This window comes from Pseudoduganella ginsengisoli, from assembly GCF_009720865.1.
GTDB lineage: Bacteria > Pseudomonadota > Gammaproteobacteria > Burkholderiales > Burkholderiaceae_D > Rugamonas > Rugamonas ginsengisoli.
The window spans coordinates 1-52,159 of the sequence record NZ_WNLA01000032.1; the positions used below are offsets into that span (position 1 = coordinate 1).

Consider the following 52,159-nt stretch of genomic DNA (forward strand, 5'->3'; position numbering starts at 1 on the left):
CGGCAATGTGGCGCCGGCCGGCACCTGGTCGGCCAACTGTACGGCCTGGCCGTGGTCGACGTGGCCGGCGCACGAGCTGGTGAACGTGGCCGGCGCCACCGGCAAGCACATCGAGTGGCAACGTGGCGCCGGCCGGCACCTGGTCGGCCAACTGCACGGCCTGGCCGTGGTCGACGTGGCCGGCGCACGAGCTGGTGAACGTGGCCGGCGCCGCCGGCAAGCGCATCGAGCGGCAACGTGGCTGGCGCCGGCCGGCACCTGGTTGGCCAACGGCACGGCCTGGCCGTGGTCGACATGGCCGGCGCACGACCTGGTGAACGTGGCCGGCGCCACCGGCAAGCGCATCGAGCGGTGGCACCGAGGCAAATCATCGATGAGGTATCAAGGTTTTACCCACGCTTCCCAGGAATGCGGCAGGTTACGTTACCCCCCTCCCCTAAATTGTTGTCAATTCTTTCAGATTCAATGACTTACCAGTCCGCACTATCAAGGTTTTACCCACACCCAAACTAGTATGGAGTGCGAAAAACTCGCAATAAAGCCTGCGAAATTTGCTCAATCGGCTAGGAATATTGAAGCAAGGAAAGTTTAGCTAGTGTAAGAGCAATATTTAGGTGCTTGTGAGCCTATTCCTTCAAGGTTTTACCCACGTTTGCTCCAAAACGAGGCATTATCCACGGGTAAAAGTTTAGCTAAAATACATCAAGGCTTTACCCACAATTAGGGCATTATGCCCTATAATGATATGCAGGCCGGGCGTTGTGCCAAGGTCACTTTTACCGGAGATTCCGATGAGTAACGAAAATCGTCCTATTACCGCTGCCGTCATTCCCGAAGAATCACGCCTTGAGGCTTTGCCCCAGGCGTTTGGGCTTGCTGGGTTGTGGGTCGAATCCATGACCTATGGATTCATGCGTAATATTGACCCGACTTATACGGGGGGATATTGGGATTTTTTCAATCTCTCGAATAACGGCTTCTATATGGCCATCCAAAATGGCAAACCGCAACGCATTAGTACTCCCAATGGTTACGAGGCCCAAGTTTCCGCCGACGCCGCAGGCATCATTGCGAGTCTCTACGCGCTTGGCAACCTGGCAAATCGCACCGAGAAAGATTTGTTTATTGAAAAATATCATCAGCTCATGGACTACGCTAGAACACACCCCGAGCGCGGAGAGATTCTTGCAGCAGTTGACTAAAGGATGAACAGGAAAGCCCTGATTGCAGGGCTTTTTCTTATATCCTGTCGACTTTTACTCCAGGGAAGAATCATGACGGATATCGCAGTTCGCGAAGTATGCTTGCGTTCCTTCGACAAAGGATGGGAGCCACCTACGGGGGATGAGGTTCGATATGTCCTCAAGAGAGCCGGGCTAACTGGCGCTGCCGCAGCCAGGTTGACAGGGATCAAAGATAGTCGAACGGTGCGCCGTTGGACAGGTGGAGAAACCCCTATTCTTTTCTCGCCGTGGGCGATTCTGTGTGATGTTGCTGGTCTTGGTCAGATATGGAAAGAATAATTTAGCCGCTAAAATTGTTTAGCTAAAATTGTTGACTTATAGGGCGAAATGCCCTAAATTAATAGTGCGCTATAAAAAAAGTGCCCCGGACGAATCCGAGGCACCCGCTCTAATGCTGACACATTAAAGCCAGGCGCGGGCCTGTACCGCGATTGAACATCGAATTAGGAAGGAGGTCAAGCATGGGATTGGTTTTTAAATTTCCTGAAAAACCAGGCGCGGCAGCACGGTTAGAAATAATCAAGCCAGTGATTGCCCCGCAGGTGAATACACCTACCCCCTTATCTGGAGTCTCAGATATGGGAATTCCAGAATCGTTGATTAAACACTTTATTAACGCACTGTGGGTTATCACGTTGCTTTTTTGGCCTGTCCTTCGATGGATTATGGCCCTTGATGTTGTTTTTCAAGCCGTCCGCATGGCTGGCGTAACGTTTGTGGCGCATTTCTTAATCTTCGCCGCTGTAACGTATTTCGCCACAAACTATAAACCTGAAAATTATTGATTTTAGCCGCTAAAGTTGTTGACTTGGACTTTATGTTTAGCTAAACTGTATGTGTTGCGGCTGACACCGCTTTTATAAACTTCTAGGCGCGGAGCGAACCATGAATGTTACCGATGAAGAAACGATTAACCCCGCAGCAGTTCAAGGCGGCGACTAAAAACCTTGATGTAGGCGCACAAACAATAGAAATTGCCTACGGAGTGTTGGTAGAAGGCGAGCCACAATCCAAGTTTGTACAGAAATTTTCTCTATCTAGAGGTGCAGTTTCACAGGCAGTAAATCGGGTATGGGCAGCACATGAGGTGTGTAGTGTGCCGGAGGGATACGAAGTTGTAACCGCCCTCTTACCTGCGCGTCAAGCGTTCATAGTTAAACGATGGGCCTGCGAAGCGGCCAAAAAAATAAGGCAAGAGCATGAAGATATCGACAGTAGCAGTTAATAAAGGCGGGGTAGGAAAGACCGCGACCGCTGTTCACCTGGCGTTTGCTGCGGCGGAACGCCAGGTTTCGACGGTGTTCTTAGATCTGGATGAGCAGGGTAACTCAACCTACACGCTTGGCGCCCACTTGGCCGAAGGGATTTCCGCAACGATGCTGTTTACGCCGGATGGCGCGAATGAGATCCGTGCATATTTTGCCGCGCATCCGGTCAAACCTGGTATTACGCTCATCGGTAGCGATGATGTGTTGAAAGAAGTCGACCGTTATCCTGTTGCCGACATCGCGCAAAACTTCATGGCAAGTATCAAGGCTTTGGCCGAAGCAGGATTCGATTTGTGTTTGGTCGATACTCCGAACGGCGGTGGTAGCATTCCGCAATGCGCCCTGGCTGTTTCAGATTACGTGCTCTCTCCGGTTGAGGTCGAACACTACAGTATTCAAGGCATCCGAAAGTTGGTGACAACCATCGGCAATATCAAGTTCGGCAACATCGACGGTTTACCAGCAAACCCCAATTTGCATTGGTTGGGAATGCTCCCGAACAAGGTTGATCTGCGCAATCCTCGCCATGTAACTAACTTGGCTGCACTGAAAGCGGAACATAACGATTATGTCGTTCCGCTGACGGTTGGCCTGCGCAGCACTATTGCTGATGCGGTGGCATCATGCGTGCCAGTCTGGAAGATTAAGAAAACCACCGCGCGCCTTGCCTCGTCCGAAGTGCGCGCGGTAGCTAATTACGTATTTGAGACGATGGAGATTAATTGATGAGCGGCAAATCTATTGGTGCAATGGGCGGCGACCTGAGCGCGCTTTTGAAGGGGGCGAAAAAGGGCGGTGGCGCTAATGAAAATAACGGCGCCCCGCGTTCGATTCCGATGGATCTTATTGACGAAGATCCGAAGCAACCACGTACCGCCGACAACCCAGGCTTTGCGCCAGAAAGTATTGCTGAACTCGGCGCAACCATTAAGGCACGCGGTTTAAAGACGCCGATTTCCCTTCGTGACAATCCTGACGCGCCAGGCCGTTTCATCATTAATCACGGTGCGCGCCGCTTCCGTGGCTCCAAGTGGGCGGGGCATACTGAGATCAAGGCATTCATCGACAACGAATATCAGGAAGCAGACCAGGTAATTGAAAACCTGCAACGTAACGAGCTGACTGCACGCGAGATTGCCGACTACATTGGCCGCGAAATGGCCAAGGGTCACAAAAAGGGCGAGATCGCCGTAACCATCGGAAAATCCCCCGCTTTTATTTCGCAGCACGTTACGTTGCTGGATCTTCCAGAGATAATTGCTGATGTGTTCAACTCTGGACGCTGCCGTGACGTGACTCTCATTAACGAACTGGTGACGGTTAACAAGAAAAAGCCGGCCGAAGTCGCGGAATGGCTTGCCGATGAAACCCAGGAGATTACGCGCGGTTCGGTAAAACTGTTGCGGGAATTCCTGGACGACAAGGCCAGTAAGACAAAGAACAACGGTAGCGAAGGCGGCGGCGAGGACGGCGAGGGCAGTGAAGGCGGCGAGGGCGAAGGTGCGAAACCAAAGAAAGAGAAGGAGGAAGATCCCAGCAAGATCAAGAAGGCGATTATCCAGGTCAAGCACAACGACCGCCCGGCCAGGCTTAATCTGACTAAGCGCCCTCCGGCCGAAGGCTACGCATGGATCAAGTATGATGATGATGGCCAGGAAGTTGAAGTCAATCTGGTTGATGTTCAGCTTGTTTCCTTAGTCGAAGGCTAAATTACCTTCCACACCACAAATGCCCCGCATAGCGGGGCATTATTCTTTAATATTATCTTCTTGACAATGTTCTGATGGGAATCATCTAAGTTAAAATGGATGATCCCAATTTTCAGGGCAACTATTATGAAGCAAAGGCTTCTAGTGATGAATGGCCAGCGGATCGTTCAGCAGGAAATCGATTCAAATTGGGCCAATACGAAGGTCGATAAGGCTGGTGATCTTCGACCAGGTATTTACTCTCTTCACACTGCAAAACCAGCCGATAAGACTAAAGAGACAATAGGCGCCATTCTGCATGTAGACAAAGACTATGTATATCAGGAAGAGGGACGTAGCATTGTCACTCATGATGTTAAGGCATTCGACACCGTTAATCGACCTTTACCTGGAACGATGAAGGCGATTAAGTACGACCAAGGCAAAGCAGTTGCTCAACCTGCTTCGCACCAACAAGGGCGAGGACTCAAACGTTAATTTTAGCGGCTAAAATCTATGGCTTCTTTAAATATCACTAATTCTCACGTTGGATCTAAATTTCCGGGTAGCGTGTCCGATGACTCAGGCGTTGAGGTTGAGTTAGGAGCAATCCGATCCGACACTAGCCAGATTTCCCAGGTAACGGCTAACTTGGTCGTTCAGGACGATACGATCAAGACAAAGAATGTGAGCCAAGCGGATTCAATAGAGGAACGTTATGCCGCATCCCTTGCTGAGCAAATCGAGCTAAAACGGGCACAAGCGAACCACCTAGAGCAACGGCTTACGAAACAGGCTCAACAGCAAACGGAGCGACTAGGAAAGCTCAAGCAAAACCAGCCCCGTATTTTTTCGTTTCCCGCCACAAAACGGAGATGGCAGAACGAGGTTAGGAAGGAATCGAACAGGCTACAGCAGACCAATGCCAGGCTTGTTACTGTGCGCGATATTCGTGATGGTATGGGGCCGTTGATCCCGCGTCTTCAAGAGATATCCGCCGCGAAACTGAGGGCGAAGCAGCCGGATCTTGCTCGCGCCAGGGATGAAGCGCTGCGCCAGGAGCGCGCAAAGATGCAGGAGGGACGGAGGAAGGGGATAGGAGAACAAGAGCAGAAAAAGGCTCGCCCCCGTTCTCACGATTTGTCACTTAAAAACTCTTAGCGAAACAGTACCAAGATTGCTACCAGTCCGGCCGCTGCAAGCGCGATCAAAGACGCGGCCATGTTTATAGTGGCGGTCCTTGTACTCACTTGAGAAGCCATCTCCAGTCGAGTAATCCCGGCTTCAATTTCTGCCTTTACGGCTTCACCGGCCCGCTTGGCGCCCTGGTTCATTGCTTCTTGCATCGCATTCTTATTTGCACTCAGGCCCGCAGTGAGGATGCGTTCTGCTTTATCTTTGGCGTCATGACCCCACCGCTGCGCGATCTCTTCAAGATCTTCTTTGAGCGAGGACATCGCGGCCTTCTGTGCTTCTAAGCCATCTTCCAGCAACTTGGCGTTGATCGTTTGCAGTATCAAAATGGGATCGTCTTTTCCTAGTGCGATCCCATGTTTAACTGCGATCTCTTTTATGAGAGCGTCAGTGTCGGCCATTACACCACCGTGGAAGCTAATATTTGCTTGAACAGCGCATCACGGACGATTTTCAATCGCTGCCGAACCATGATCGGCAGGCTTGCATCGGCGAGGGCTTCGGAGAATGTCATATTTTTCTTGAGCATGTCGCTTACGTCCTGACCGTAAGTTTCTGCCTTGACGTCAGGCACTTGAATAATCGCTGTTACACGGTCCTTATTGTCACGATAAGCCTTCATCTGTTCAAAGGTCTTCCCGTCATGCTCAATTGGCCCCCAATATGGGTTGAGCCAAACCGCGAGCTTAGCTTCTTCGGGGAGCTGCTGCGCGAGTTGCGAGAAACCTGAAAGCGTTTCTAACATGGCTTGCCCGCCGGTGACAGGGGTATGGATGATTAAATCATGGCCCATATCTTTGATGAGCTGGGGAACCTGGTTGCTGATGAGATAGTTTGTGAGCTGGAAGAACGAATTAGAGCCGGTATCAATTACCGCGTCTTGCTCTAGTGGTGCAATGATCTCGATCAGTTCATCAAATTTCCTGGTATTGATTTCCTTGTTTTCGATCAAGTTAATGTGTTGCACGTTGAGGCCCGTAAACGCATGGAACGTGGCGTTTTGCGGATCAGTGTCGATATTCTTGGTCGGAGTACCCCGCAACTCATTGCATTGAGCGGTCATAGTTGCCGTGAACGATTTACCGACTCCGCCTTTGCCTTGCAGCGACATATGGATTTTTGCCATGTTAGATCAGACTTTCTTTCTGTGGTTTGGTGTTGAAGTTGAAGCCGCCTAATTCCGAAGTCGGATTTATGACAGGCCCAGGGGGTTTAGCTTCCGCCGGCACTGCTGCTGACACCTGCGCCACCAATGGCGGCACCGATCCAGCGGCCGACGCTGTAGGCGCCGTGGGTAGCACCTGGCCAGGCTGTTTGCCCTGGTCGTCGGCACCGTCCTGAAGGATCAATTTATTTACGTACAGTCGAAAAGCCTGGTAGCTGAAAGTTACCCGGCGTTCCTCATGCAGCGTTTCCCAAATGGTCTTGATTGGCCACCCGTCTTTCATGGCCGCATCGACCTCGGCGCGTAACGCTAAAAAGATGGCGCGATTTTTTTTCGTCGCGCCCTTGTCTTGTTTTGTCACACGATCCGCAATGCGCTCAGATAGTGTCTTTGGCATTGTTTGTTTTACCGTTCTCAAAAATGTTGTTTTGTCGTTGTTCCTTTCACCTCCCACCATTTCCGTTGATTTTTATAACGTTTTTGGCGGTGTTTCATAGTTCTTGTCTAGAAACAAGCACATGATATATCGAAAAGTTCTCTATGGCAAAGGTTGCTGTTGTGCTATTCTTTGGCGTATAACGCGCCGAAGGCGGGCAGGATATGTGAACGTAGCTACACGGCAAGCCGTGTATCTACGTTCACCTATCCCCTTATTCGCACCTTCGGCGCTCAACGGGGTTCCCTGCTCTGCGAGGCCAGCCGGCTACCGCCAGCCCTTAAACGCGGCTTCCGCCGCACTAGAAAAACCATGACCGAAAAAGCATTAAACCCAAACACCAAGAAGAGAGGCGTAGTCAGAAGCAAGGATTTGCGCGTGCCAGTGCTGCCAGATGAAGAGGCTGAAATCAAACGCCTAGCAGCGTCAGTCGGATTGGACGTTGCGCCGTACCTACGAAACATCGGGCTTGGCTACCGAGTCTCTAGCGTGCTGGATCTGAAAAAGGTTGATGAGCTGGCGAAGATCAGCGGCGACCTTGGACGCCTCGGTGGCCTGTTGAAGCTATGGCTTACTGACGATGAGAAGCTATCTCAGTTCAACCCCGTAAAGTTGCGCAGCGCGATTGAGCAAGCGTTAAGTCAAATCCTGGCTAACCAAGAGTACTTGCGGAACACGATTGAGGCGTTAATCGACCGCGAGCGTTTTAGCCGCTAAAACGCCTGGAGCACATTTTGATCGTTAAGCATGTGGCGATGAAGACTGTTCAAAAGAGCAGTTTCGTTGAGTTGACCAAATACATTACGAGTGCCCAAGACAAGCAAGAGAGGGTAGGGCAAGTCACCGTGACGAACTGTCACCAGCGAGACCCATTAGATGCCGCCCTTGAAGTCTATGCCACGCAAGCGCAAAACAAGCGCGCGACTTCGGACAAAACCTATCACATCATCATTTCGTTTCGTGTTGGCGAGCATCCTTCGGACCAAGCGTTAAAGGAGATCGAACAGAAGGTATGCGCCAGCCTCGGCTATGCGGATCACCAACGTATTAGCGCGGTTCATCACGACACCGACAACCTGCACATTCACGTTGCGATCAATAAGATTCATCCAACGCGGCTCACGATCCATACGCCTTACTTCGATCACTTGAAATTTGGGCCGCTATGTGAACGTCTGGAGCTGGAGTACGGATTAGAACGTGATAATCACCAGGTCAGGAAAACGAGTAGTGAAGCACGCGCGGCTGACATGGAAAACATGGCCGGCATTGAGAGTTTGCTTGGGTGGATCAAGCGGGAATGTTTGCCTGAGCTTAGGCAGGCTAATAGCTGGTCAGAGTTTAACCAGGTGTTGACCAACAACGGTCTTGAGATACAAAAACGAGGAAATGGCTTCATAGTCACAGACAATAATGGGACTGCTGTTAAAGCAAGCTCGATTGCCCGCGAACTTTCTAAGGAAAAGTTAGAAACACGGTTCGGCCTATTTGAGCCGCCGCCAAAGGCTGGCATCGCGGGAATGAAACAAGCCGGGAATGGCACTGTTTTGAAGAAGCCAATAGGAAAGGTCGGGAAGGCGCCGCCTCCGGCTGGACTTCGCCACCCGGACACTATTGGAAAGATCGGTGTTCTCCACCTTGATAGCGGGAAGCGGTATGAGCCGCGTCCGGTTAAGACCAGGTACGACACTAGCACCCTCTTTGCTCGCTATATGGAACAGCAAGACGGGTTCTATGCCGATAAGAAGCATGGGATGCAGGCAGCGAGCGCCGAGCGTCTTAAAGCCCTGGAAGATGCGAAGCGTGGCGCAAAACTCAAGCGTGCTGCGATTAAGCTACTTGGTGAGTCTGCCCCCGTAAAGCGTGCCTTGTATGCGATGACGCATAAAAAGTTGCTGGCAGATATTAAGAAAATCCGAGCCGACCATCAACGCATAAAAGCCGACATTGCAAATCGTACCCGGCGGCAATCCTGGAATGACTGGTTACAGGCGCAGGCAAAGGCCGGCGATCAGGAAGCCTTAGCTGCCTTGCGTGCTCGCGATGCCAAGCGGGAACCCCGCCGTAATTCACTGACTACGCCTACCAGTGCTTCGGTGCTGGATGGAATCAAGCTTGATAACGTCACAAAAAAAGGTACGGTAATTTACCGCGATGGCTCTACGTCGATTAGGGATGATGGTGATCGCCTCAAGGTAGCCAAGGGATCTGGCGATCAAGCATTAGAAACAGCCCTAAAGTTGGCCATCGTCAAATATGGCCCCTGCATCAAAGTCAATGGCAGCGATGAATTCAAAGAACGCATTGCCCAAGTTGCCGCCGCTTCCAAACTCAACATTTCGTTTGACGACGCCAAGTTAGAAAAGCGCCGTCAATTTCTTTTAGCAACTCAGCAAAAACAGGAGAAAACAGATGTCAGCCGACATGACCAACCCACCGGACGCACTCAGCCCAGCGGACACAGTACCGGACGACGTGGACCAGGTTTTAGCGATGCTCGACAACCAATCGCCCGCAGGTTCGCCGGAGGCGGATCTAGAGGCGACGTTCGCACTACTGGACAGCCAGGCAGGGCCGGACTCGCCGGAAGCGCCGGAGACCTTGGCGGAAGCGCAAACCGCCCCGCTAAGCCCGGTATTGGAAAAATTGGATTCTTCCCGCCGCCCCCAGACCGGAAACGCTTGCGCAACGTGTCCCAACTCGGTGTGGTACGCATCGCCGGTGGAAGTGAAGTGCTATTGCCGCGTGATGTACACCCACACATGGGCAACCAAGGAGCCGAACCACATAACGGAGTGCGACGGAGTGTTTTTGGGACAGGAGGGGTAAGCGATCCTAAGACCGCAGCAATGAATAAATATGTTGCAGAAAGGGAATCAAAACGCGCCAATGGCTTCGATATAACGAAACATGCAAGCTATAATGGCGAGCGTATCCAAGAGGCAACATATGGTGGTCTTCGGAATGTTGATGGTCAGAACTTAGCTCTGGTGAAGAGTGATGACCAAATTTCTGTTGTGCCAGTGGATGAAAAAACGGCTCAGCGGTTAAGCCGGATGAAACTAGGAGAGCCGTTAAGCGTTAGCGGCGGCTCGATCAAGAAAAGAGGACGCAGCAGATGAACGACAAATATAACAATGCCGTGGGGCCGCAGATAAGGGAGGGAAAGGCGAAACGTCCGAAGCTGATTCCGGCCCTTTCGGTAGGTTCCCTGGTTGGTTCAGTATGGGCGGCAACACAATATTTCGCTCACAAATTTGAATATCAAGAGGCTTTGGGCACAAGTTTTAATCATGTGTATGCGCCCTGGTCTATTGTGAATTGGGCTTCAAAGTGGAACGCCCAATATCCGACAGAAGTTACTCAGGCAATGAGTGTCGGCGTGATGACTGGAGCCGCAAGCCTCCTGGGCTTGGCTGTGTTGAATACGGTTCTGAGCAATTCAACGAAGCCAAATCAATACCTGCACGGTTCCGCCCGTTGGGCGAACTTCAAAGACATCGTAGCCGCCGGCCTGTTGCCAAAACCGGCTACTGCCCTCGATAAGCTCATGGGACGGAAGGAGAGGGCGAGCGATGGCGTGTACGTCGGCGCCTGGGTCGACAAGGCAGGGAAGACCCGCTATCTCCGCCATAACGGCCCTGAGCACGTTCTGACCTATGCTCCGACCCGATCCGGCAAGGGGGTTGGCCTGGTCATCCCCACGCTTCTTTCATGGCGTCATAGTGCCTTAATCACCGACTTGAAAGGCGAGCTGTACGCCATGACGGCCGGATGGCGTCAGAAGTACGCAGGGAACAAGATTCTTCGTTTTGAGCCGGCATCGAATGATCCTGGTGTTGCGGCCTGGAATCCTCTTGACGAGATCCGGCTTGGCACGGAATACGAGGTTGGTGATGTCCAGAACACAGCAACCCTCATCGTGGACCCGGATGGCAAAGGGTTGAAAGACCACTGGCAGAAGACCGCCATGCCGTTAATTGCTGGCGTCATCCTGCACGCCCTCTATAAGCGCAAATTGGAGGGAACTCCGGCGGATATGGCTACGGTTGATTTCATGATGGCTGACCCGAACCGTGACATTCGGGAACTGTACATGGAAATGACACAGTATTCCCACGTCGACGGCAAGAACCATCCTCTGATCGGATCTGCCGGCCGTGATCAGCTCGACCGACCGGACGAGGAAGCCGGTTCCGTCCTCTCCACCGCGAAATCGTTCCTGTCCTTGTACCGAGATCCTATTGTGGCTCGCAACACTTCACGATCCGACTTCAAGATTAAGGATCTGATGAACCACGATTCCCCGGTCAGTCTCTACATCGTGACGATGCCGAACGACAAGGCCCGCTTGCGGCCCCTGGTTCGCATCATGATGAACATGATTGTTCGCCTGCTGGCAGACAAGATGGAGTTTGAACGGGTCCAGCGGGAGCGTACCGCATGGGAGCGCTTTTGGGGCAAGGTTGTTCCCGCGACCGTCCGAACCAAGAAGACTTACAAGCACCGCTTGTTGGGAATGGTCGATGAGTTCCCGAGCCTCGGCAAGCTCGACATTCTGCAAGAGTCCTTGGCATTTGTGGCCGGTTTTGGCCTCAAGTTCTACCTGATCTGTCAGGACATTAACCAGCTCAAGAGCAGGGAAGAAGGATACGGCCCCGATGAAACCATTTCCTCAAACTGTCACGTTCAGAATGCCTACCCACCTAACAGGGTGGAAACTGCCGAACACCTATCGAAGCTGACTGGCACGACCACTGTATTGAAGGAAGCAATTACGGTAAGCGGTAAGCGTACAGCGGCGATGCAAGGCCAAGTATCCAAAACAATGCAGGAAACCCAGCGGCCACTGCTGACACCAGATGAAGCGCAGCGTATGCCGGGGCCGCGCAAAGAGAACGAACTGATCGTAGAAGCCGGCGATATGGTCGTGTACGTTGCAGGCTATCCCGCGATCTACGGCAAGCAACCTCTGTTCTTCAAAGATCCGGTGTTTGCAGCTCGCGCGGCAGTGCCCGAGCCGGAGGTAAGCGACCGTTTGCGCACCTCGGCCGCCACGGAAGCCGTGACGATATGAAGGTCCGAAGGGTAGTCGGACTGGCAGTAGTAGGCAGCGTCCTTACCAGCGTCGCCTCGGGCTTTTTGGGCGCCAGGATTAACACCACAAAGAGTATTCCCATTGGCCTGTATTGGACGGCGAATGAGTCTGTTCGGCCTGGTAGTTATGTGATGTTCTGCCCGCCACAGACCGAGGCTTTCCACCTGGCTCGAACGCGCCGTTACGTCGACTTCGGTAGCTGCCCCGGCAACTACGGTTTCATCATGAAGCGCGTTTTTGCCGTTGGCGGGGATCGCGTGGAATTCACGGCCGAAGGCGTCACAGTAAATGGTCGTGAAGTACCAAATAGCCGGCCATTACTCCAGGACGGAGAAGGCCAGTCCCTACCTAAGATCCGAGGCACTTTTGTTCTTGCGCCGGCTGATGTCCTGCTGATGTCAGGGACAAGCACAACCTCGTTTGATGCACGTTATTTCGGCCTGGTCAAACGCATCCAGATTCAAAGCGTTATCCGGCCTGTTTTCACCTGGTAATCACCAGCTTTTAGGAGTTTTATATATGCGTCTTTTCATCGCTGAAAAACCATCATTGGCCAAGGACATTGCAGCCGTCCTCGGGGTAACAGGAAAGGGTAACGGCTACATCGAATGTGGCCCCGACAAAATTACGTGGTGTTTCGGCCACATGCTGGAATTCGCGGAGCCGGATACCTACACCCCCGACGATGCACCGCGTCACGAGAAGACCGGCAAGAAATTGTGGCGTGCGGAGGATCTTCCTATCATCCCGCAGACGTGGATTTTGGAGCCGAAGGAAGACAGCAAGGCTCAACTTGAAATCATCGGCAAGCTGTTGAAATCGGCCACCGAAGTGGTACACGCTGGCGACCCCGACCGCGAGGGCCAACTACTCGTTGATAATGTGCTTGAACATTTCAATTGTACGTTGCCGGTGCGCCGCTTTTGGGTACAGTCCAACGACGAAGTAACGTTCAAAAAAGGATTGGCCAACCTCAAACCGAATAGCGAGTTCAAAGGCTACGGCCGCGCAGCACACAACAGATCATGCGCGGATTGGCTCATTGGTATGAACATGAGCCGGGCATACACCTTGCGCGCGCAGCGCGGCGGATCTCGCGTCTTGCTGACCATCGGCCGCGTGCAAACTCCGACGCTTGCGCTTGTCGTAGCCAGGGACCGCCAAATTGAGGCATTCAAGCCGATTCCCTTCCACACGTTGCACGCGGCCGTTAAGCACGCCAACGGCGCCTTTGTGGCGAAGTGGCAAGCCAAAGAAGATCAGGCCGGGCTTGACCCCGAGGGCCGCTTGATCGACACCAAGATTGCCGATTCTCTGGTAGCGAAGCTGACTGGCACAGCCGGCACAGTCTCAGATTCGCGCGAAGAACCGAAGACCGAAGGACACCCACGCGCATATTCGCTGTCGGACATTTCCCTTGTAGCGTCAAACAAGTTCGGCTATGGCGTTAGCGAAGTCCTGGAAATCTGCCAATCACTGTACGAAAAAAAATTCACCAGCTATCCCCGTACCGATTGTGCGTATCTACCCGAGGCCCAACATGCTGATGCACCGCGCGTACTGGCCGCTATCAAGGTCGTGAATCCCGAGCTGGCCACCCTCATTGACCTGGCGGACCCTTCTATCAAATCGAAGACCTGGAATGACGCCAAGGTAACAGCGCACTATGGATTGATCCCCACGATGCACGAAGGCAGCAAGGATGCGCTCAACGAGAAGGAGAGTAATGTTTATAACCTGATCGTACGGGCTTACCTTGCACAGTTTTATCCGGTCCACAAATATACGAGCAAGACCCTTGTGGTGGACATCGCCGGTGAAACCTTTAAGGCAGAAGGGAAGACCGTCACGCAAAATGGCTGGCGGGACGTGTACATGGCTGATGATCCGGCTGATTCGGGCGACGAGGCAAACCCCGATCAAAGCATGCCGGCCGTGACTGTGGGCGATAGCGTAACGTGCGTGAAAGTCGCCAGGAAGGATACCAAGACCCGTCCGCCAGTCCGCTTCACCGAAGCGAGCTTGGGCACAGCAATGGAAAACATTGACAAATACGTAGAAGACCCGGCGCACCGCAAGATGCTCAGGGAAGGGGACGGTATCGGCACTCCCGCTACCCGCGCTTCGATCATTTCCGAACTGTTGCGTCGTGGCTTCATCGAGCCGAAGGGAAAGAGCATTGTTAGTACGCAAGTTGGTCGAAGCATGATCGACATCTTGCCCGAGCATGTGAAAAGTCCGGTGCTGACCGCGATCTACGAACGCATGTTGAAAGACATTGCGGCCGGCACCGTTGATGCTTCCGACTTCATGAATAAGCAAGAAAATTTCGTGCGTGACCAAGTGGCAAAGGCCAATGCCGGATCTGTCGTTATTGCCGGCGCCGAAACACGCCAAGTCTCGACCGTCCACAAATGTCGTGTCTGCAAACTCGGGCTTGTTCGCCACACTGGCAAGCAGCCGTGGTGGGGATGCAGCGGCTATCCCACTTGTAATGAGCGTTACCCCGACCTGAAAGGCCAACCCAATTTCGCTGCTAAGAAATAAGGAGAAAACGGATGTCCACTGAGAACCCTAAAGAACTGTTACCCGAGTTGTTTGACACTGGCCCCTCTGATGCGCTGGTTGAGAAGCTGGCAGACGCAATGACGCCCGGTTTCGTTGCCGAATGTGATCCGATCGAAGCAGAACGCGCTGGCGCCTTTGCAGAAGATGCCATGAGTGAAGCCGATGCGTTAGCAAGCAGCATCGACCTCAACCGGCCAGCGGGGTAATGAAGATGGCTAAATCGAGTAAACCGTTTCATGTGCAAGTGGCCGATCTGCTGATTGCTAAGCTGAAAGAAGGCACGGCACCATGGCAAAAGCCTTGGAAGGCCGGTGATCCGTATTTGTTCATGCCTATGAACCCGACTACCGGCAAGCGGTACAAGGGCATCAACGCTATGTATCTTATGGCCCAGGGGCGCACCGATCAGCGATGGCTGACCTATAACCAGGCGCAGGATATCGGCGCCCAGGTCCGCAAAGGCGAAAGCGGAACGCCAATCCAATATTGGAAATTTTCAGAAGAGCAGATAAAGCGTGACGAGGCAGGCAAGCCCATCAAGGACGAGAAAACGGGGGAGTTCCAAAAGGTCACTGTCATGCTGGAGCGCCCGCGAGTATTCTTCGCTACGGTGTTCAATGCGGAGCAAATCGACGGTATGCCCCCCCTTCAACGCTTTGCACGCGATCAGACTTGGACGCCAGTTGAGCGTGCCGAGAAAATCCTTAAAGCATCGGGCGCCTCTATCCAGCACAGTGAACAAGACCGGGCTTTCTATCGGCCCAGTACCGACAAAATCCACATGCCGGAAAAGCATCTTTTTCCGGCCGCCAGCAACTACTATGCAACTGCTTTGCATGAGCTTGGCCATTGGACCGGGCATGATTCCCGGCTTGGGCGTGATCTTGCAAATCCCTTTGGAAGCGAAGGATACGCCAGGGAAGAACTACGCGCGGAAATTTCCAGCATGATTCTTGGAAACGAGCTGGGGATTGGCCACGATCCCGACCAGCACGCTTCTTACGTCAAATCCTGGATCAAAGTTCTTGAAGAAGATCCGATGGAGATTTTTCGGGCTTCCGCAGATGCCGAGAAGATCCATGGATTTATTTTGGCGTTTGAACAAAAGCAGTTGCAATCTACCGTTGCAGAAAGGATCGAAATGCAGCAACCTAAGACGCTGCCCGTACCGCAACAAGGTCGCTTGGTCGACAGCTTGCAGAAAATCGGTATGTCGCAGGATGACGCAAACGTGACCAGCGCGCGCCGTGATTTGCTGGTGGCAACCGCCGATACCCTAGCGGTTGACCAGGCCGCTTTTGCCGACGCCACTATGGCCGCATTCGGGTTCACTATCCCGACAGATTGGAGCGGTGAAACGCAAGTAGTCGGCATGCTTAAAAGGGATGACGAAGTTATCCCGGCGGCACAAGTCAGCGCAGATCCCGAATTCTTCACCGTGTATGCGCGCGGCGCCGATGGCACGCATACTTGGCTGACCGACGCCCCAAACCAGGAGCTGGCCAAAGACCTGGAAAGCCGACTGCTGCTGATCGACGCCTATTCCCAACCCAATACGTTTAATCGTGACGCGAAGCTGGCGAGGTTACAGGAACAGTGGGTAAACGAAAGCCCCAACAGCACTGAGCAGGAAAAGACCCATGCACGCGAGATCCGCAGAATTGCAGATGCCGCAGCGCTGGTCGAAGCTGCGCCGGCCGCGATGCAAACTGTACCAGGCGCAGATATGCCGGCTTCGGTGCAATCGACTAAGGCGGATCGGACCTACATCAAAGTGCCTTTCCGAGAAAAAAACGAAGCAAAGGATCTCGGCGCACGCTGGGACCGAGCAGAGCAACTTTGGTACATCCCACCTGGTAAGGATCTAACGGCTTTTGCCAAGTGGGAAATCGTTCTCACGTCTTCCCAGGCGTTGGCCCAGCAGAACATCGAACCACAAGATGCGCCGGTCTTGGCCCAAAGCGATGGCGCCAAGGCCGCACAGATCGCCCTGCAGGCGGTCGAGAATCCGGCCGAAGAGATCCCAACTCAAACGGCCGCTGCTCCTGTAAAAGTCCCGGAAAATCGTCAATATCTGGCTGTCGAATACAGCCAACGTAAAGAGGCAAGCGCGGCCGGCGCCAAATGGGATGCTGGTGCTAAGTCCTGGTATGTTGGGCCGAACGCCGACATGGACAAATTGAAAAAGTGGCTCCCCGAGGCCGTCGTGGTCGAGCAGGCGCCGCCACTCAGCCCGAGGGAAGAGTTTGCCGACGCCCTGCGCGCGGCAGGCTTCATGATTTCAGGTGGCCTTACCGGCGCCGATGACGAACATCCGATTATGGATGGTAAGAAGCACCGGGTAGCGGTCGAAGGCGACAAGAAGGGCGCCACATCCGGTTTTTATGTCGGCCACCTGGACGGCCACCCGGCCGGCTACTACATGAACAACAAGACCGGCGCGCAGGACAAGTGGAAGAGTAAAGGCTACACACTTACCGACGAGCAAAAAGCCGTCATGCAAGCCGAGGCTGCGCAGAAGCTACAAGCTCGCGCCGAAGACGAACGCCTCCGGCATGAACATTCCGCAGCGCGCGTGGTCGGTCAATTGGCTAACGTGAAGCCGGCCCAGGACGATACTCCCTATATTGCTGCCAAGGGCATCAAGGCCCATCCTGGCGTGTTTGTCGACCGGGATAACAAGACTATGTACATTCCCGCATTCGACGTGCAGGGTAAGCAATGGACAATGCAATATATCCAGGAAGACGGAACGAAGCGCTTTGCCAAAGACAGCCGAAAGGATGGTTGCTTTCATCCGGTCGGCGGCATGGATGCGTTGAAAGCAGCGCCGGCACTGGTCATCGGGGAAGGGTACGCTACGGCCGCCCAGGTTGCGGAAGCCGTAGGCTTCGCAACCGTCGCAGCCTTCGATAGCGGAAACCTGGAGGCCGTAGCAAAGGCACTGCACGAAAAGTATCCCGATAAGCCGGTAATCATCGTCGGTGACGACGACCGGCATCTTCTGATGACGCACGGCACGAACCCTGGCCGCACAAAAGCAGAATCCGCAGCTCAAGCAGTAGGCGGCAAGGCTGTATTCCCGATCTTCGCATCATCCGAGGCTACATACCCGGCCAGCCTTCCGCCGATCACTCAGGACGCCTATAAAGCGCACCTGGCCGCAGAGCAGCGGCTTGCGGATGCTGCGGAGGGCAAAGCGACATTGAAATCTGGTGAAGCAGAAACGCTCAAGGATTCTATGCTGAGCGCGGCGCAGCTTTCGGCCCTGGCCCACATGAAGAAGCACACGGATTTCAACGACCTGGCCACCAAGAGCAATCTTGGTCGGGATGGTGTCGAACGCCAGATGAGAGCCGCTGTGGACTGGGCCATTGAAAAGCATGTTTCCAGGGCTGAGCAAGACCAGGTACAGCAGCAAGAGCAGAACCGCACGCAGGGCCACGAGCGCAAGCGCGCGGCTACCCTTTAAACCATGTGGCCGGCGCTTCGGTGCCGGCATTTTTTCTATCTTATGGAACTTATTTTTGCTGGAATACTTGGCCTTGTGGTCGGTGTTGTTGTGTGCGTCGTATCTGTTCGACTTCCGCAATCAATGCAGGTTGACACGGATAATTTTGCCGCCCTGGTCAGTGGTAAAGAGCCGCCGCACGCACCGTTTCCAGTCCTGCCGATTGAGAGTCTAGCTCAGCTATTCCCGCTGTCGTTGCGAACGGTCGTGGCCTGCCTGCTATGCGCTTTGTTGTCTTTGATGACGATCTTCTTTTTTGGAGTAACCCCGCGCGGCCTGGCCGTGCTGTGCTTTACGTATATTCTCACAACCCTATTTGCCGTTGACATCGAGGCTCAGCTTTTGCCTGATAGCTTGACCTATCCGCTGATGTGGCTTGGCCTACTGGTTAGTGTCAACGGAACGTTCGTTTCGGCGGATTCGGCCATCATTGGGGCCATCTTAGGCTATATGGCCCTTTGGGCACTCGCGGCAAGCTATAAGTACGTCACAAATAATGATGGTATGGGTAATGGCGACTTCAAGCTAATGGCAGCACTCGGCGCCTGGCATGGATATGAAAGCTTGTTTGCTATTCTAATAATCGCTTTCGCTGCTGCCTTTGTCGCGTGGTTGCTTCGTTTCGTCCGAATGTCGACTGAACGGCGGCAAGCGTTTGCCTTCGGCCCATATATGGCACTGGCCGGGTTGGCTAACTTCTACATAGATGCCAATAAGGCCATGAATCTAATCTAACATGAACCCAAAGTATGCGCTAAATCTTAGCCTGTTCGTGAAGGATGATGGGCCGACGATTACAAAACATCAACTTAACCGGCTGATCGACCATCTTCCAGACGATGCCGATATTTATCTCTTTACTAAGCTAGATTGCGTCACACGGGCCATGCAGATATCCGCCGAAGTTGGTACAACAGTCCTGTCGTTCTCGCTTACTGGCGATGTCATTGAAGAACCTCACGGAGTAAGTCTTATGGCTAGAGCAGCCGGTTGAATCCTGATGTGGAAGAGAAGGCGCGGCGTGTTGGAATTGCCGCTGTAGAGATCGCAATTAGATAAATCCAAGAACTGCAATCAAAACCATGACGAACAAACCAAGTCGCTTGCGAACCAAAAAAAATATCCCAAGCGGGGGAGACTGGACAGACCACGCCAAACAGTATTATGACCATTGCAAACACATGACAACGCTATCGGCTGGCTCAATGCTGCTGATGGTGACGATGTACGATAAGCTCAGCAAAGCACCTAAGTCGACTGGTCTTGTACCACTAAGCGTTACGCTCTACCTTATATCTTTAGCGGCGGCTTTATTCGCTATGCTTGGCTTTGCTTCTTATTCAAGAGGGAGAGAGGGCACGCCAAATGATCCGAGCGATATTGCCATTAACGCATTCATAGTCGCCATGGTTTTGTTCTGGCTAGGGTCTATGTCGCTGGCATGGTTTATGTGGAAGAACGTATAAGGAAAATTGCATGCCTAATAAATTCACATTTGCACGAGTGGCGATAATCACTTCGGCGGCTTCGTTTGCTATTGGTGCCGTGACTTTCGCCAACCAACACCCATTCGCATGGCCTGCATATCTCGAAGCTATTTTTGCTGTGGCTGTTGCAGCCGTTGGAGGCTATTTGATTGGGCGTAACCAACCGGATAGTACAGAGCCCGTCCACAACGTTCCGAAGTAAAAAGGAAAAAACAAATTGACGAGCACTGCACTCAATGAAACCGAAAAGTCTGCACTTCGTGCGGCCTCCGAGGCTTTCTTATTAATCCGTATGCTGGCGTCTCGCCCAATGTCCGGCGAAGCCCAACAGATTATCCGTGACATGGCCGATGCGTTCCATAACGTCCCTGTCCATTGCGCCGGCTCAGTGGAACAGCGGCAGGCGAATGCATTTCTGATCGAGGATGCCATTCGTGATGCGATCCGCGCCCAAAATAAGTACGGCTTGGTAAGCAGTCACCTGCCGACGCAAGTCTAAGGGAAACGACGTGGCGGGCGCCGCCGGCAAGCGCATCGAGCGGCAACACAGCGCCGGCCGGCGCCTGGTCGGCCAACTGCACGGCCTGGTCGCGGTCGACGTGGCCGGCGCACGAGCTGGTGAACGTGGCCGGCGCCGCCGGCAAGCACATCGAGCGGCAACACAGCGCCGGCCGGCGCCTGGTCGGCCAACTGCACGGCCTGGTCGCGGTCGATGTGGCCTGCGCACGAGCTGGTGAACGTGGCCGGCGCCGCCGGCAAGCGCATCGAGCGGCAACACGGCGCCGGCCGGCGCCAGGTCGGCCAACTGCAAAACCGCCTGGACACACTGATATACTGTACGCGCATACAGCTATCTGACGGGGGGATTATGGAACGGGACGTGGTGGTAGTTCTCTATGAGAACGAAGGGGCGCCAATACCGAGGCACAGGCTGGCATTCCCGAAGCCGGCGCACGAAGGCTTGTTCCAGATCGGGGACGAGATCGATACGGAACTCAAGCGAACAATGCCGATTGCGCGGTTACGGTCAGCTGAGGGCGCGGGTGACGATGTGTTGCCGCCGCTGCGTGATGCAAAGCTATTGTGGCAAAGGCGTGGCGTGGCCTGCTACACAGGGGTGGAGATGGAGTGCGATCTCAGCCGGCGGCGCACGGGGCAGTCATGGAAGGTATTTCTCGCTGGCTACCAGGGGCGTGGGCAAGACCCGGATTAGCCATTGGGATGGAGCTAAGCATCCGCAAGCAAGGCCTGGTAGCTTTCGATGTCAACGGCTTGAGATAAATAGTACGGTCGTTCGCATAATTTGCATTATGTCAAATTGGCAACATTACTTTATTTGCATTATTGCAATTTGCATGACTGCTCTACGGTGCTTTTCCTTCCTAGATTACTCGGGGGGCTTTCGGACTATCGTTGCAGCTACGCCTAAGTCATATTGGAGCATGGAAAAATGCACTAGGACTCCATGAAAGAACCACGCCAACCGCCGCCGCATGGGATTATCAATCCCTCCATCCGAGGCATCGCTCCAAAAATCCCAAAACTGACTTTCAGCGATACCAATTTTAAACTTGTAAAGCACCAGGCCCAACACTTGAGCAAGTAGCCAAGCTCCAGCCAGTGTCCCAACCCACGTATGCTGTCCTGTAACAGTTTCTAGGCCGTAAATGGTGGATGCAAAGGCCATTGCGATGAAATACATCAAGGGAAAATTTCTCATGGAGTTATCCTTCACTTTTGATGAATTAACGTGACTAGTCACGTTAATTCATCATAGGTATAAATGCTATCGCAATTCCTTCCAACCCCACATTAGCGCATCCTCAATGATAGTCAGGTCTACTGGTTCAGGAAGTGCACCAGGTAAAACAATCGTGGTCGTGCTCCACGGTTCAGGTGGTTTGTGCATACTCATTTCACTTGATGGCCACAAAGCAGCGTTGCGCGAGCGCAGCGCGACGCGAATCGCCAATATCGGCAATTCTTCATCGTTGTAAAGCGTTACATGCAGACCGCCATGCTCGATGCGCGCAACGCCAGAGTATGGCCCGGCCCACGGCATTGGCACTGGCCGCACGCCGCAGACTGCGTTAGATATCCAAGCCTGCGCGGCGCTAACAGCCATGTCCGGCACGTGGTCGCGGTATGATCGACGTATCCGGGCGGTATTGTTGTTGATGTGTGTAATAAACATGAGGCTCCCTATTTGTATCTACCGCGCAGCGGAACCGCGCATAGTACCAGAGAGCACAAGGAGCTGAGCATTAGGGGCCGCATCACGGCCCCTACTCCCTTATTCTTTGGATGCAAGAATACGCAGCCGGCTCTCCATCGGCGGTGTTTCTTCCGGGTCGATATACACATCGAGCAAGGTAGGCCCAGGATGATTGCACATTGCTTTGATGTCCAAGGCTTCCAGGTCAGCCACCGATTTAATTGTATGGCCGCGTCCACCCTGAGCACGTGCAACGGCCGCAAAATCCGTTACCGGCAGTTGGTAGGCAATAGAAGCTGCGCCGGCCAGGCGCTGGCCGTGTTTGACCATACCCAGGGCACGGTCATTCAACACGACATAGATCACGCATAATTGTTCCTGTACCGCAACCGAAAGTTCCTGGCCACTCATGAGCATTGAGCCGTCGCCCGTAATGCATACCACAGGCGCATTAGGGTTGCCGGCGGCGGTCCCAATAGCGGCGGCAATAGCCCAGCCCATAGGCGCATAGTGCGGCGTTACACGCAACCAGCCGTCGCGTTGCTGATGACGTGCATCGTGTAAAAGGTTTGGCTGTGGATACAAATAATGAGTGGCCCAGGCCACACTGTTTCCGGCATCCGCCAAATAGGCGGTGTCGACAGGAAAGCAGTGCCCCAATTTGTTCATTAGACGTTGGGGTTTCAGTGGCATGGCATCGCTCTGAAATGCTATGGGGTCATCGAACATGTCAAGCGGACTCCATTTTCTGCCGGAGATTCCAGCTTTATTAGGAAGTTCAGGCATCAAGCTTGCCAATGAGCGGAAGGCTGAGCCAATGTCACCGCGTATATGTTGGCAGGCCATCGGGGTTCGCCCCAAGTGCGAGTCAAACGCATCAATGTGAATCAGTCGCTTGTTCATAAGACTACTATGCCAACCGCTCGTATTCCATTCGCCCATACTTACGCCGCCCGCGATGATATAGGCAATAGCCGGATCGGCAAGCGCTGCGCTCGCGCTTCGGTGGCCACCAAAGCCGAAAACCCCATGGTACAACGGATGATGCGGATTAATCAGACCGACACCATCCGGCGTGGTAATGAAAGGAGATTGTGTGCGTTCAACATACTGCATGATGTCCGCAATCGCGTTGGCACAGCCCCCACCGATCAAAATCACGGCCCGGCCGTGCGGCTCCAGCAGCGAAGCCACCGCATCAATACCGCGCAAATCGACAACGGGCGAGAGTTCCAGAAACGAGGCAACATTGTGAGTCGGCTCGGACGTGCCGGCCTGGCTGCCTAGGACATCGCATGGGATCGATAGATGAACCGGGCGTGATTGAGCACGCGCTTCGTACAGCGCCGCCATTAGCATGTGCTCGACGTGGGCGTAGTGAGTCACCAACGCACTATAGGACGTGACGTAGCGAAACATGCCGACTATATCTACACCTGTTGGGCCGGAATCTTGAAGCGCATGGCGCCCGTGTTGTGGCAACGCCGGTTGCGCGGTTATGACCAGCATAGGAACACGATTAGTGTAGGCCGTAGCCACGGCGGTAATCATGTTCGTGGCTCCTGGTCCGGAAGTGGCAATGCAAACGCCGATTTTACCGGTTTCGCGGGCATAACCGTCTGCCATGAAAGCGGCCCCGGCTTCATGGCGAGCCAAGAAGTGTTGCATATTGCCGCCTTCTTTCTGATGACGGGCCAGGGCGTTATACAAAGGTTCAATTGCACCGCCAGGAATACCGAATACTGTATCAATATCTAATTGAGCCAAATAGGCTACTAACAGATCAGCAACGGAATAGACGGGGGAGACAGCATGGTTGCGCGAACTAGGCGCACGAGCGATGGTAGGTTGCATTTAAATTTTCCCTGCCTGCAATAAGACCGGAGGCGTCGGTTTTGGCGAAAAGCCAAGAATAGAATAAACTATAAAATATCTATTTGGCAAGTAAAATGGATATTTTTTTCGTGTAAATTACCACTTACGTGGCTGACTTTGTGTCTTTTTTTTCCAAGGCTCATTAAAGCATATGCTACTGGCTTTTTGACGTTTTTCTTGGTTCGCTATAGCTTTGATGCGATTTTCGCTATCAGGAGCTTCACAGAATTCTTTCCATTCCTGAATAGTATCTGGCTCTTTATAGGAATCGCACGCTGATAAAAGCGTGACGAAAATAAAAAATAAATTGGTTTTGAGAATCTTCATAATTCCTATTTATTTCTCCAATAAGTTATTTCAGCGTTTTATCTTATGTGATTTCACTGTGCCAAGGATAGAATCGATTGAATCCTGAGCCCAAACCGGAATCCGTGTCGAAACGAATTTTGCTTTCCCGTTCTCAAGGGACAACAGAAGCCGGCGGCGTTTTCCTGAGTTGTCAAAGATGAATGCCCTGTCTGCCATTGCAACTAAACCGGGCAGGTTTTCAATGCTTCGGGAAAATCGTCTGGAGACATCGGCCGGCGGTACGTCGTGCCCTCCCCCTGCGACTCGCTGTGCTACCCTCATCATTGAAACACCGGGATCTCGCACCGCGATAAAGGCTACTCGTATTCGGTAGCCCTGGTCTTTCGCCTTGTTGGCAAACGGTAGTTCCCGCTTGCCGGATAAGGTTGTTTCAAGAACAAAGCTTTTGCGTGACGCCAGGTAGGAGTTTTGTTGTTCCAAGGCTGCTTTTCCAGCCTGGATCGGGGAAATTTTTTGATCGCGGGCTATGTCGTCGGGGTTGACGACTGGTAGGCTTGTGCGAATGTAACGGTTGACGAGGGTACTTTTTCCAGAACCGTTAGGGCCAGCAACGATCCATAGTTGCGGCCTACTCACAGCACACGCAGCAATTCAAATTGCCCAGCGGCGGTAACAATCCCGAGGTCGCGCTTTCCATCCGGCCATTCGCGGATGATCTCGGAAGGGTACTTGTCATCGCAATAGTAAACTGGCCGTCCTTGTTCCAGATGTTCGCGGAAAGCGCCGTCATCTTGCGATAATTGGTACTCCAACGAATTCCAGAATGCCCGCTGGCCGGACAATGGTAGCGTGTCGACTGTAGCGAAATTAAATTGAATCATCTTTCTTCCTCTGGAAAAGAAATGGTTTTTTGCTCGGTGCCTGCAAGAAATTTTTTCCTCTTCCGATAATCTGATGCGCGTTGAGCTGGAGATTTTGGGTTATCTAATTTAGGCCGGCCCCTCCCTTTTTTTATTGGAGCTGGAGCCGGTTCCAATCCTAACGGCAATTCGATTGTTCGGTTATCGTTTGCGAGTTTCATTCGCGGGTATAGAAAAGTTTGCTTTAACTACTTTATCAACATATCCAGTGTAATATCCTGTTGAAAAATTGCCTGACTGATAACATGAAAGGGCGTGCCGAACCGCAATCTGTTCATTCTGATACTGCTTGTAGGCCCTATCGTAGCACTCCGAAAGTATGTCGCCACCCTTTTTTATATTAGTGCAAATATCGAATACCGTTTCAGTCGTCAGGCCCAAGCGCGCAAAGTTAGTTGAGTTGATCTGAGAAGGCCCGGCGTCGAATTTGAAACCGTTCTGATAAAGCCAGGTCGCCCAAGCAATCGCCTCTGTCTTGTCTTTCGGCTGAGTTGTCAGAGTGAAAACCTTGCCATCACTCCGCACTATCTTATAGCCAATCGCGTTTTCTCGCCCCGTGCTCTCCACCGTGATGATTTTCCCCATCGTTTGGACGGACACATGCGGCGGCGTGCATTGGTGAATCAGAGCAACAAGATCCATTAGAACACTTTCTCCCGTAACCACTTCGTTGCGACGTACTTAACGCCAGAGATAACCGGAGATCCGCCATGCAAAGAGAGTCGACAAGGGGTTCCCTCTGGCGTGATGTTTGTGAAAAACACCGCACCGCCTTTCCGTGGGGCGACTTCAAGGCCCAGCTCAGGGAAGAGCGTTCCCCCGCCGGCCTCAACATCGTTTAGATACATGACGATAGTTCCGACGCGCTGACCAGCCGTGCCAAAGAGTTGTGCTTGACCTGGTATGTCCGCATTGAACCAATCGAAATGGGGTTTGTATTCAGCCCCCACACCATAGCGCAAAAGTTGTAAGCCCTCTCCCCTTTCGACTGGCCAGTTAGCGATATGCGCAAGCCTCGCCTCGATTTTGGTAATTAGATCGAGTTCCCCCCGCTGCATCATAACGCCGTAGCTGGTACGGCCGGGATCGATTTGGCCGCCGCCGGTAGCGGCGACGGTATGCGAACGCGACATGCCGGCTTCACCATAGGCGATAAGTGCGTCGCATTCTTCGTCACTTAAAACGTTACCGAGGACGGCGACGTTTGGAGCTTCGACAGAAAGGATAACTTGAATCTTCCGGTCAGGCGTTGAGATATAGTTCTTGCTGGTATCTACAAAGGGGCGTAGTGCATTCGATTCAGACTGATCACTCTTAGTCGCGTTAATCGCGGCTATTGCGACGGCCCGGCTAAAGCGGCCGTCACGCACCAATACCTGAATCATGCTGTCAACACTACATCCCCGGCTAAGCCCGTCTTTTATCCAGGCGTGCCATTGTGGGCTGATCGCTTGCACAAGGTTGTCAGTCATCGCACCCATTTGTTATTTGCTCGCAGTCGTGAAAGTCCAGGTTTTGGAGATTGCGGCGCCGTCGACAGTGCCAACGAAACGAACGGTGTAATTGGTATTTGCCTTGAATGGCGCGCGGCCAACCACAAACGCGATATTTCCAAGCAGGAATTTATTAGGGTCGCTGTCTTTCGTGAAAAGGCGCATCGGCAGCGCTTCGGTTTGGCCCTGTTCGGTGACAGTGAACGTTGCAACGGTCAGGGTCGTATTCGACTTGGTAACAATGCTGATCGGGTAGCTAGTGCCCTTCTGGACGGCATCAAACGTGGTCAGTTCTGGATATGGATTCGGCACTTCTTGATAGGACGCCAGAGGGACATCCGTTTGCTTATCGGCCGGATATGCTCCCACGAAATTACTTGCGTTGCGCTGCGGCGCTGTCATGTAGCCCAACTCAATGACGGTCGTTTGCGCGGAATCGCTACCCATCGAAATACCAATCTCGCGTTGTTCTTGAAACATCAGACCTTGACGGTGATAAATCCCGCTGGCCAGGTCGGCCAAGACTTTTGCACCGCCGTTGCCGAGGCCGTAGGCGCCGCTTTCGCCCACGTAGGCGCCCATATAGCCGACTGCTTTAGCGCGGTCGCTTTCCAGAACGCCAGTGAACCCGGACCGAGTTTGTTGCTCAACGTGGAACATCGGCCGGCCAGTTGCTTGGTCAATAGCCGAAAAATTGATGTCAGGATTGGACAGCAGGTAATTGACGTGATTCTTTGCTGCTTGGTCCAATTGTTGATTCTGAGCCAACAGTCCAAGGCCAACGGCGGAACGGAAATTGTTCAAAGCGGTGAAGAAAGCCATTTCTTGCGAAGCGGCTTGATATGTTGGAGCCGGGACAGTGGTTTGGAGATCCCCTGGAACGACAACTGGCGGGGTCGGAGTCGTGTCGGTCGGGGTGCTGGGAGCGCTGGGAGTATTTGGCGTGCTACCAGTTGTCGCGCCACCGCCACCGCCGCCGCACGCGGTCAGCAGGACAGACAGAGTTGCAGCAATGATCGACAGTTTAGCTTTCATATTCATACCCTATGTGATGGTCTTAGGAAATTTTTTGCTTGCGGGGGATCGGAAGCAACAGAGATAGTTTAGCTAAACTATCTCTGTCGGTCAAGAAATTTTAGCGGCTAAATTTTACTATGTTTCGTAATGGCAACTTAAATTCTTTAAGATCAACGCATTTAATAGCCTGCTGGACACGAACAACCGTTGCCACTTCGTGTTGAGTCGGCTTCGCACTGTCCCACCTCGTTTCTCTCTGGGATACAACTCGGCAGCGAAGCACTATAGGTTCCCCATGTGTAGTTAACCGTATTGCTATCCACCCAATTCGAATCACAGAATCTAGTCGGCGGCGGGCACGCCGGCGGCGGCGGCAAGCTAACCGGTGGCGGCGGTGGTGGCGGCGGCGGCGGCGGCGGCGGCGGCGCGCAGTCGTCATAATAGGTCGACCAGCCACCCGTAGTGACATTTCCCCACTTGTCCGTTATGACCGTGCGGCTTTGCTCGTTGGAACCGGTATAACCAGGCGGGCAACCAATGGACCGATATTCATACGATACAGGTGGCACGGTCGTGGCCTGTTTATTGCTGCCGATCCAGGTTGCGGCCACCACCACTGCCGCATTTGGGCCAAGCGGGTTCGGCATCGACTGGTTAGCCTTCATAAGAATTGCTGGACTACCTGGCGTTGCTTTCCAGCCCAAGCCGCTGGGCATAGCATCAACGATGCGTGCGGCCTTTCGTGGGTCCGCTGTGCCATTGCGCGTGATGCCGCCCTGCGGATAAACCTTGATACCGAGGACGCATTTTTCTCCGGCGCAGCCGGCCGGTTCTTTGGCAATTTCGACTGTCAACGTAACCGAATCATTTGCACTTGCGTTATAGCCAGAAGGGGCATAACCGTTTGCAATAAGTTCTGCCATGGTAGGTGCCTGCGGCGATGCAAATCCGGCGATAGCTTGGTTGTTGAGAATCGCCGTTTGATTTTTTACCGTGTAGGCAATCGCGGTTTGCATGCCGAGATCGATGGATTTTGCTGTATTGGTAACTTCCTGGTTCATACGGTAATCAGCATAGAGCCAATTTCCACCAGCGCCCAGCGCGCCGATAATGCCAACAGCAATGATGGCATTTATAAGCGCGGAACCTTGTTGATAGCGAGGCAAAGGTTGCCGAACAATCGTCTTGTTTTTTCTCTTCTTCATTTCATCCTTTCAAGGAGCAACATAAATTTGTGCTGCGACAACTGCTGGTAATCCTGTAGGATTCGCAATTTGTGTCGTTAAATTTCCAAGCATCGCACTATTAACTGGATTAGTACAAAGGCCAATATCTCCCAAAGCTTTAGCGATACCACACGCGCGCCGTTGATCCACTGCGCCGCTAGAATCTTTAACGCTTCCGTTAATATAAGCCATTCCAGTAATAGAATTGTTTGCCTGTTTCGTGAGCTTGGTTATATAGCCAGCGCCGTAAGGATTCATATCAACGCCGGTAGAAGTGAAATATCCGAGGGAGGTAAGTTCACCTAATGTGGGGGCGTACTGATCATTAACGTACATGACCGTTTTACCTTGAATAAAATTTTGCTGGTTGGCGACCGCGTATTTTTGTAGAGCATTACGCACTTGCATCAAGCCTGATCCCTCTGCAATATAAGACTCAGCACGTTGAATATCAGAACGCCAGATTAAAGCAATGCTCGCCATTCCAAAAAAAATTAGCGAGATCAAAATGGCGATAGAAATAAATCCACGCTCACTGATTATTTTCTTCATCTTATTGACTAGGTGTAGCAGCCCAGGCGCACACCACGGCCGGACCATTGACAGGGCTTGCAATGTTTTGAAAGCCTGGTCCGTTCAATAGGCCCGGTGTTCCAACCGTAGTACGCAAGCCGACGCCATTTGCCGCGTGCATGATCTGTCCTGCAATCGGTCCATTAGGCTGGCCAGCACTATCGACAATGCTTTGATCGCCGCATGCCAGGCCGGTAAGGGTATTGTTGATTCCTACCCTCACAGTAAAGATCATGGTCCCGCCGAACGGCATACGGGTTGACACGAACGAAGGGAGGAAGCCGGCCGTTCGCAGTTCCGCCTCGGACGGCGCCAAGGCGTTAGCAAACCCCGGCGCTGTCCCATTGGTCGTGATGTTTTTACCGTACTTGTTGAGCATCACTTGTAAGGCAGCGGCCCCAGCCGCGAGCCTGGAGCCTTGCAAGTGAGCTTGGCGGCCACGATTAAGCGAGTCGCTGACTTGAGCTACTACCAGGAGCATTCCCATTGCTACGACTACTCCAAATATCAAATCAAGCAACATCATCCCGCTTTCGCGCCGTCTGATCTTCATTAGCTTTGCTTGATTTTTTCGGCCAGGACGGTAACGGTTGCGGCCGAGTTGCATTGCGTGTTGAGTGTCGTAGGGACCAAAGCAGCATTCATGGCTTTAACCACGACACCACCGACCGAAACACGGTCTACGTCATCGGCAAGTTGATTAGCCAAGGTATAGCAAGCCGCGCTAGGTACGCCCGTTTCCGAATAGGTCATGGTATCTGCCGTGGTGTTAGTGGTGACGAAACCGACCGTTACCGTGCCGCCGAAACGGTTATTGATAACACCACTACCAGGAAGGTAGCGCGATTGGAAAATGGTTGTATTGGCCACGTTTGCATTTGCCAGGCCGGTATAACCAGCAGCGCCGGAGAATATGTCATTCATCTTTTTCATGTTGGATGAAATCGCGCTTGCTTCCATCCAGCCTTGGATAGTTGGCCAGCCACTATTTTTCATGTAGAGAACAAACGCCATTGCAGATAACACACCACCACCCCAAAGCAGCATATCCATGGTAAGAACCGCGCCGGTCTGAGCGAGTTTGCGATACTCGCGCTTTTCCATTGCTTCACGCATGATACGAACATGGTTCTTGATGTTTTTTGGATGAATCATTTTAATTCCTTTAAAAAAGATTGTTGAATATTACTTATTAAACAGTGAAAACTATAAATATTAGATCTAATTCATATTTTTCCTCTTATTACTTTGTCATTCCTGAAAGACTCATTACCTGAACGATTGCAATCGCGCCGCTTGCGAAAACTATCATTACTGCAAAGCCGATAAGGAGCTGCAAGCCATGCTCTAGAGTTGGGCCAAACTTTTTAATATCTTCCGTAACAACATTAAGCGAAGTATCGGCAATCTCACGGATCTTCTTATGCCAGTCTCCCCACCTGGCGTAATTGCTCAGCAGATCGCCTATTTCTTCATTGAATAAACCGGTTGACACAAGAGCCTCACCAGCGTTACTTGCATTTTTATCCAGCTTGTCAAGAATTTTATGTATGTGGAATCGAATATAGGCATTACTGTGCTCATACATTCGCAATAGTGCTTCACGCGGAGGATGCTCAGCCACCATAAGGAATGCCAAGTTGACCATGAATAAAGCGCATTGGAAGTCACGATATTTACTGTAAAGAACAGTCTTTTCGGCCAACGCCCTACCCTTTCCCGTCCAACGAGAAAGGCTGATATACCAGCAGGCAATAATAAGAGGAACTATCACGGCCAAAATGCCGACAATACCGCCGATCTGATGCGCAATATCGGCAATGAATCTTGTCAAGAAAGGCCAACTTTTACGCGGCAAAGTTTCTTCCAATGTCGGATAAAAAAATGAATCACAGCCAACAAATAGGCCGATTAACATAGCAGCGGGAAGCCATACCTTTTTGAAAGCCCCTGTAATTGCTTTACGCATCTCATCTATCTTTGTCACGGCATCAGATAGGAAATGAAATCCTTCGGAAAGTTTATGAGTCTCTTCGGCTGAAGCCAAAAGAGAATATTCCGTTGTTGGCACCGTTCCTTGCATAGCCAATGCAACGCGGCCGGCGGCTTTGCCTGTAATCTGTTCATGCCAAGAGCGGTAGACGGCTGCGACCGCGCTTCGGCGGCGCCGTGCCATTTGATACATAGCTTTAATTTCTGTTGGCGGGTGCGCGTCATGTCCGAGAGAAAATGCCATTTGTGAATAGATTTTGCTTCGGCGTTTAAGAAACACCGACTTGGCATTATGCAATTCTAATAATTTAAATACCTGGTTCATTTTATTAGGCGGCTATAGCCGTCAATTTATTACGCTTAATTGTAGGGCGATATTTGCTGATGAGGCCAAGGTTTTCTTGAACATCACTGGCGTCAACATTGCCCAAGTAAACTTGATATAATGCATTGGCAATAATCGGTTTACCAGTAATATCTTCTTCGGTAACGTGTGTTTTGCAAGTTGAGAGCCAATAATCTTTGGCATCGCCGTCTTTACCGTCGCGAGCCAAACGCATATATTCTTCGTCTGGTTCGATCATTTCAATGCAAGGGATTGCGTTAAGTTTTCCCTCATTACATTTCTTTGATCCGTCCGGATGGGTGCAGCCGGCCTTATTTCTCACCCGTACTCTTTCCAGTGGAATTTCTAGTCGATCAAGTTCCGATTTAATCGCTGGGTCCAAAACGTCCGGCCTATCACTCACTTTAAAAGCGCAATCACAGAGCTTCGGAATAAGACGTTGGTAAAAGAAGGCCGCGACCATATCTACGTCGCAAAGAGACTGGCGAGGAATTGCGATTTCTTCACCACATAGGCGGCTTACACATTTGTCGGCGCCTAGAACGTGAAGTGTAGTAAAGACCTTCGGGCCAGTTTCACTCATGACTTTGGCCATCATGCCCATTTCCGCATCGCGGATCTCGCCAATCATCACAATGTGGGCACCCATGCGCAGTGCACGTTTCACGCCGTTTGCGTAACCAACGTGGGCGACAGGAACGCGAGTAACACCGAATTGGTCATATTCTGGTGGATCTTCAAACGTCATAACGTAACGATTTCGCAGATGGCGCGGCCGGTGCATCAATGCATACAAAGTCGTCGTCTTGCCTTGGCCCATCGGACCAGTCGCATATACTGCCCCCCTTGGGGCGTTAGCTACACGTTTTAAAGCTTTAATTGCGGATGGCGTAAAGCCAAGCGATTCCAGGGATGGGACAGCACCTTTTGAACCCTGCAATTGGATACGCATAGAAACGTCATATCCACCGTCAGCCTCGGGCATGCTTTGATAACGAAGGTTATAAAGATTTCCATCGATGGCAATTTCTATCGTACAACTTTGGTCAATAGTGGTACTAAAGGAGCCTTTTCCCTCTTCAAAGGATTTTGGGTCGGCCATGTTGGTGTAGGCATTTGAACAAACGTCATTACCCAACTCGGCGGAAATAGAGGTATAGGGATAGATATCACCATCAATGTTAAAAACGATTCCGCAATTATCCTTCCGGACATGAAACTGGATTTGCCGCGCCCTTGCTTGAATTGCAGCTTGCAAGAGTTGTTCAAAATAGGTTGTATTTGCTGACTTATGAGTGCCTGTAACACTCTCATTAAGCATGCTTGAGCTTAGACCATATTTAGTGCGGATTACCCCGCCGCTTTCGATTACGACAGTTGCGGTGAAACCAAGAGATTTGATACGCCGGCATAAGGCTTTATATTCCTCAGACTCTTGGAATTCTTCGGTAACGTAGATCGTAGCTTTTTCTGATGATTCAGCCATTACCGCTACGTGTGCGTGGTGTGTAGCGTAGATCTTGATTACAGCGTCATTCTCACCCGTCAAGAGTTTTGGATAACCGTCTTTCTTCGATGACACAATATAACGGTCAACGAATTTTAATGCGCGTTGGAAAATGCCGGTTTTCATAACTTTTATTAACCTTGAGATTGAAACAAGATCATTTGTGCGCAAGATGGCCCTGCTTTAGCGGCGCCCTTTTTATCCTTCTTCGGGCTTTCCTTTTGCTCCAGCGGATTAAGACAAACGCCATCGTCGGAGATACTTGCAACGACTTGTTTTAGCACTGGCGATCCGATACCCACGAAGCGCGCTACGCCATGAATCTTCATGAGTGCGCGCGGTACGTTGTCTACGTAGGACACTCGCAGCAAGACGATTTCAGGCGCAGAAACCGCAGCCTTATTGTCCACGCCACGCGGGCCGGCTGCATCGAGCTTACGAGAGTTCTTGCCGGTGGCCAGTTCGGCGTTTTCTACAATTGGAGGTACATTCAGCGGGGCCGACGCCGAGGCCGAGGCCGAGGCCGGCGCCGGCGCCGGTGAACTGGCGGCTTGCGAAAGGGTCAGAACGTTTGCTGAGCCGGCCGGCGCAGCATTTGCACTCGCCTGGCTAGTCGCAGCCTGGCTGCTGCCCGGAGGTGTCGCGGGTGCTTTAAGTTGCTGTGCAGGCGGAATCTGTTGGCCACTTGCGGTCTGCGCGAACATCAATGCGCCAGAGAAAAGTGCATAAGTCAGGTTACAGCGCATAATACTTTCCTTGAATTTCAAACTTGATGTTTTGCGGATCTTTATAAGTAAGCGTAATTTGTTCGATTGTTATAACGTTCGGCAAAGTTGCAACTTTACTTAATTCGGAATAGGGAACTGTAAACGCATAGTTTCCAACCATGGGCATATCCATTGGATCAGGTTTAAACGCACCAGATACCTGAACTAATGGTGTCATGGGATCAGTGCGAGGTTTATCTTTCAAAGTTTGAAGCCAACTCAATACAGTTTCACCAAATTTAAGTTGAGTTCCTAATAGCAGTTTTCCTGCTGATTCATTTTTCTTAAAAGAAATCTTCCTTGAAATCGCATCGACGCCAGGAAAAGATATTGAAAGGTCAGCAGAATCGATTGATAAAGCTTTTAGGAAGTCCGCATTGGTAATTGATCCTTCACGTTTCCAGGTGGCGGTGCAGTCAGTTTGAATGCAAGTTAGGCTATCCAGTTTCCATTTTCCGGCACGGTTATCAGCTACAACTTCGGTAGGAAAGGTATTAACGAAGTTGATATAGCTAGGCATTACATTAAATGGAAATTGCTTCAAATCGACCACACTATTAATTGCTGCTATGACAGCCTTGTGATGTTCAGATTTTGGGTCAATTGCTATTTGCGGTTTATCCGGCGCGATTAGATCAGGCAAGAACCATGCACCGGCTGTCAAAAGTATGCCAACAATCCCAACTGCAACTTTGCCATTGATAGAGCGGACTCGCTTGATTACTCCGAGGTCTTCGCCATCATCAATTAACTTGGAGATAGGAAGCGCAATTGAGCCGCCTATCTCTTCGGCGTCGCCGTAAATTTTTGGTGCGATTCCGTCCTTTTTTCTAGAGTCTTCGGCATATTTTTTTGCCGCCGCAATGACCACTTCGCGTGAACCGACAATATCGCAGTCTTCGACCGGTAGCGTTTCACGCACGGCGATAAAGCAATGTTCTTCACGGTTAATTTGGTGAACGAACACCCCGTTGCCACTCTCAAGGATCTGACCCAGGATTACGGCCGCAGATTGCGCTTTGTCGATTTTCTTTAGATTGACGAAGCCATATTTATGCTTCACGTCAAAGGCAACTTCAACATACGAGTTTGCGGACAGCTCTTTGGCGTAATCCTGGAGTTCTTTCCGGTCATCGCTGATTGCCGTTCGCCACGACATACCGAAAACCAATCGGTCATATTGCGCCATCACGAACCTGTTACCGTTGGAGTAATCATAATTACAGTCTCGGTAATTTCCGTATCACCGGCTTCTGATCCGAGTTTCTGGCCTTCGATCAAACCTCGTTCTTGCAATTTATGGCTTTTCCGTTTGAATCCAGAAAGAACCAAAGTGGCACCTGAGCGCACGATAGCTTGATTATTGAAGTTCAATGCACCGAGTAGTACTCGGTCTATTTCGCCTTGCTTTTGCCCTGTCGTTATCTGCTTTAACTTCGTATCATCGAGCCCAAAACGAATTATGACGCGACCGCCAGACAAAACCGTCGGGATTACTTGTATGAATTGACCGAATGTGACATAGCCTGGCGTTTGGGAAAAGACCGGGTTGCCTGCGACACCCGTAGGAACCACGCTTGTTGCGCTCACATAGCTTTGCTGATCGGTATTTCCGAGCGTTGTTGCTTCATTATTGAGAGCCATCAAATCGTATGGTTTGGAATCTACGACTGTACTTGATTCGGACAATGCTTGAAACAATGCATCGGAGCCTACCATTGGACTTGTAGGGTCAATAACTTTGATTCCCAACCCGCCGGCCGCAGATTGGACTAGGCTTGCCGGTGTCGATAATGAAAAAGCTTTTGTGGCGCCGATCTTTTGATAAAACGCGTTCCAATTTACGGCGCTTTTCCCTGTTTTAGTACTGGCTATTGCAACTTCCATCACAGAAAAATGAACCTGGCGAGTGACAATAGTATTAGCCTGAGTCATGAATTGGCTTACTTCCTTGAGACAGGTTTTAGAACACGTCACAGTAAAGACGCTGAGTGATTTGTTAGGAATCACGTTCTTATCACCAGCAATTGCTTTCAGCGATGCCTCAGTGTCGGCCCACTGGTCAACATCGTTGGTGATAGCGCTTTCCAATTCCGATTTGAAATTGCCACTGGTTCCGCTATTGGCGCCGCTCGTACCAACTTGTGATTGTGACGACTTACCAAGAACCATTTTTCCTTTGGCATTGCTGGAAGACTTGTCGAACTCAAACACGCGCGTGAAAGTGCTGGCCAGCCGTAGTACCGTGCCATCCCATTCATAGTCGACCCCGAGTTGAGGCAAGGCGAGTTCCAGCAACTCTTTAGTGGTCATGGCCGGATACGGTGAAAGGTCGATAGTGCGTGCCCGTTCGTTCTGTGCCATGGGCGGCATGTTCACGTCGACAGGAAGACCCGTTTCCTCAGAAATCATACGGCCGAAGGTTTTTACGTCGAACGCATAATTTGTAGTCCAGCGGCGGCGTTGAGTGCTGCGCAGTGCGGCTGGCAAGCTCTTATCGCTCATAGCCGCTACAGAGGTGCGTCCCAAATATGGGACATTTGAGACTGGGAGAATGATTGGGGCCAGGCTTTGGAGCTTGTTTGTAGCGTCTGCAATTTGCTGTGCGGAGGCCGTGTAATCGGTCTTAATTGCCTCTTTAACTTGGGTGCTGGCACAGCCGGAGATAATTAAGATCGTTGAGCAGAGGGGCAAAATGTAGTTCTTCATGAGATGCGTCTTTGGCTTATCGTTGTGCTTTATTCATCGGCTGTACGACGATTTGTTGAAAAGCGGTCGGCTGAATTTGAAACGGTGCGTCACTGTTGCGGTATGCCTCACCCAGCAAACGCAACGCATCGAAAAAATCGCCGGTCGAGATCGTTTTTTTCTGCTTGATTGACAGCGGGAAATCCCGCGTTTCCCAAATCACTTCATACCCACTCCCGGTTTCTCCCGCCGAGGTGGCCCAATCCTCGATTACGTCGCGCAACGAATGATGTTCCGGCTTCAAAGCCCATGTTTGTGGTGTCGGTGCGCCCGGCATTTCGTTCTTGGTTTGAGTTTGCGCGACTGAATCACTAGGGAGTGCCAATTCCGCAGGAGTTTCTTGTACAAAACTTGTATTCTTCGATATATCCGTTATTTTATCTGAAATGGTTTGATAACTGAAAGCAATTTTTCGTGACGCCAGGATATTATTGTTGGATTCAAGCATCACCTCATACTGGCGGCGATCCGTGATTATGGTTAAAGGCGATTTCAAATCAGCCGTCACTGGCATAACAATCAAGTGCTGTACTTTTTTCTCATTTTCCCCGGTAGTAGCTGGGTTAATTGACCAGTTTTGCTTGTCTGTGAGCTGGAAATCACGAATCGTTTCCCCAGGTTGAAACTCCAGGTCGCAAACCTGAAGGGAACCGCAACTGACCACCATTTTTGTTGCGTAGGGAATCGTGACGCTCTCGATATCAGCAGGTTCAGCCGCCCAGGAAACGGTCGGAATTGCCAGGAGGAAGGAGGCGATAATTGCTTTCATGTTATTTCCTTATTTATGAAATTTATTAACAAATGCTTTGATTTCATCTTGCGCTTCGGCCGATAGCGGTCCCGTAGGGCTGGTGTCCCCTTTGCTCAAACTATCCTCTGGCGCATTTTCTGTTTTAGCCGCTAAAGTTTTTTCCTTGATTGCAGTGGCAACTTTTCCGCCAGCAGTATTGGATATTGCCGCCTTCATTGATGCAGCATTTTGTTTCGCTTTATCGGTTGCTACTTTTGCAATCCCCTTTGCTAAATTTGCGCCCATGTCGGCTGCAAACAAGCTTCCCGTTCGGAGTAAACTCGGCTTCTCGACAGTTTCTGGTTTCGCACTAGGCTGTGCGCCTTCTTGTGCTGATTTTTCCTTCGCAGCTTTGACTGATGCAGAGGTAGGGAACTGCCATGGTCCCGGTTCGGCTTTGCCTTGTGCTATCCCCTCTCCCGATGTCGGGCCGGAAGACTCGCCGCCCTGAGCTATGCCAGCAGTTGCATCGGAAACCGAACCGGCGCCCGATTCTCCCGAGTTAGCCACGCCACTATCTGAGCCGTCACCCGAGCTGCCCGAGCTGGTCACGCCGCTATCTACACTGCCGCCCGAGTTGCCCGAGCTGGACACGCCGCTATCTGCACCGCCGCGCGAGTTGCCCGAGCTGGCCACGCCACTATCTGAGCCGTCACCCGAGCTGCCCGAGCTGGTCACGCCGCTATCTACACTGCCGCGCGAGTTGCCCGAGCTGGACACGCCGCTATCTGCACCGCCGCGCGAGTTGCCCGAGCTGGCCAGGCCGCTATCTGCACCGCCGCCCGAGTTGCCCGAGCTGGCCAGGCCGCTATCTGCACCGCCGCCCGAGTTGCCCGAGCTGGACACGCCGCTATCTGCACCGCCGCCCGAGTTGCCCGAGCTGGCCACGCCGCTATCTGCACCGCCGCCCGAGTTGCCCGACTTGGCCGCGCCGCTATTTGCACCGCCGCCCGAGTTGCCCGAGCTGGCCGCGCCGCTATTTGCACTGCCGCCCGAGTTGCCCGAGCTGGCCGCGCCGCTATTTGCACTGCCGCCCGAGTTGCCCGACTTGGCCGCGCCGCTATTTGCACTGCGGCCCGAGTTGCCCGAGCTGGCCGCGCCGCTATTTGCACTGCCGCCCGAGTTGCCCGAGCTGGCCGCGCCGCTGTTTGCACCGCTGCCTGAGCTGTTGCCTTGGCCGCTGCCCATTGCTTTCGCTAGGCTCGAAACGTTGCCGGCTCCAGATCCGCCACCAGCAAACATGCCCGTACCGTTAGCCATGTTCTCTTGAGCAGCCGAGAAAGCCGCCTTGAGAGCCGAAGCGCCGCCGGCAACGTTCGTTGCTGCTGCCATTGCCAAAGCGCCCCCGGTTGCTACTGCACCACCGGCCAATGCCGCTGCACCCAATAACGTACCTCCGCCCACATTTGCCGCGCTGGCAGCAGCATTGCCGCCAACCATCCCGGCCAGCATGTTAGGGACCGTATTGGCCAGCTTGTACATAATGACGCCGACAATAAGCATTACAGTCATTTCTTTGGCCTTTAATCCGGCACTCATGGAGTTATAGAAATCTGTAATTATGGTTTCCCCGACTCCAACTATTAGAGTCATTCCCATGACAGCGGCACCGATTCCTAAAGCTGTTTTGTAATAAGAAATAGCCATTTCTGATGTCCAGCGCGCACCGCCGAAGCCAAGGAAAAAAATTCCTCCGTAGGCCAGCATCCATCCTGAAACTATAAGGATCAGCATATTTGCCGCAATAAGAGCAAGAGAAAAAAGTAAACCTAATCCTAAGATAATTCCGACTAGGCTATCAATTGGCGACCAAACCGAAGTCTTATCTAGAACCTTAAAGAAAATATTAAAGCCAATATCTATAATGCCAGATGGACCTAGCCCCTCGACGTGGGCAGCAGTTCCGCCAGCTTTACGCAACGAGTTAATAATGCTCATTGCAAAGGCCGGGCCATTCGATAAAAGCCACCAAAAGAATCCAGTCGTAAAAGAAAACTTGAACAGCTCAGCAAAGAATTCCATTGGATCGGCACGCCTCAACGCCATAAATCCAAACGTAACGACAATACTTAACCCTGCAAGCCCCCAAAAAAGAAACGAAGCGTAGCCCGTCAGTGTCGCGGCCCATTGGGACGCAGCTTGCTGGTACTTTGCAATAACTGTATCTAGAATGCCGTCAGCTTGTAACTGTGCCGATGCAGTGGGCAAAAAGCTAACAAATGCAATAAGCGTTACGCCCAACGTAGGGAGAACTCTTTTCATAAATTCACCAAACCTTTTTTGGGCTTTTTACTGTTGATTCGCCGCTATTGAATTGCTGGCTCAAGGCACGTTGTTGCGCTTCCTGGTCTTGCAGTGCGCGTTGTCGAATTCCGATCTCGGCCTGCTGTGCGATCATCAAAGTTCGTAGTTGCAAAAGTTGGTTTACTTGTGCGCTTGCGAGTTGGTTCGCATACCCCATCGCTGCAAGTTGTCCCTCGGCGCCTTCTGCGCCACTTTGGATCTGAGCCAGCTTATCCGCGTCAATCTGGAGTGTTGCTTGTTGCTCATCCAAACCACGTAACATAGCTTCTGTGGAGCGAGCTTGAACATTGGATGACTCCGACGCTCTATCCTGAATAACCTTCCACTCTCCGGCACTACACCCTGATGAACTAAAACATTTTTGTGTTGTGTAGTCGTTAATTGTCCCGTAATTGGCCTTCATGTAAGCATCGACACTTCCCGCCTGCTGCTTGTAGTAATTAAGTGTGTCAATACTTTTTAATATCCTTTTAATTGTGTACTTTGCTTCGTCCCATAAAAATTGTGGTGGAGCAGTTGTGTTGCGGATTTGATTTTCTAATTGTTGGAGTTGTTTTTGATATTGTTGCAGTTGTTTTGCCGTTGCTCTCAATTGTTCAGCAGCAGTAATAGTATTTTTTGCGAAGTTTGCCGGATCATAAACAATCCCGCCACCGAATTGAGCCAATGCGCTAATAGGTGCGGCTGCAATGCTGGAAATAAATACGACTTTCGTAAAGAGATTATTGATACGATTATTCATTACTGTTTCCTGGCGTAATCAAAGGATTTATATGGTGTTTTGAATACCAAGTCCTTAACAACCATGATATTTAGGCGATATCCTGGACGAATATTTAAGGTTGGGGCAATGTTCAGATTTTTGGACAACATTTGCGATGCCGTTTGTCCGAGTTGTTGGCCTAATGCTTCACTTAGCGCGCTACGTGCATTTGGTTGTTGATTTACGCCAGATTGATTAGGCTGGCTCATGGCGACGCCGGCCGTGATGCCGGACATAAGGAAGGACGAACCAAAGATCCGCGCATAGTGGTTATCTACCTGGTCGCGCATACCACTTGCACCGGCCATATCAGTGGTTGGCATACTGCCGAGATCGCGGGTTTTTCCATCGGGATAAATGAGCCGCTGTGCGGCAACGAAAACGCTTGCTTGGCCATAGGCGATTTCGCTTTCATATACGAGGTATATTTTTGTTCCTTGAGGAATCAAAATATCCTTGCCTTTAGCCGTGTCGTACACATCGCGGCTAACTTGTGCAATGACTTTTCCTGGAAGTTCGGAATTGATGCCAGTCAGGAGAATCGCGGGGATAACGTGGCCGGTCGTAAGCTGGTACTTCGCCGGCGCCTCGTCCTCGGTGTTTAGCTTCCACCGATCTGACTTGCCATCGAACTTAGCCAAGTCATTACGCGACGGCGACATGGCCGGCGTAATGCTTTCACCACCAGCCCCGCCCTGCACCTGCCCTCTGACTTCGGCCATTCGCCTTTGAAAAGTCTTGTCACTTTGAGCCTCTTCGGCTGTCGCGTTGGCGATTTCAGCTTGCACAGATGCCAAGCGGGCAAGATCCGCGTCACGCGAATTCATTCCCAATGTCGCAGGATAGTTGGTTGCCGAAGAACCGCCTGTGCGGACTTTCCCATGCGGATTCCAGGCAACGGTTGAGCTACCTTGTAATGCAGCCTCAAACTGCTTGAATTTCAGTTCACGAAGGCGCTCACCGTCCTTATCCGGCTGCTCCATACGCTCCGCGCGATACTGATCCCCGGCCCCGGCGCCCATGCCAAGCGCCCTATTGACAGGCTGTTGACCTGGTGCGCGCAACTGTAAATCGTTGTTCAATGGCTTGATTGGCGGCACCGAAGTCGCTGCTGTGCTCGATGCACCCGGCGGTTTGAGTTGACCAGCAGCCGGCGCTGCCGAAGCCATATCACCCGGCGGAAGAGTCGGCGGCGGCGTCAAGCTCTCGCGCGGATCGGCCGGCGCGATGATGCCACTTTCTGCCATATCGCCCATTGCGGCTTTAGCGAATGTCGCAGTTGTTGCTGTCGCCTTTTTTTCAATACGAGGCGCGGCCGTTTTTTGTGACTTTGCCGAGCGGTCATAGGCAACCATCGCAATGATAATTAAGAAAACGCCTAACCCTATACCAAGGATCATCAACGGTTTAGCGTTAACTCGACGCACACCGACTTTCTCATCGAGAGTCCCCGGAGAATAATCAGCCGATAATAGGTCTTTATCGTTAGTCGTCACAATTAATCCTTTTTCACCCAAAATCCAACCGGCGTAACTGCCCCATTAACGATGCGATACATACGGCTAATCGTGCGGTCTTCTACCATTAAGGTAAGGCGTGTCTGATCATCGCTAACTTGGTCGATCACATAGTTAAACGAAAAGCCAGACACCGCCGATGGGGAAGAGAAAGTACGCCAGAACTGAGGACTTTCCGCTACCGCATATCCTTTTTGCCTGAGTAAATGGATTAGCGTATTTCCGAAATTGTCCGATGCCTCTTGCCTCACATTGAAACGAGTTTCAGATGGCGAATAAACGCGAGGCAACACATTGGAGGCATCAATTGCCAAGCGTGCGCCGTTCGCCGTATCAATGGCCGTGTAGACGCCATATTTCGGGCTTGCGCAGCCAGTAACAAGAACTGCCAGGAGTGCGATAACCAAATGCTTCATGGCTTATCTTTCGTAATAGTAATCTTGTCCTGGTCCGACCCGATGCCGGCGACAAGAATTGCCTTTTCAAAAACCGAATCGACAATATAACGGTCGCCCTGCAAGCGGTAATTAACAAAACCAGGATCGCTATCAGTAAAGACTCCACTCTTCACGACCAAAAGAGCCGGTGCCTCATTTTTCTTCATGCCGCTAGGCATTTGAATAATCGTCCGCCTGCCATCGTTGTACACACGCAAAGGCTTCCACGGTGCGTTACCTGATACAGAGTAATGAAAGTCAAGGTCGCCCATGAATTCGCCAGTTTCAGGAATGATTTTTTCCTGGCGTGCGCTTTCGTTTTTCGCGCGGAGCGCAGCCCATTTTTTCATTGCGTCTTCTGGATAGGTGAAGACGACAGCAGCCATATACTCGCTTCGTGTCGAGATTAGCTTCATCCGATAGGTGCGGCGATTCGTACCTACAACCAATGTGGTTTCCAGGCCAACATCTTGCGGTCGAATGATGAGGTGCTGAATCTCGCCATCGGCCGATGCAGTAATTCCGGGATCGATTGTAAAACGCGGGTCCCCTAAATTGAGGCTTATTACCTCTTCGCCAGGCTGCAATTCAACATCGCAAACTTTCATGACAGCACAAACGATAGTTGGCTGGGATGCGCCGAATAGATATCGAACTGCGCCATCCGGCCCAGGAAGCGGACCAGCATATTCACCGGCGTTCTGCCATTTCTGAGTAATTGCTAAACCAGCCTTTTCAGAACTAGTTAATGTCGGACTCTTTGCCGTAAAGTATTTATCGATTAGGTCGGCGTCAGATTTTTTCGGAGGCGCCGCGATAGCCAAAGATGGAAGCAGAGCAACAACAATTTTAGAAAGAATTTTTTTCATGTTACAGGCCGTTTTTCTTAGTCCAGTTAAAATCTTTTACATAGAGCGCGCGGGGGTTGCATAGAGCATTTTCTTCTGGCGTTTGATTGTCTCTGATATTTGGGGAGCCCTGATACATTGTAACTAACGCTCGCATTTCCAAATCGCCTTTCTTTCCTCCCTGTCTGTCACGGATATGTTCAACCCATTCGACTTGATATGACAGGTCAGTTTCTTTCAAGACAGAGGTAACTTCTGTACTTACCGTTTCCGTAGCAGCGCGTTTGAAAGGACGGTTTTCCTCTTTTCCGTTCAAATATTCATTAACTTTTTGTGTGGCGGCGTCCTGTGCATTTAAGACGCAATAAGCTTTCAAAATTGCCTTGCGCTGTAGCTGTACGTCTGGAGTGACTAAGCGGACATTTTCAATAAACGACGCGGCAAGCGCTTCAAAGTCTCCAGTTTCTACACTGGCAACTCGATCAGCACGCGTTACGGAAACGACCTTGTGATTTGCATCCTGCATCACGACCAGTGGAATAAACTTAGACTGGCTGCCGATGTTATATAGACCGCCAACGGCAGCGATTGCAATTAGGATGCATCCTAAAGCGATTAGCTGCGAGAACTGACTGAGCGATACGATGCCACCGAAAATTGAGTTCCAGCTTCGACGCGCGTTGAGATACGGATTAGCCGTATCCAGTTTCTCCATCTTCTTTTTCGTTTCTCTATTAAACAGTTTCATGTTGCGGCGTCCTTCCGTAGTCTGTCAGATTGATGCGTTTTTGTTTAAGCCATTCCGTTACCCATTCGTCACCATGAAGTTCCTCTAAAGTACGAATGGTATTTAATGATTCTTGATCGCCGGCCGCTACAAATGACAATGCCAGTGGGCCTAACGCAAGTTGGAACAGGCGATGCCCTTTTTCGGATACTGCGTAGTAGTCGCGTTTTTTTCGGGCGGTCGCAATCACTTCGATTTGACGAGGATTCAACCCCATGCGGCGATAGAGAGCCGCCGTATCCTCTTCCCTGGCGTGGAGATTCGGCAAGAATACTTTTGTAGCGGTAGACTCCATGATGACATCGAGAATGCCGGACTTCGCGGCGTCGGAAAGATTTTGCGTAGCCATAATCACCGAGACATTCAATTTCGCAAAAGCCTTCAGCCACTCCCTGATCTTGGCGCGGAATACTGGGTGATCGAGCATCAACCAAGCTTCATCGAGAATAAGTACTGCTGGGCTACCATCCAAAGAGCGTTCGATACGGCGGAAAAGATAAAGAAGAACAGGAAGCGCATATTTCTCGCTCAAGCTCATGAGTTCCGCAATTTCAAACGTGGTGAAATCGGTCAGCGAAAGCCCGTCTTCCTTGGCGTCAAGCAAGTGTCCCATCGAGCCGGCAATGGTGTATTGCATTAGAGCTTCGCGAATTTGCTCGTCTTGCACTGTTGATTGGAAGTCAGAAATTGTCTTTGACCCCGTGCTGTGCATCGTAAAGATGGTGCGACCGATCTCATTACGTTGTTCTGGTGTAGTGGTAATCCCATTCAGCGCCAAAATTGTGTCAATCCATTCCATGGCCCAAGCACGGTCAGATTTTGTGGAAAGATATTGCAAGGGGCAGAATGCGAGTTTGTCGCTGTCGCCGGCAATGCTGTAATGCGTGCCACGAGCGCCTTTGCAAATTGCATACATCGACATACCCTTATCAAAGGCAAAAATTCGCATTCCTGCATAACGGCGGAGCTGCGCAGCTAACAAGGCTAAAAAGGTTGATTTGCCAGCGCGTGTCGGGCCGAAAACAACCGCGTGGCCGAGATCGGCAACATGCAAGTTAAAGCGGAATGGCGAATTACCGTTAGTAACGACATGCATAATTGCAGGAGATCCGGCAGGATAAAGCGGACAAGGCGCAACTTCATCTCCTGTCCAGATGGTACTTACTGGAAGAAGATCCGCGAGATTCATGGTATGCATATGCGGACGCCGAACATTGCATTCGCCATCGCCTGGCAAACTTCCGAAATAGGCGTCAACTGTATTGATTGTCTCGATACGGCTACCGAGTCCCAGGGATTCGATTGCCGATTTGACAGTTTGGCAGGCTTCGGCCAGTTTCTCGCGGTCCTCGTCCATGAGAACAATAACTGAGGTATAAAAACCAGGAGCAACCAATTTGCTTTTTACTTCTGCTATTGCGTTATCGGAGTCGTTGACTGCGGAAAGTGCATCTTGGTCGACTTGGCCGCTATTTGTATTGAAAACCTGGTCGAAAAATCCCCGAACCTTTTGTTTCCACTTTTTGCGAAACTTTCCAAGATAATGCAATGATTCATGTTCATCCAAGAAGATGAAACGAGTAGACCACCGATATTCAACTGGTAATTCGCCCAAAATGGTAAGCATCCCAGGCGATGTACCTTTTTCGGTTGGAAGACCAGTAATTGCCACAACTTGAACAAATTTCTGTCCAATACGTGCAACGGTTCCGGTATACATTTCTTGTCCACCAAGTAATGCATCAAGGTAAATAGGATTGGACGGAAGAATGACAGGCTGGTTAATTCCTGTAATACAAAACTGGAGCCAGCGCAGAAAGTCATCATGTGTAATTTCCGAGCCATCTTCCATAGTGACTTTGCGCGCTTTTAACCGTTCCAAGTTGAAAGCTGCGCTAAGACGGTTTTCGATTCCCTCTACGTCACGTTTGAAGTTTTCAATCAAAGCATGAGTACGCGCTTTCTTATTGAGAACAGGTGTGTCATCGTCAAACATTAATTCAGCAAACTTAGTCTGCGCGAGCAACGGAGGAAAATAAGTGACCGTCACAACAAAAAAGCCTTCAAACATTATTCCGCGCGACTGGAAGAAACGGCGGCGCTCTTCATCAATTGCCGCTGAAATTGGATCAGGAAATTCCGATAGCTCAGGATCGGAGTAAGCGGGAGCCGGCCGGCGGGCTGCATCAACGTGAACCATCCAGCCGTTGCCAAGCCCAGCAAGAGCTTGATTAATTCGGAATGACACCATGTCACGTTGAGCATCGGTGCTACTTGCATTGTCTTCGCCCTTGTAGAGCCAAGAAGCCATAAACGAACCGTTCTTGTTGACGATAATACCGTCGTCAACCATAGCTGCATATTTGAGCAGATCGGCCAGCCCCTCATTTTTGGACCGATGCTTTTTGAGCTGGGACTCCTTATTAACTTCGATGATTTGACCGATAAGGATAAGCAGCATTAGACCGCCACAAATGGCGATAAGGAAAGACAGCGAAGGAATCATTTGTAGACTTTTGTATTCTCGCGGAACGGAGTCGAGTTAGCTGGGTAATAGCGCTTATATCGGAGGCTACGCAAATAGACCATGCGCATTTGCGGGTCGGATTTGGCCACTAGGCGAAGCAGAAAAAGCGACGTTACCCAAAGAGCAACGCCGACAATGGATGCACGGATTTCCTGGGCCGAGAAGACCAGGGAAAATGCCATAAGACCGAAAAACATTACTAATTCACGATCCCCCCCGAGCCAAAGGTTATCGCGATTAACTTTCCGAAGAGGGATCGTGCGTAACGCCATGATTAAGCCATTGCCAAAGAGGTGAAGTGACCTGCGTAAGACAGGATTTCGGCGCCACGACCGTAGAAGGTCGACATGAAGTTTTGTGCACCAACGAGCAGCGACATAACGAGCGTTACGTAGACCAGCGATTTGAAGAAGCCGCTCAGTTCACCGCCAAAAATCAGTGTGCCGCCGGCGATCACCAGGCCGAGAATCGACAGAGTGAAAGCGACTGGGCCTGTTACCGACGCGCGCAGCTTGTCGAACCAGTCTTCATATGGCAGGCCACCGCCGGCACCTTCGGATGCGTGCGCGTGTTCGGGAAAAATGCACGCCAAGAGGATGAGCGTTGCCATCAGGCACAGTGCAACGGTATAGGTGTTGTTCTTGGGGTGCACGTGGCTTTGAGTTTTCATGAGTGTTCCTGATTAAAATATTTCGGTTTTATATTGGCCGTGCTCGTAACCCATGACCTTGAGGATTTCAGTTACGCGACGGCCGGCGGGTGTTTTTTTAATTTGAATAACTAGGTGTACTACCTCCCCTATCAATGGTTCAATGTCTTTGGGTGCAAAGGGATTGCGCGTTACAAGTGAATGAAGCCGCTTGAGCGCTGCCGTGGAATTGTTTGCGTGGAGCGTTGCTACGCCACCTTCGTGGCCGGTATTCCATGCGTCGAGCAAATCCAACGCTTCATGCCCCCGGACCTCGCCAATCAAGATCCGTTCTGGACGCATACGAAGCGTTGTCTTCAAAAGGTCTGTCATCGACCTGGTCGGCGACGTGTGATACAAAACGTGGTTTTCGGCCGAACACTGGAGTTCGCCGGTATCTTCAATAATCACGACTCGTTCATGTGGGTACATGACTGAAATTTCGTGAATGATTGCGTTTGTAAGGGTTGTCTTTCCTGACCCTGTACCGCCGATAACAAGAATGTTGCGATGATTCGCCACTGCATCACGGATGATGTCGGCATATTCTTGGCTCATCACACCACTTTCAACGTACTGATCCAAGGTGAAAATGGAGGACGCTTTTTTACGTATCGCATAGGTCGGTGCTTTCACAACCGGCGCGATCTGTCCTGCGAAGCGTGATCCGTCCAAGGGGAATTCACCCTCGATGGTTGGATTCTCGCGGGTGATAGTTGTACTGAGGCAAGCGGCTACGGTCTTCAAAACCGCTTCGGCACGGGTAGGCTCAACACGGCCGATAAGCTGCATAGGCTTGCCCAAGAGTTCATGCCAGAGCTTACCGTCTGGATTCAGCATGATCTCAATGGTGAAAGAATTATCGAAGGCATCGAGAAAGATTGGGCCTAGATCTCGGCGGAGCTTTTCGATATTCCGTTGATGTTGGAGATTGCTCCCGCTGTCTTTCTCGTTGTCGATCATTTGATAGTTTCGTGTATATGTTGGTAAATACAGATATAAGCTTTGCAAGGTGCTTACGATATACCGAAACATTCCGAAAAGCAAGGAAAAGGAACGTGCGGAAACACTGTGATTGTGATATCACAGCGTTAGCCGCTAAAACCAAATTGGAAGGGGAAAGAGTGTGCGAAAACGCTGTGGCAGTGATGCCACAGTTTTAGCCGCTAAAATGTGGAAGTTAAGACCGGAGTTTTTTCCGTGCTGCTGCGTCCCATTTGGAGACGATGAAGGCTTGATGAGCAGGCAAAATGGCGGATACACGCTGGTATCCTTTGGGGAGTCCGTGATACGGTTTTCCGCCGTTCAAGATGGCGATTGTTTCACAATCCAGATCAGTCAATTCCAGAAGAACAGGTAGGGAGGTTTCCAACGCGTCGGCTATTGCTTCCATGATTTTAAGGGACGGATTTGCCTTGCCGTTTGTAAGGTCGGATAGAAACGAAATGGAAACTCCCGCCCTATCGGAAAGTTCTTGTTTAGTCATCTTGCGTTCGTCAAGTAAACGCAAGATATTTGTAAAAAATATCTGATTGTAAAAATGGCTATAGTTATGAGTTTGCACTGTTGGACTTCGCAGCTTCTAGTTTTAGCGGCTAAAAAAAGTCATTGACTAGCCAAGTTGGTTTAGCTAAACTGCTGTTTGGCATGGTTGGTTGACTTCAGATTGGCGATGGAATCCCCAATCTTACGTCGTTCGGCCTGGCAGCAATATCTTTTTTTGACAACTTTTGCAAAAAAACTTGTCAATACAATTGCATGTTTATCACAGGAAATATCGAAGAATGAGCAGCGAACAAGCCCCAATCAAGCCTCATCACATGGCCCAATTCCTTGATGAAGACGACCCCACTCCGCTGAGCCCCCTGATGAAAGCGGTTGCTAAATTGCAACAAAACGTAGCGAGCCGGGGTGAACCAAAAGAAGCAGTCATGGAAACGGAGAGTCAAGAGAATGCTCAGCTTGACTTATTCGTGGCAGATTTGCTCGACTATAGCTTTAAAGATGACATGACAACGATGGATGCGCCGCTGTTCTCGTTGTCTACACGGCCGGATATGGATACTTGGCGTTGGGAAAGCAGCGACAAAAAGCGTTGGCTTGAAGTTATGCCCTCGGCAAAGGGGCGAGCAACGATGAATGACAAGGACTTGCTCATTTATCTTACCTCTCAACTTGTCGCCGCCATGAACTCAGCGAAGGCGAGGGGGGAGAAGATGCCAGGGCGCCGCGTCCGCTTTGTAACCTATGACTTCCTCAAAACAACAAAACGGGGAACTGATAACAAGTCTTATGAACTGTTTGAGGACACCTTAGATCGACTCCAGGGAACACGGTTCAAAACGAATATTCCCATCGACAAGAACATGGATGAGCGAAACAATTTCGGTTTAATCGAATCCGCGAATTACATCATCAAAACTCTTCCAAGCGGTAAGAAACGAATGGTTGCAATTGAAGTGACCATATCGAAGTGGCTCTATCGAACAATGGAATTGCGCCATGTTTTAACGATCAGTGACCGATACTTTGATTTGCGCCCAACAGTAAAAAGGCTTTACGAACTGGCCAGGAAACACGTAGGCGAGCAAGCAGAATTCATGATGAAAGAGGAAACTCTTTACGAGAAAACGGCTAGTAAAGGCGGAATGCGAGAGTTTCGACGGATATTGAAAGAAATTATCGAACGGGACGAAGTACCTGATTACCGCTTCCAGCGGGACGACTCCAACCCTAAATGCGTTTGGGTCAAAATGTATCAGAAAGACACTAAGAAATTCGCACTAGCCTTCGCTAAGCAATTCCCGCAACAGAAGAAGTAATATGAAAGAGAACGAATTTGAACTTTTGGCAACTTTGCTGCGCTCGCATGGTAACGTCCGCCTGGCTGCTAAAGCTGTGCTTCTGGAAGGAATAGGCCCAGCAGAAGCAGCGCGGCGGTTTGATATCTTACATCCTCAGTCCGTAACGAACTCTCATAAACGCTTCCAGAGCACGCACCGCAAGATAGAGGCAGTCTACCGCCCTACTGGCGTCGACGCGAACAACTCAGCCAAGCAAGTACTTTCGGACCAACAACGTATAAATGAACTGGAAATTGCGCTGCAAGGCTGTGTTGACTACCTGAAAAGACTTCCTGCGGTCCCGGAGACACTGCTCCAAGTCAGGAAATTTGAGGAAGTCTTGAGTAAGGATAGTGCTACCAGTATCCCCAAACTGAGCGGTGGTTCTTATACAGATGCGGGAGCGCCTGTAGTACGTGTGAATATTGTTGGTGATAAGGCTACTGTTTCGACGGGGATGCCGGCGAACTTGGAGCATTCCCTTTGGGAAATTCTTACTTCCGGTGTGGAGGTTGAGTTGAAATAATGGGTTGCCGCAGACGCGGCAACCCATAGAATGAAGGGAATAATTGAAGTTTCTTGCTGCCGGTCGGCTAGGCCGACGCCACAGCATTACAGGCAGTTGCTATTGAACCATTCGTTTGCCGTCATCCCTGCGTCTTCGCCGCCCTCGTACTCGCGACGAAACCATTCTTCATTGTCGTAAGGGACTTGGCGCGCTTCCAGCATGTCCATGCCAAGTGTACTCAAGTGCCGCGCTACGTCAGCGGCCCATGCGTCAAAATCGTTTGCTCGTGCCAAGTCTTTCCTCCTAGTTACAGATATGTATCAGCTCGCGTCACGTTTATTCCAAGATATTGACACGCACCCAGGTTTCAACACCATGCCTCATCGTCAGCACAAATGCGCCATTGCTTTGAGCGCGCATTTCCGGTGGCAATGCGAACCAATCACGTTTGCTCATGTTGATGATAGAATTTCCAGTATTCATATTTCGACCTCGTATGTTGAAGTATGGAAGATGCCCAAACAGGTTCCCGCCTTTTGGGCATCGCTTTTTGTACTACACGACAGATTATACACGTTTAGACGTTACATGCAAACGTCTAAACGTGTGTTTCGTGGTTTTTCGGATAATTCTCGGAGGTTTGCAGCCCCATTCAAGCCCATTTCTGGAGTGTTATCGCGGGTTTACCCATACCAATTCAAGGTTTCAGCCACAATCTGACAAGGGATTACCCACAAGAAATCAAGGGTTTGCCCATATCGCATTCAAGGTATTAACCACGGAAAAAACAATTAAATTGTTTATTATCAGCAAGTTACGACACCGACTCGCCAAGTTTGCGAAAGTGTTAACATACTTATCAATATAACGAGCAAAAACGACCCGCCGCCTCTAGGGGCTTCGCCCCGCCGGCTCCTCCGCTTCGCTCCGCCCGCGCCTAAAGGCGCTCCCGCCCGGCACCCCAGGGGCTTTGCCCCTCGGCCTTACGGCCTCACCCACTATCGTGAGCGCTAAAGCGCTTAGATCGCCGCTCGCGGCGATTGACTGCAAAGGGGATACCCCTTTGCAATCCCATACTACGCCACCGCTAACAATTAAAAATACAACTTCTTCATGCAACGAAAATCCTTGTTTTACTCCAAGAGAGGGGCCTTATGTCTACAGACTCGGCCAGCTTAACGCCGGCTACATGATACGGTGGGCGCCGGTGACTTCGCGGCAAATCATCGATGAGATATCAAGGTTTTACCCACACTTACCAGGAATTCAGTCGATTACGTTTCCCCCTCCCCTCCTATCTGGCCTGGTTACGGTCGACGTGGCCGGCGCACGAGCTGGTGAACGTGGCCGGCGCCACCGGCAAGCGCATCGAGCGGCAATGTGGCGCCGGCCGGCACCTGGTCGGCCAACTGTACGGCCTGGCCGTGGTCGACGTGGCCGGCGCACGAGCTGGTGAACGTGGCCGGCGCCACCGGCAAGCACATCGAGTGGCAACGTGGC

At 51.3% G+C, this 52,159-nt stretch carries 58 protein-coding genes; 22 read left to right on the top strand and 36 right to left on the bottom strand.

Annotated elements, in window-relative coordinates:
• From GM668_RS30655 to GM668_RS27675, 8 genes are all read left to right on the top strand, one after another.
• The coding region (locus tag GM668_RS30655) for a hypothetical protein (protein WP_170305881.1) at window positions 1-469 on the top strand (469 nt) is incomplete at its 5' end.
• 322 nt (window positions 470-791) lie between these two features.
• Window positions 792-1,202 carry an antirestriction protein gene (locus tag GM668_RS27645; protein WP_170305882.1) on the top strand — a complete coding sequence of 137 codons (411 nt, stop codon included), beginning with the start codon at window positions 792-794 and terminating at the stop codon, window positions 1,200-1,202.
• 503 nt (window positions 1,203-1,705) lie between these two features.
• Window positions 1,706-2,029 carry a KleE stable inheritance protein gene (gene kleE / locus GM668_RS27650; RefSeq protein WP_155442204.1) on the top strand — a complete coding sequence of 108 codons (324 nt, stop codon included), beginning with the start codon at window positions 1,706-1,708 and terminating at the stop codon, window positions 2,027-2,029.
• Window positions 2,030-2,142: 113 nt separating this feature from the next.
• Complete coding sequence (locus GM668_RS27655; RefSeq protein WP_155442205.1) at window positions 2,143-2,469, top strand: TrfB-related DNA-binding protein; 327 nt, start codon at window positions 2,143-2,145, stop codon at window positions 2,467-2,469.
• Window positions 2,444-3,238, top strand: coding sequence for a ParA family protein (locus GM668_RS27660; protein WP_155442206.1), 795 nt, complete (start codon window positions 2,444-2,446; stop codon window positions 3,236-3,238). Before GM668_RS27655 ends, GM668_RS27660 begins: the two co-directional genes overlap by 26 nt.
• Complete coding sequence (locus GM668_RS27665) at window positions 3,238-4,221, top strand: ParB/RepB/Spo0J family partition protein (RefSeq protein ID WP_155442207.1); 984 nt, start codon at window positions 3,238-3,240, stop codon at window positions 4,219-4,221. The genes GM668_RS27660 and GM668_RS27665 overlap by 1 nt, the downstream gene beginning before the upstream one ends.
• 126 nt (window positions 4,222-4,347) lie before the next feature.
• On the top strand, window positions 4,348-4,698 hold the full coding sequence (locus GM668_RS27670) for a KfrB domain-containing protein (RefSeq protein ID WP_155442208.1): 351 nt from the start codon (window positions 4,348-4,350) through the stop codon (window positions 4,696-4,698).
• 18 nt (window positions 4,699-4,716) lie between these two features.
• The gene (locus GM668_RS27675) at window positions 4,717-5,361 is read left to right on the top strand and encodes an IncP plasmid survival protein KfrC family protein (RefSeq protein WP_155442209.1); all 645 of its coding nucleotides are present in this window, start codon (window positions 4,717-4,719) and stop codon (window positions 5,359-5,361) included.
• Here GM668_RS27675 and traM read toward each other — a convergent pair.
• From traM to GM668_RS27690, 3 genes are read right to left on the bottom strand one after another with little or no spacing between them, the layout of a single operon-like run.
• Complete coding sequence (gene traM, locus GM668_RS27680) at window positions 5,358-5,795, bottom strand: conjugal transfer transcriptional regulator TraM (RefSeq protein WP_155442210.1); 438 nt, start codon at window positions 5,793-5,795, stop codon at window positions 5,358-5,360. The two genes, GM668_RS27675 and traM, sit on opposite strands and share 4 nt — an antisense overlap.
• Window positions 5,795-6,520 (bottom strand): nucleotide-binding protein, encoded by a 726-nt coding sequence (locus tag GM668_RS27685; RefSeq protein ID WP_155442211.1) that lies wholly within the window; start codon window positions 6,518-6,520, stop codon window positions 5,795-5,797. Before GM668_RS27685 ends, traM begins: the two co-directional genes overlap by 1 nt.
• Before the next feature lies 1 nt (window position 6,521).
• Window positions 6,522-7,016 carry a TraK family protein gene (locus GM668_RS27690; protein ID WP_308506849.1) on the bottom strand — a complete coding sequence of 165 codons (495 nt, stop codon included), beginning with the start codon at window positions 7,014-7,016 and terminating at the stop codon, window positions 6,522-6,524.
• 291 nt (window positions 7,017-7,307) lie between these two features.
• On the opposite strand from GM668_RS27690, the gene GM668_RS27695 reads away from it, so the two are divergent.
• The 12 genes from GM668_RS27695 to GM668_RS27750 all read left to right on the top strand — a co-directional run bounded on the left by GM668_RS27695 (window position 7,308) and on the right by GM668_RS27750 (window position 20,158).
• Window positions 7,308-7,712: a plasmid mobilization protein gene (locus tag GM668_RS27695; protein ID WP_155442212.1), complete on the top strand. Its 405-nt coding sequence runs from the start codon at window positions 7,308-7,310 to the stop codon at window positions 7,710-7,712.
• Between the two features lie 17 nt (window positions 7,713-7,729).
• On the top strand, window positions 7,730-10,117 hold the full coding sequence (gene traI / locus GM668_RS27700; protein ID WP_155442213.1) for a TraI/MobA(P) family conjugative relaxase: 2,388 nt from the start codon (window positions 7,730-7,732) through the stop codon (window positions 10,115-10,117).
• On the top strand, window positions 10,114-12,072 hold the full coding sequence (locus GM668_RS27705; RefSeq protein ID WP_155442214.1) for a type IV secretory system conjugative DNA transfer family protein: 1,959 nt from the start codon (window positions 10,114-10,116) through the stop codon (window positions 12,070-12,072). Before traI ends, GM668_RS27705 begins: the two co-directional genes overlap by 4 nt.
• A complete protein-coding gene (gene traF, locus GM668_RS27710; protein WP_155442215.1) occupies window positions 12,069-12,587 on the top strand; it encodes a conjugative transfer signal peptidase TraF in 519 nt (172 codons plus the stop codon). Before GM668_RS27705 ends, traF begins: the two co-directional genes overlap by 4 nt.
• 25 nt (window positions 12,588-12,612) lie before the next feature.
• On the top strand, window positions 12,613-14,640 hold the full coding sequence (locus tag GM668_RS27715) for a DNA topoisomerase 3 (protein ID WP_155442216.1): 2,028 nt from the start codon (window positions 12,613-12,615) through the stop codon (window positions 14,638-14,640).
• Between the two features lie 11 nt (window positions 14,641-14,651).
• Entirely contained in the window at window positions 14,652-14,867 is a 216-nt protein-coding gene (locus tag GM668_RS27720; RefSeq protein ID WP_155442217.1) for a hypothetical protein, read from the top strand.
• 5 nt (window positions 14,868-14,872) lie between these two features.
• Window positions 14,873-18,133, top strand: coding sequence for a zincin-like metallopeptidase domain-containing protein (locus tag GM668_RS27725; protein WP_155442255.1), 3,261 nt, complete (start codon window positions 14,873-14,875; stop codon window positions 18,131-18,133).
• Between the two features lie 42 nt (window positions 18,134-18,175).
• Window positions 18,176-18,907, top strand: coding sequence for a prepilin peptidase (locus GM668_RS27730; RefSeq protein ID WP_170305884.1), 732 nt, complete (start codon window positions 18,176-18,178; stop codon window positions 18,905-18,907).
• A gap of 1 nt (window position 18,908) precedes the next feature.
• A complete protein-coding gene (locus GM668_RS27735) occupies window positions 18,909-19,166 on the top strand; it encodes a hypothetical protein (protein ID WP_155442219.1) in 258 nt (85 codons plus the stop codon).
• A gap of 88 nt (window positions 19,167-19,254) precedes the next feature.
• The gene (locus GM668_RS27740) at window positions 19,255-19,638 is read left to right on the top strand and encodes a hypothetical protein (RefSeq protein ID WP_155442220.1); all 384 of its coding nucleotides are present in this window, start codon (window positions 19,255-19,257) and stop codon (window positions 19,636-19,638) included.
• A gap of 10 nt (window positions 19,639-19,648) precedes the next feature.
• Window positions 19,649-19,861, top strand: a complete 213-nt coding sequence (locus GM668_RS27745) for a hypothetical protein (RefSeq protein WP_155442221.1) — start codon at window positions 19,649-19,651, stop codon at window positions 19,859-19,861.
• 15 nt (window positions 19,862-19,876) lie between these two features.
• Entirely contained in the window at window positions 19,877-20,158 is a 282-nt protein-coding gene (locus GM668_RS27750) for a hypothetical protein (protein ID WP_155442222.1), read from the top strand.
• Window positions 20,159-21,046: 888 nt separating this feature from the next.
• Here the strand turns inward: GM668_RS27750 and GM668_RS27755 are convergent.
• From GM668_RS27755 to GM668_RS27900, 30 genes are all read right to left on the bottom strand, one after another.
• Window positions 21,047-21,379, bottom strand: coding sequence for a hypothetical protein (locus tag GM668_RS27755; protein ID WP_155442223.1), 333 nt, complete (start codon window positions 21,377-21,379; stop codon window positions 21,047-21,049).
• A gap of 66 nt (window positions 21,380-21,445) precedes the next feature.
• Window positions 21,446-21,853 carry a hypothetical protein gene (locus GM668_RS27760; protein WP_155442224.1) on the bottom strand — a complete coding sequence of 136 codons (408 nt, stop codon included), beginning with the start codon at window positions 21,851-21,853 and terminating at the stop codon, window positions 21,446-21,448.
• A gap of 99 nt (window positions 21,854-21,952) precedes the next feature.
• Entirely contained in the window at window positions 21,953-23,728 is a 1,776-nt protein-coding gene (locus GM668_RS27765) for a thiamine pyrophosphate-binding protein (protein ID WP_155442225.1), read from the bottom strand.
• Between the two features lie 117 nt (window positions 23,729-23,845).
• Window positions 23,846-24,076 carry a hypothetical protein gene (locus GM668_RS27770; RefSeq protein WP_155442226.1) on the bottom strand — a complete coding sequence of 77 codons (231 nt, stop codon included), beginning with the start codon at window positions 24,074-24,076 and terminating at the stop codon, window positions 23,846-23,848.
• A gap of 30 nt (window positions 24,077-24,106) precedes the next feature.
• Complete coding sequence (locus GM668_RS27775; protein WP_170305885.1) at window positions 24,107-24,694, bottom strand: ATPase; 588 nt, start codon at window positions 24,692-24,694, stop codon at window positions 24,107-24,109.
• Window positions 24,691-24,939 carry a hypothetical protein gene (locus GM668_RS27780; RefSeq protein ID WP_155442227.1) on the bottom strand — a complete coding sequence of 83 codons (249 nt, stop codon included), beginning with the start codon at window positions 24,937-24,939 and terminating at the stop codon, window positions 24,691-24,693. The genes GM668_RS27775 and GM668_RS27780 overlap by 4 nt, the downstream gene beginning before the upstream one ends.
• Before the next feature lie 180 nt (window positions 24,940-25,119).
• On the bottom strand, window positions 25,120-25,620 hold the full coding sequence (locus GM668_RS27785; protein WP_155442228.1) for a lytic transglycosylase domain-containing protein: 501 nt from the start codon (window positions 25,618-25,620) through the stop codon (window positions 25,120-25,122).
• Window positions 25,620-26,459: a 2OG-Fe(II) oxygenase gene (locus GM668_RS27790; protein WP_155442229.1), complete on the bottom strand. Its 840-nt coding sequence runs from the start codon at window positions 26,457-26,459 to the stop codon at window positions 25,620-25,622. Before GM668_RS27790 ends, GM668_RS27785 begins: the two co-directional genes overlap by 1 nt.
• Window positions 26,460-26,462: 3 nt before the next feature.
• Window positions 26,463-27,506: a CAP domain-containing protein gene (locus GM668_RS27795; RefSeq protein ID WP_170305886.1), complete on the bottom strand. Its 1,044-nt coding sequence runs from the start codon at window positions 27,504-27,506 to the stop codon at window positions 26,463-26,465.
• A gap of 161 nt (window positions 27,507-27,667) precedes the next feature.
• A complete protein-coding gene (locus tag GM668_RS27800) occupies window positions 27,668-28,693 on the bottom strand; it encodes a hypothetical protein (protein WP_155442231.1) in 1,026 nt (341 codons plus the stop codon).
• A 9-nt stretch (window positions 28,694-28,702) separates the two neighbouring features.
• The gene (locus tag GM668_RS27805) at window positions 28,703-29,266 is read right to left on the bottom strand and encodes a hypothetical protein (RefSeq protein ID WP_155442232.1); all 564 of its coding nucleotides are present in this window, start codon (window positions 29,264-29,266) and stop codon (window positions 28,703-28,705) included.
• A gap of 1 nt (window position 29,267) precedes the next feature.
• A complete protein-coding gene (locus tag GM668_RS27810; protein WP_155442233.1) occupies window positions 29,268-29,840 on the bottom strand; it encodes a hypothetical protein in 573 nt (190 codons plus the stop codon).
• A complete protein-coding gene (locus GM668_RS27815; protein ID WP_155442234.1) occupies window positions 29,840-30,442 on the bottom strand; it encodes a type 4 pilus major pilin in 603 nt (200 codons plus the stop codon). The genes GM668_RS27810 and GM668_RS27815 overlap by 1 nt, the downstream gene beginning before the upstream one ends.
• An 88-nt stretch (window positions 30,443-30,530) precedes the next feature.
• Window positions 30,531-31,604, bottom strand: coding sequence for a hypothetical protein (locus GM668_RS27820; RefSeq protein WP_155442235.1), 1,074 nt, complete (start codon window positions 31,602-31,604; stop codon window positions 30,531-30,533).
• A gap of 4 nt (window positions 31,605-31,608) precedes the next feature.
• Window positions 31,609-33,258 (bottom strand): ATPase, T2SS/T4P/T4SS family, encoded by a 1,650-nt coding sequence (locus GM668_RS27825; RefSeq protein WP_155442236.1) that lies wholly within the window; start codon window positions 33,256-33,258, stop codon window positions 31,609-31,611.
• Between the two features lie 8 nt (window positions 33,259-33,266).
• Window positions 33,267-33,878 carry a hypothetical protein gene (locus tag GM668_RS27830; RefSeq protein ID WP_155442237.1) on the bottom strand — a complete coding sequence of 204 codons (612 nt, stop codon included), beginning with the start codon at window positions 33,876-33,878 and terminating at the stop codon, window positions 33,267-33,269.
• A complete protein-coding gene (gene pilO2 / locus GM668_RS27835; RefSeq protein WP_155442238.1) occupies window positions 33,868-35,088 on the bottom strand; it encodes a type 4b pilus protein PilO2 in 1,221 nt (406 codons plus the stop codon). The genes GM668_RS27830 and pilO2 overlap by 11 nt, the downstream gene beginning before the upstream one ends.
• Entirely contained in the window at window positions 35,088-36,608 is a 1,521-nt protein-coding gene (locus GM668_RS27840; RefSeq protein ID WP_155442239.1) for a secretin GspD/PilQ domain-containing protein, read from the bottom strand. Before GM668_RS27840 ends, pilO2 begins: the two co-directional genes overlap by 1 nt.
• Before the next feature lie 16 nt (window positions 36,609-36,624).
• Window positions 36,625-37,416 carry a TrbG/VirB9 family P-type conjugative transfer protein gene (locus GM668_RS27845; RefSeq protein WP_155442240.1) on the bottom strand — a complete coding sequence of 264 codons (792 nt, stop codon included), beginning with the start codon at window positions 37,414-37,416 and terminating at the stop codon, window positions 36,625-36,627.
• A 9-nt stretch (window positions 37,417-37,425) separates the two neighbouring features.
• Entirely contained in the window at window positions 37,426-39,699 is a 2,274-nt protein-coding gene (trbL, locus tag GM668_RS27850; protein ID WP_155442241.1) for a P-type conjugative transfer protein TrbL, read from the bottom strand.
• Between the two features lie 4 nt (window positions 39,700-39,703).
• Entirely contained in the window at window positions 39,704-40,483 is a 780-nt protein-coding gene (trbJ, locus tag GM668_RS27855; protein ID WP_155442242.1) for a P-type conjugative transfer protein TrbJ, read from the bottom strand.
• The gene (locus tag GM668_RS31645) at window positions 40,483-42,000 is read right to left on the bottom strand and encodes a TrbI/VirB10 family protein (protein WP_155442243.1); all 1,518 of its coding nucleotides are present in this window, start codon (window positions 41,998-42,000) and stop codon (window positions 40,483-40,485) included. The genes trbJ and GM668_RS31645 overlap by 1 nt, the downstream gene beginning before the upstream one ends.
• A gap of 2 nt (window positions 42,001-42,002) precedes the next feature.
• Complete coding sequence (locus GM668_RS27865; protein WP_155442244.1) at window positions 42,003-42,437, bottom strand: conjugal transfer lipoprotein TrbH; 435 nt, start codon at window positions 42,435-42,437, stop codon at window positions 42,003-42,005.
• Entirely contained in the window at window positions 42,434-43,327 is an 894-nt protein-coding gene (gene trbG / locus GM668_RS27870; RefSeq protein ID WP_155442245.1) for a P-type conjugative transfer protein TrbG, read from the bottom strand. The genes GM668_RS27865 and trbG overlap by 4 nt, the downstream gene beginning before the upstream one ends.
• Before the next feature lies 1 nt (window position 43,328).
• Complete coding sequence (locus GM668_RS27875; RefSeq protein WP_229500009.1) at window positions 43,329-44,054, bottom strand: VirB8/TrbF family protein; 726 nt, start codon at window positions 44,052-44,054, stop codon at window positions 43,329-43,331.
• On the bottom strand, window positions 44,041-46,599 hold the full coding sequence (locus GM668_RS27880; protein WP_155442246.1) for a VirB4 family type IV secretion/conjugal transfer ATPase: 2,559 nt from the start codon (window positions 46,597-46,599) through the stop codon (window positions 44,041-44,043). The genes GM668_RS27875 and GM668_RS27880 overlap by 14 nt, the downstream gene beginning before the upstream one ends.
• Entirely contained in the window at window positions 46,596-46,892 is a 297-nt protein-coding gene (locus GM668_RS27885) for a conjugal transfer protein TrbD (protein ID WP_155442247.1), read from the bottom strand. Before GM668_RS27885 ends, GM668_RS27880 begins: the two co-directional genes overlap by 4 nt.
• Before the next feature lie 2 nt (window positions 46,893-46,894).
• A complete protein-coding gene (locus GM668_RS27890) occupies window positions 46,895-47,290 on the bottom strand; it encodes a TrbC/VirB2 family protein (protein WP_211923466.1) in 396 nt (131 codons plus the stop codon).
• A 12-nt stretch (window positions 47,291-47,302) separates the two neighbouring features.
• Entirely contained in the window at window positions 47,303-48,271 is a 969-nt protein-coding gene (gene trbB / locus GM668_RS27895; RefSeq protein ID WP_155442248.1) for a P-type conjugative transfer ATPase TrbB, read from the bottom strand.
• A gap of 217 nt (window positions 48,272-48,488) precedes the next feature.
• Window positions 48,489-48,872, bottom strand: a complete 384-nt coding sequence (locus GM668_RS27900; protein WP_170305887.1) for a transcriptional regulator — start codon at window positions 48,870-48,872, stop codon at window positions 48,489-48,491.
• A 220-nt stretch (window positions 48,873-49,092) separates the two neighbouring features.
• Between GM668_RS27900 and GM668_RS27905 the strand changes: the two genes are divergently transcribed.
• Both GM668_RS27905 and GM668_RS27910 read left to right on the top strand, forming a co-directional pair.
• Window positions 49,093-50,130: a replication initiator protein A gene (locus GM668_RS27905; RefSeq protein ID WP_155442250.1), complete on the top strand. Its 1,038-nt coding sequence runs from the start codon at window positions 49,093-49,095 to the stop codon at window positions 50,128-50,130.
• Between the two features lies 1 nt (window position 50,131).
• Window positions 50,132-50,677 (top strand): hypothetical protein, encoded by a 546-nt coding sequence (locus GM668_RS27910; RefSeq protein WP_155442251.1) that lies wholly within the window; start codon window positions 50,132-50,134, stop codon window positions 50,675-50,677.
• A gap of 86 nt (window positions 50,678-50,763) precedes the next feature.
• Here the strand turns inward: GM668_RS27910 and GM668_RS27915 are convergent, their stop codons facing one another.
• The 3 genes from GM668_RS27915 to GM668_RS30665 all read right to left on the bottom strand — a co-directional run.
• A complete protein-coding gene (locus GM668_RS27915) occupies window positions 50,764-50,952 on the bottom strand; it encodes a hypothetical protein (protein ID WP_155442252.1) in 189 nt (62 codons plus the stop codon).
• A 43-nt stretch (window positions 50,953-50,995) separates the two neighbouring features.
• On the bottom strand, window positions 50,996-51,142 hold the full coding sequence (locus GM668_RS27920; RefSeq protein ID WP_155442253.1) for a hypothetical protein: 147 nt from the start codon (window positions 51,140-51,142) through the stop codon (window positions 50,996-50,998).
• A gap of 824 nt (window positions 51,143-51,966) precedes the next feature.
• Window positions 51,967-52,159: hypothetical protein (locus tag GM668_RS30665; protein WP_170305888.1), on the bottom strand; the 193-nt coding region annotated here is incomplete at its 5' end.

Coding starts and splice junctions, on each gene's coding strand:
- trbL (WP_155442241.1), bottom strand. CDS start 39,699: ATGAAAAGAGTTCTCCCTACGTTGGGCGTAACGCTTATTGCATTTGTT.
- GM668_RS27805 (WP_155442232.1), bottom strand. CDS start 29,266: ATGAAGAAAATAATCAGTGAGCGTGGATTTATTTCTATCGCCATTTTG.
- GM668_RS27865 (WP_155442244.1), bottom strand. CDS start 42,437: ATGAAGCATTTGGTTATCGCACTCCTGGCAGTTCTTGTTACTGGCTGC.
- GM668_RS27785 (WP_155442228.1), bottom strand. CDS start 25,620: ATGGATCTTGTTGCTCTGATTCACCAATGCACGCCGCCGCATGTGTCC.
- GM668_RS27760 (WP_155442224.1), bottom strand. CDS start 21,853: ATGTTTATTACACACATCAACAACAATACCGCCCGGATACGTCGATCA.
- GM668_RS27745 (WP_155442221.1), top strand. CDS start 19,649: ATGCCTAATAAATTCACATTTGCACGAGTGGCGATAATCACTTCGGCG.
- GM668_RS27695 (WP_155442212.1), top strand. CDS start 7,308: ATGACCGAAAAAGCATTAAACCCAAACACCAAGAAGAGAGGCGTAGTC.
- GM668_RS27790 (WP_155442229.1), bottom strand. CDS start 26,459: ATGGGTGCGATGACTGACAACCTTGTGCAAGCGATCAGCCCACAATGG.
- GM668_RS27845 (WP_155442240.1), bottom strand. CDS start 37,416: ATGAAAGCAATTATCGCCTCCTTCCTCCTGGCAATTCCGACCGTTTCC.
- GM668_RS27665 (WP_155442207.1), top strand. CDS start 3,238: ATGAGCGGCAAATCTATTGGTGCAATGGGCGGCGACCTGAGCGCGCTT.
- traM (WP_155442210.1), bottom strand. CDS start 5,795: ATGGCCGACACTGACGCTCTCATAAAAGAGATCGCAGTTAAACATGGG.
- GM668_RS27830 (WP_155442237.1), bottom strand. CDS start 33,878: ATGCGCTGTAACCTGACTTATGCACTTTTCTCTGGCGCATTGATGTTC.
- GM668_RS27660 (WP_155442206.1), top strand. CDS start 2,444: ATGAAGATATCGACAGTAGCAGTTAATAAAGGCGGGGTAGGAAAGACC.
- traF (WP_155442215.1), top strand. CDS start 12,069: ATGAAGGTCCGAAGGGTAGTCGGACTGGCAGTAGTAGGCAGCGTCCTT.
- GM668_RS27815 (WP_155442234.1), bottom strand. CDS start 30,442: ATGATTCATCCAAAAAACATCAAGAACCATGTTCGTATCATGCGTGAA.
- GM668_RS27740 (WP_155442220.1), top strand. CDS start 19,255: ATGACGAACAAACCAAGTCGCTTGCGAACCAAAAAAAATATCCCAAGC.
- GM668_RS27820 (WP_155442235.1), bottom strand. CDS start 31,604: ATGAACCAGGTATTTAAATTATTAGAATTGCATAATGCCAAGTCGGTG.
- pilO2 (WP_155442238.1), bottom strand. CDS start 35,088: ATGGCGCAATATGACCGATTGGTTTTCGGTATGTCGTGGCGAACGGCA.
- GM668_RS27885 (WP_155442247.1), bottom strand. CDS start 46,892: ATGGCGTTACGCACGATCCCTCTTCGGAAAGTTAATCGCGATAACCTT.
- GM668_RS27675 (WP_155442209.1), top strand. CDS start 4,717: ATGGCTTCTTTAAATATCACTAATTCTCACGTTGGATCTAAATTTCCG.
- GM668_RS27690 (WP_308506849.1), bottom strand. CDS start 7,016: ATGGTGGGAGGTGAAAGGAACAACGACAAAACAACATTTTTGAGAACG.
- GM668_RS27920 (WP_155442253.1), bottom strand. CDS start 51,142: ATGAATACTGGAAATTCTATCATCAACATGAGCAAACGTGATTGGTTC.
- GM668_RS27875 (WP_229500009.1), bottom strand. CDS start 44,054: ATGAAACTGTTTAATAGAGAAACGAAAAAGAAGATGGAGAAACTGGAT.
- trbJ (WP_155442242.1), bottom strand. CDS start 40,483: ATGAATAATCGTATCAATAATCTCTTTACGAAAGTCGTATTTATTTCC.
- GM668_RS27725 (WP_155442255.1), top strand. CDS start 14,873: ATGGCTAAATCGAGTAAACCGTTTCATGTGCAAGTGGCCGATCTGCTG.
- GM668_RS27770 (WP_155442226.1), bottom strand. CDS start 24,076: ATGAAGATTCTCAAAACCAATTTATTTTTTATTTTCGTCACGCTTTTA.
- GM668_RS27670 (WP_155442208.1), top strand. CDS start 4,348: ATGAAGCAAAGGCTTCTAGTGATGAATGGCCAGCGGATCGTTCAGCAG.
- GM668_RS27905 (WP_155442250.1), top strand. CDS start 49,093: ATGAGCAGCGAACAAGCCCCAATCAAGCCTCATCACATGGCCCAATTC.
- GM668_RS27765 (WP_155442225.1), bottom strand. CDS start 23,728: ATGCAACCTACCATCGCTCGTGCGCCTAGTTCGCGCAACCATGCTGTC.
- GM668_RS27755 (WP_155442223.1), bottom strand. CDS start 21,379: ATGAGAAATTTTCCCTTGATGTATTTCATCGCAATGGCCTTTGCATCC.
- GM668_RS27685 (WP_155442211.1), bottom strand. CDS start 6,520: ATGGCAAAAATCCATATGTCGCTGCAAGGCAAAGGCGGAGTCGGTAAA.
- GM668_RS27645 (WP_170305882.1), top strand. CDS start 792: ATGAGTAACGAAAATCGTCCTATTACCGCTGCCGTCATTCCCGAAGAA.
- GM668_RS27810 (WP_155442233.1), bottom strand. CDS start 29,840: ATGAAGATCAGACGGCGCGAAAGCGGGATGATGTTGCTTGATTTGATA.
- GM668_RS27795 (WP_170305886.1), bottom strand. CDS start 27,506: ATGAAAGCTAAACTGTCGATCATTGCTGCAACTCTGTCTGTCCTGCTG.
- GM668_RS27825 (WP_155442236.1), bottom strand. CDS start 33,258: ATGAAAACCGGCATTTTCCAACGCGCATTAAAATTCGTTGACCGTTAT.
- GM668_RS27720 (WP_155442217.1), top strand. CDS start 14,652: ATGTCCACTGAGAACCCTAAAGAACTGTTACCCGAGTTGTTTGACACT.
- trbB (WP_155442248.1), bottom strand. CDS start 48,271: ATGATCGACAACGAGAAAGACAGCGGGAGCAATCTCCAACATCAACGG.
- GM668_RS27735 (WP_155442219.1), top strand. CDS start 18,909: ATGAACCCAAAGTATGCGCTAAATCTTAGCCTGTTCGTGAAGGATGAT.
- GM668_RS27890 (WP_211923466.1), bottom strand. CDS start 47,290: ATGAAAACTCAAAGCCACGTGCACCCCAAGAACAACACCTATACCGTT.
- trbG (WP_155442245.1), bottom strand. CDS start 43,327: ATGAAAAAAATTCTTTCTAAAATTGTTGTTGCTCTGCTTCCATCTTTG.
- GM668_RS27715 (WP_155442216.1), top strand. CDS start 12,613: ATGCGTCTTTTCATCGCTGAAAAACCATCATTGGCCAAGGACATTGCA.
- GM668_RS27880 (WP_155442246.1), bottom strand. CDS start 46,599: ATGATTCCTTCGCTGTCTTTCCTTATCGCCATTTGTGGCGGTCTAATG.
- GM668_RS27840 (WP_155442239.1), bottom strand. CDS start 36,608: ATGAAGAACTACATTTTGCCCCTCTGCTCAACGATCTTAATTATCTCC.
- GM668_RS27780 (WP_155442227.1), bottom strand. CDS start 24,939: ATGATTCAATTTAATTTCGCTACAGTCGACACGCTACCATTGTCCGGC.
- GM668_RS27730 (WP_170305884.1), top strand. CDS start 18,176: ATGGAACTTATTTTTGCTGGAATACTTGGCCTTGTGGTCGGTGTTGTT.
- kleE (WP_155442204.1), top strand. CDS start 1,706: ATGGGATTGGTTTTTAAATTTCCTGAAAAACCAGGCGCGGCAGCACGG.
- GM668_RS27655 (WP_155442205.1), top strand. CDS start 2,143: ATGAAGAAACGATTAACCCCGCAGCAGTTCAAGGCGGCGACTAAAAAC.
- GM668_RS27800 (WP_155442231.1), bottom strand. CDS start 28,693: ATGAAGAAGAGAAAAAACAAGACGATTGTTCGGCAACCTTTGCCTCGC.
- GM668_RS27705 (WP_155442214.1), top strand. CDS start 10,114: ATGAACGACAAATATAACAATGCCGTGGGGCCGCAGATAAGGGAGGGA.
- GM668_RS27910 (WP_155442251.1), top strand. CDS start 50,132: ATGAAAGAGAACGAATTTGAACTTTTGGCAACTTTGCTGCGCTCGCAT.